The sequence below is a fragment of the Fodinibius salinus genome (assembly GCF_008124865.1).
GTDB lineage: Bacteria > Bacteroidota > Rhodothermia > Balneolales > Balneolaceae > Fodinibius > Fodinibius salinus.
In genome coordinates, this window is the sequence record NZ_VNHY01000001.1 from 749,729 (window position 1) to 807,399 (window position 57,671).

The 57,671-nt window shown below is 41.2% G+C and carries 54 protein-coding genes and 1 tRNA gene (2 of these 55 running past the window's edge); 38 read left to right on the plus strand and 17 right to left on the minus strand.

Going from position 1 to position 57,671, the window contains the following annotated elements; all coding sequences use genetic code 11:
- Window positions 1-485, minus strand: the start of a protein-coding gene (locus tag LX73_RS03415) for a DNA recombination protein RmuC (RefSeq protein WP_148898063.1). It extends 898 nt beyond the left edge of the window; 485 of the gene's 1,383 nt are visible here — the first part of the coding sequence; its start codon is at window positions 483-485; its stop codon lies beyond the left edge, outside the window.
- A gap of 525 nt (window positions 486-1,010) precedes the next feature.
- On the opposite strand from LX73_RS03415, the gene LX73_RS03420 reads away from it, so the two are divergent.
- A complete protein-coding gene (locus LX73_RS03420) occupies window positions 1,011-1,220 on the plus strand; it encodes a zinc ribbon domain-containing protein (RefSeq protein ID WP_148898064.1) in 210 nt (69 codons plus the stop codon).
- A gap of 16 nt (window positions 1,221-1,236) precedes the next feature.
- On the opposite strand, the gene LX73_RS03425 is transcribed toward LX73_RS03420, so the two are convergent.
- The gene (locus LX73_RS03425) at window positions 1,237-2,271 is read right to left on the minus strand and encodes a sodium:calcium antiporter (RefSeq protein WP_148898065.1); all 1,035 of its coding nucleotides are present in this window, start codon (window positions 2,269-2,271) and stop codon (window positions 1,237-1,239) included.
- 375 nt (window positions 2,272-2,646) lie between these two features.
- On the opposite strand from LX73_RS03425, the gene LX73_RS03430 reads away from it, so the two are divergent.
- The 7 genes from LX73_RS03430 to LX73_RS03460 all read left to right on the plus strand — a co-directional run bounded on the left by LX73_RS03430 (window position 2,647) and on the right by LX73_RS03460 (window position 11,555).
- Window positions 2,647-3,354 carry a DsbA family oxidoreductase gene (locus tag LX73_RS03430; protein WP_148898066.1) on the plus strand — a complete coding sequence of 236 codons (708 nt, stop codon included), beginning with the start codon at window positions 2,647-2,649 and terminating at the stop codon, window positions 3,352-3,354.
- A 128-nt stretch (window positions 3,355-3,482) separates the two neighbouring features.
- Complete coding sequence (locus tag LX73_RS03435) at window positions 3,483-4,322, plus strand: lytic murein transglycosylase (RefSeq protein WP_148898067.1); 840 nt, start codon at window positions 3,483-3,485, stop codon at window positions 4,320-4,322.
- 68 nt (window positions 4,323-4,390) lie between these two features.
- Window positions 4,391-5,317, plus strand: a complete 927-nt coding sequence (locus LX73_RS03440) for a matrixin family metalloprotease (RefSeq protein ID WP_148898068.1) — start codon at window positions 4,391-4,393, stop codon at window positions 5,315-5,317.
- Window positions 5,318-5,393: 76 nt separating this feature from the next.
- On the plus strand, window positions 5,394-5,744 hold the full coding sequence (locus LX73_RS03445; RefSeq protein ID WP_148898069.1) for a cupin domain-containing protein: 351 nt from the start codon (window positions 5,394-5,396) through the stop codon (window positions 5,742-5,744).
- A 121-nt stretch (window positions 5,745-5,865) separates the two neighbouring features.
- Window positions 5,866-6,888, plus strand: coding sequence for a metal-dependent hydrolase (locus LX73_RS03450; RefSeq protein WP_148898070.1), 1,023 nt, complete (start codon window positions 5,866-5,868; stop codon window positions 6,886-6,888).
- A gap of 80 nt (window positions 6,889-6,968) precedes the next feature.
- The gene (locus LX73_RS03455) at window positions 6,969-7,811 is read left to right on the plus strand and encodes a CvfB family protein (protein WP_148898071.1); all 843 of its coding nucleotides are present in this window, start codon (window positions 6,969-6,971) and stop codon (window positions 7,809-7,811) included.
- 1,026 nt (window positions 7,812-8,837) lie between these two features.
- Window positions 8,838-11,555 (plus strand): UPF0182 family membrane protein, encoded by a 2,718-nt coding sequence (locus LX73_RS03460; RefSeq protein WP_148898072.1) that lies wholly within the window; start codon window positions 8,838-8,840, stop codon window positions 11,553-11,555.
- On the opposite strand, the gene LX73_RS03465 is transcribed toward LX73_RS03460, so the two are convergent.
- On the minus strand, window positions 11,539-14,034 hold the full coding sequence (locus tag LX73_RS03465; protein ID WP_148898073.1) for a PAS domain S-box protein: 2,496 nt from the start codon (window positions 14,032-14,034) through the stop codon (window positions 11,539-11,541). The genes LX73_RS03460 and LX73_RS03465 overlap by 17 nt on opposite strands.
- 200 nt (window positions 14,035-14,234) lie before the next feature.
- Between LX73_RS03465 and thrS the strand changes: the two genes are divergently transcribed.
- From thrS to LX73_RS03520, 11 genes are all read left to right on the plus strand, one after another.
- Window positions 14,235-16,175, plus strand: a complete 1,941-nt coding sequence (gene thrS, locus LX73_RS03470; protein WP_148898074.1) for a threonine--tRNA ligase — start codon at window positions 14,235-14,237, stop codon at window positions 16,173-16,175.
- A 31-nt stretch (window positions 16,176-16,206) separates the two neighbouring features.
- Window positions 16,207-16,770 carry a translation initiation factor IF-3 gene (gene infC / locus LX73_RS03475; protein WP_148898075.1) on the plus strand — a complete coding sequence of 188 codons (564 nt, stop codon included), beginning with the start codon at window positions 16,207-16,209 and terminating at the stop codon, window positions 16,768-16,770.
- A gap of 134 nt (window positions 16,771-16,904) precedes the next feature.
- On the plus strand, window positions 16,905-17,102 hold the full coding sequence (rpmI, locus tag LX73_RS03480; protein ID WP_148898076.1) for a 50S ribosomal protein L35: 198 nt from the start codon (window positions 16,905-16,907) through the stop codon (window positions 17,100-17,102).
- A 36-nt stretch (window positions 17,103-17,138) separates the two neighbouring features.
- On the plus strand, window positions 17,139-17,486 hold the full coding sequence (rplT, locus tag LX73_RS03485) for a 50S ribosomal protein L20 (RefSeq protein ID WP_148898077.1): 348 nt from the start codon (window positions 17,139-17,141) through the stop codon (window positions 17,484-17,486).
- Between the two features lie 128 nt (window positions 17,487-17,614).
- A complete protein-coding gene (gene pheS, locus LX73_RS03490; RefSeq protein WP_148898078.1) occupies window positions 17,615-18,625 on the plus strand; it encodes a phenylalanine--tRNA ligase subunit alpha in 1,011 nt (336 codons plus the stop codon).
- Between the two features lie 110 nt (window positions 18,626-18,735).
- The gene (gene pheT, locus LX73_RS03495) at window positions 18,736-21,144 is read left to right on the plus strand and encodes a phenylalanine--tRNA ligase subunit beta (protein ID WP_148898079.1); all 2,409 of its coding nucleotides are present in this window, start codon (window positions 18,736-18,738) and stop codon (window positions 21,142-21,144) included.
- A 9-nt stretch (window positions 21,145-21,153) separates the two neighbouring features.
- Window positions 21,154-21,420: a restriction endonuclease subunit S domain-containing protein gene (locus LX73_RS03500; RefSeq protein WP_148898080.1), complete on the plus strand. Its 267-nt coding sequence runs from the start codon at window positions 21,154-21,156 to the stop codon at window positions 21,418-21,420.
- A complete protein-coding gene (locus tag LX73_RS03505) occupies window positions 21,417-21,710 on the plus strand; it encodes a cell division protein ZapA (protein ID WP_148898081.1) in 294 nt (97 codons plus the stop codon). The genes LX73_RS03500 and LX73_RS03505 overlap by 4 nt, the downstream gene beginning before the upstream one ends.
- 90 nt (window positions 21,711-21,800) lie before the next feature.
- Window positions 21,801-22,625 (plus strand): TIGR00282 family metallophosphoesterase, encoded by an 825-nt coding sequence (locus LX73_RS03510; RefSeq protein WP_148898082.1) that lies wholly within the window; start codon window positions 21,801-21,803, stop codon window positions 22,623-22,625.
- Between the two features lie 6 nt (window positions 22,626-22,631).
- Window positions 22,632-23,315 carry an ABC transporter ATP-binding protein gene (locus tag LX73_RS03515; RefSeq protein ID WP_148898083.1) on the plus strand — a complete coding sequence of 228 codons (684 nt, stop codon included), beginning with the start codon at window positions 22,632-22,634 and terminating at the stop codon, window positions 23,313-23,315.
- Between the two features lie 69 nt (window positions 23,316-23,384).
- A complete protein-coding gene (locus LX73_RS03520) occupies window positions 23,385-24,071 on the plus strand; it encodes a tetratricopeptide repeat protein (RefSeq protein WP_148898084.1) in 687 nt (228 codons plus the stop codon).
- Window positions 24,072-24,240: 169 nt separating this feature from the next.
- Here the strand turns inward: LX73_RS03520 and LX73_RS03525 are convergent, their stop codons facing one another.
- From LX73_RS03525 to LX73_RS03535, 3 genes are all read right to left on the minus strand, one after another.
- Window positions 24,241-27,732 carry a methylmalonyl-CoA mutase family protein gene (locus LX73_RS03525; RefSeq protein ID WP_148898085.1) on the minus strand — a complete coding sequence of 1,164 codons (3,492 nt, stop codon included), beginning with the start codon at window positions 27,730-27,732 and terminating at the stop codon, window positions 24,241-24,243.
- A 112-nt stretch (window positions 27,733-27,844) separates the two neighbouring features.
- Window positions 27,845-30,412, minus strand: coding sequence for a bifunctional lysylphosphatidylglycerol flippase/synthetase MprF (gene mprF / locus LX73_RS03530; protein WP_148898086.1), 2,568 nt, complete (start codon window positions 30,410-30,412; stop codon window positions 27,845-27,847).
- A gap of 21 nt (window positions 30,413-30,433) precedes the next feature.
- On the minus strand, window positions 30,434-32,050 hold the full coding sequence (locus LX73_RS03535; protein WP_170245570.1) for an Ig-like domain-containing domain: 1,617 nt from the start codon (window positions 32,048-32,050) through the stop codon (window positions 30,434-30,436).
- 200 nt (window positions 32,051-32,250) lie between these two features.
- Here LX73_RS03535 and LX73_RS03540 point away from each other — a divergent pair, with 200 nt between their 5' ends.
- From LX73_RS03540 to LX73_RS03625, 18 genes are all read left to right on the plus strand, one after another.
- On the plus strand, window positions 32,251-33,678 hold the full coding sequence (locus tag LX73_RS03540) for a nicotinate phosphoribosyltransferase (protein WP_148898088.1): 1,428 nt from the start codon (window positions 32,251-32,253) through the stop codon (window positions 33,676-33,678).
- Between the two features lie 15 nt (window positions 33,679-33,693).
- Window positions 33,694-34,308 (plus strand): bifunctional nicotinamidase/pyrazinamidase, encoded by a 615-nt coding sequence (gene pncA / locus LX73_RS03545; protein ID WP_148898089.1) that lies wholly within the window; start codon window positions 33,694-33,696, stop codon window positions 34,306-34,308.
- Between the two features lie 3 nt (window positions 34,309-34,311).
- Window positions 34,312-35,415 carry an NAD(P)/FAD-dependent oxidoreductase gene (locus LX73_RS03550; RefSeq protein ID WP_148898090.1) on the plus strand — a complete coding sequence of 368 codons (1,104 nt, stop codon included), beginning with the start codon at window positions 34,312-34,314 and terminating at the stop codon, window positions 35,413-35,415.
- Window positions 35,416-35,516: 101 nt separating this feature from the next.
- Entirely contained in the window at window positions 35,517-36,311 is a 795-nt protein-coding gene (locus LX73_RS03555; RefSeq protein WP_148898091.1) for an ion channel, read from the plus strand.
- Window positions 36,312-36,770: 459 nt separating this feature from the next.
- Window positions 36,771-37,013, plus strand: a complete 243-nt coding sequence (locus tag LX73_RS03560) for a hypothetical protein (protein WP_148898092.1) — start codon at window positions 36,771-36,773, stop codon at window positions 37,011-37,013.
- Window positions 37,014-37,071: 58 nt separating this feature from the next.
- Window positions 37,072-37,452, plus strand: a complete 381-nt coding sequence (locus LX73_RS03565; RefSeq protein WP_148898093.1) for a hypothetical protein — start codon at window positions 37,072-37,074, stop codon at window positions 37,450-37,452.
- A 452-nt stretch (window positions 37,453-37,904) separates the two neighbouring features.
- Window positions 37,905-38,621 carry a hypothetical protein gene (locus tag LX73_RS03570; RefSeq protein WP_148898094.1) on the plus strand — a complete coding sequence of 239 codons (717 nt, stop codon included), beginning with the start codon at window positions 37,905-37,907 and terminating at the stop codon, window positions 38,619-38,621.
- A 181-nt stretch (window positions 38,622-38,802) separates the two neighbouring features.
- Window positions 38,803-39,327: a hypothetical protein gene (locus tag LX73_RS03575; protein ID WP_148898095.1), complete on the plus strand. Its 525-nt coding sequence runs from the start codon at window positions 38,803-38,805 to the stop codon at window positions 39,325-39,327.
- 429 nt (window positions 39,328-39,756) lie between these two features.
- Complete coding sequence (locus LX73_RS03580; RefSeq protein WP_148898096.1) at window positions 39,757-40,467, plus strand: hypothetical protein; 711 nt, start codon at window positions 39,757-39,759, stop codon at window positions 40,465-40,467.
- Window positions 40,468-40,637: 170 nt separating this feature from the next.
- A complete protein-coding gene (locus tag LX73_RS03585; RefSeq protein WP_148898097.1) occupies window positions 40,638-41,363 on the plus strand; it encodes a hypothetical protein in 726 nt (241 codons plus the stop codon).
- 491 nt (window positions 41,364-41,854) lie between these two features.
- A complete protein-coding gene (locus LX73_RS03590; RefSeq protein ID WP_148898098.1) occupies window positions 41,855-42,262 on the plus strand; it encodes a hypothetical protein in 408 nt (135 codons plus the stop codon).
- A 52-nt stretch (window positions 42,263-42,314) separates the two neighbouring features.
- Window positions 42,315-42,596: a helix-turn-helix domain-containing protein gene (locus LX73_RS03595; protein ID WP_148898099.1), complete on the plus strand. Its 282-nt coding sequence runs from the start codon at window positions 42,315-42,317 to the stop codon at window positions 42,594-42,596.
- Between the two features lie 223 nt (window positions 42,597-42,819).
- A complete protein-coding gene (locus LX73_RS03600) occupies window positions 42,820-43,383 on the plus strand; it encodes a hypothetical protein (RefSeq protein WP_148898100.1) in 564 nt (187 codons plus the stop codon).
- Between the two features lie 172 nt (window positions 43,384-43,555).
- Window positions 43,556-44,278, plus strand: coding sequence for a DUF805 domain-containing protein (locus tag LX73_RS13040; RefSeq protein ID WP_148898101.1), 723 nt, complete (start codon window positions 43,556-43,558; stop codon window positions 44,276-44,278).
- A gap of 152 nt (window positions 44,279-44,430) precedes the next feature.
- A complete protein-coding gene (locus LX73_RS03610; protein ID WP_148898102.1) occupies window positions 44,431-45,075 on the plus strand; it encodes a TM7S3/TM198-like domain-containing protein in 645 nt (214 codons plus the stop codon).
- Between the two features lie 63 nt (window positions 45,076-45,138).
- The gene (locus LX73_RS03615) at window positions 45,139-45,894 is read left to right on the plus strand and encodes an NERD domain-containing protein (RefSeq protein ID WP_148898103.1); all 756 of its coding nucleotides are present in this window, start codon (window positions 45,139-45,141) and stop codon (window positions 45,892-45,894) included.
- Window positions 45,895-46,103: 209 nt separating this feature from the next.
- A complete protein-coding gene (locus LX73_RS03620; protein WP_148898104.1) occupies window positions 46,104-46,361 on the plus strand; it encodes a GIY-YIG nuclease family protein in 258 nt (85 codons plus the stop codon).
- A gap of 210 nt (window positions 46,362-46,571) precedes the next feature.
- Window positions 46,572-47,123, plus strand: coding sequence for a heavy metal-binding domain-containing protein (locus tag LX73_RS03625; protein WP_148898105.1), 552 nt, complete (start codon window positions 46,572-46,574; stop codon window positions 47,121-47,123).
- A 221-nt stretch (window positions 47,124-47,344) separates the two neighbouring features.
- Here LX73_RS03625 and LX73_RS03630 read toward each other — a convergent pair.
- The 7 genes from LX73_RS03630 to LX73_RS03660 all read right to left on the minus strand — a co-directional run bounded on the left by LX73_RS03630 (window position 47,345) and on the right by LX73_RS03660 (window position 53,223).
- Window positions 47,345-47,432, minus strand: a tRNA-Ser gene (locus LX73_RS03630).
- A gap of 44 nt (window positions 47,433-47,476) precedes the next feature.
- Window positions 47,477-48,160, minus strand: a complete 684-nt coding sequence (locus LX73_RS03635) for an energy transducer TonB (protein WP_148898106.1) — start codon at window positions 48,158-48,160, stop codon at window positions 47,477-47,479.
- Between the two features lie 16 nt (window positions 48,161-48,176).
- Window positions 48,177-48,911 carry a lysophospholipid acyltransferase family protein gene (locus LX73_RS03640; protein WP_148898107.1) on the minus strand — a complete coding sequence of 245 codons (735 nt, stop codon included), beginning with the start codon at window positions 48,909-48,911 and terminating at the stop codon, window positions 48,177-48,179.
- 9 nt (window positions 48,912-48,920) lie between these two features.
- The gene (murQ, locus tag LX73_RS03645; RefSeq protein WP_148898108.1) at window positions 48,921-49,850 is read right to left on the minus strand and encodes an N-acetylmuramic acid 6-phosphate etherase; all 930 of its coding nucleotides are present in this window, start codon (window positions 49,848-49,850) and stop codon (window positions 48,921-48,923) included.
- An 87-nt stretch (window positions 49,851-49,937) separates the two neighbouring features.
- Window positions 49,938-51,446, minus strand: coding sequence for an acetyl-CoA carboxylase biotin carboxylase subunit (accC, locus tag LX73_RS03650; protein WP_148898109.1), 1,509 nt, complete (start codon window positions 51,444-51,446; stop codon window positions 49,938-49,940).
- A 6-nt stretch (window positions 51,447-51,452) separates the two neighbouring features.
- Window positions 51,453-52,163 (minus strand): esterase family protein, encoded by a 711-nt coding sequence (locus LX73_RS03655; protein ID WP_148898110.1) that lies wholly within the window; start codon window positions 52,161-52,163, stop codon window positions 51,453-51,455.
- A gap of 82 nt (window positions 52,164-52,245) precedes the next feature.
- On the minus strand, window positions 52,246-53,223 hold the full coding sequence (locus tag LX73_RS03660; protein ID WP_148898111.1) for a phytoene/squalene synthase family protein: 978 nt from the start codon (window positions 53,221-53,223) through the stop codon (window positions 52,246-52,248).
- A 194-nt stretch (window positions 53,224-53,417) separates the two neighbouring features.
- On the opposite strand from LX73_RS03660, the gene LX73_RS03665 reads away from it, so the two are divergent.
- Window positions 53,418-54,383, plus strand: coding sequence for a phosphoribosylaminoimidazolesuccinocarboxamide synthase (locus tag LX73_RS03665; RefSeq protein WP_148898112.1), 966 nt, complete (start codon window positions 53,418-53,420; stop codon window positions 54,381-54,383).
- A gap of 79 nt (window positions 54,384-54,462) precedes the next feature.
- On the opposite strand, the gene LX73_RS03670 is transcribed toward LX73_RS03665, so the two are convergent.
- The 4 genes from LX73_RS03670 to LX73_RS03685 all read right to left on the minus strand — a co-directional run.
- A complete protein-coding gene (locus LX73_RS03670) occupies window positions 54,463-54,675 on the minus strand; it encodes an anti-sigma factor (RefSeq protein WP_148898113.1) in 213 nt (70 codons plus the stop codon).
- Between the two features lie 63 nt (window positions 54,676-54,738).
- Window positions 54,739-55,353: a sigma-70 family RNA polymerase sigma factor gene (locus LX73_RS03675; protein WP_211359351.1), complete on the minus strand. Its 615-nt coding sequence runs from the start codon at window positions 55,351-55,353 to the stop codon at window positions 54,739-54,741.
- Window positions 55,354-55,415: 62 nt separating this feature from the next.
- The gene (gene holA, locus LX73_RS03680; protein WP_148898114.1) at window positions 55,416-56,474 is read right to left on the minus strand and encodes a DNA polymerase III subunit delta; all 1,059 of its coding nucleotides are present in this window, start codon (window positions 56,472-56,474) and stop codon (window positions 55,416-55,418) included.
- A gap of 68 nt (window positions 56,475-56,542) precedes the next feature.
- Window positions 56,543-57,671, minus strand: partial view of an asparagine--tRNA ligase gene (locus tag LX73_RS03685; RefSeq protein WP_148898115.1) — the 3' portion only. It continues 368 nt past the right edge of the window; only the last 1,129 of its 1,497 coding nucleotides appear in the window; its start codon lies beyond the right edge, outside the window; it ends in the stop codon at window positions 56,543-56,545.

Consider the following 57,671-nt stretch of genomic DNA (forward strand, 5'->3'; position numbering starts at 1 on the left):
TTATGCGTTTTTTCTACCTTCTTCTTAAACTCCTCCATCTTTTCGCCCAATGGTTTCAGCAGCTGATCCAACTTCTCCTTGTTCTGTTCGGTAAACTTCTTGGACTTCTTTTCCAGTATCTTGTTGGCCAGATTCTCAAACTCGTCTTTAAACTTTTCCTGCAGATTTTGCATCTCTTCTTTCTGCTCACTGAGCCGTTCTTTCAGATTGCGGTAATTGGCGTTGAGCTCGGCCAGCTGTTTTTCGGCCTCATTAGCGCGCTGTTCGGCCTTTTTTTCTTCCTGCTGGGTTTCTTCTAACTGCGCAGACAAATTCTGGTTGCGCTCTTCGAGTCGTGAAACCTGTTGCAAAGTCTGCTCTCGCTCGGCCTCCAGCGCATCGGCCTCTTCTTTGGTCAAAGCCTGGCTGCTTTTGTTTTTGAAATGAGCAATAGCATAGCCGGCGGCAATGCCTATCAGAATAAATAAAATTGAAATCAGTTCCATTTTTTGTTGTTAGATTCTAGATACTTACTGATCACTGGATACTAGTTAACCATGGCTAATATCATAGTTCTGCTATCCAGTTTCCAGTTTAGAAAAAAGATAGGAATGCAAAGTGACAACATGGTGGCAGGTTGAACAATTTCGCTGCTATATTTATCACTCTTCAACCTATCGGATGTTTATTATTCGTAATAAGGCTATACAATTAACAGTTACAATCATTGACTACTTATAAATGTACAATCTTGATCCAGTAATTAAGATATAGCAAACCATGAGTGAAATATCAGTGGCAGATTAGAATAGTTTTTAGTTTTTCTCCCTACCAACTGGGGATACCTCTATTATTTTCAAACAGCAGCAGAACTACGGTGCTAGATCCCAACATATATAGATACTGGTACTAAAAAAGGCTTTAGGGACAAATGTATAAAAAAATACAAGCCTCCTTTTCATTTGCACATCCGATTATCAAATATCAACTTGGGGAGACATTGAATCTTCATCCCAATAAAAATACTACTCATGGAATACCTTAACTGGCAATGTCCCAAATGTGAGAACAGTCATTACGAAACTGATCAGCTTACCGCTACCGGCGGCGGATTCACCAAGTTCTTTAATGTACAAAGTAAAAAATTTACGACCGTCACCTGCAGCAAATGCCGATACACTGAGCTGTACAAAGAAGAAACAAGTACGCTGGGCAACGTGCTCGATTTCTTCGGCAACTAGCAGCCCATTAGTTCATCTAAGCAGGCAACGACGGAATAGAGTCAATAATGGCAAAATTCTCGAGGGCCATCCAGAGCAAAAACAATACATATGCTATGATCAGCGTTACCGATTCTTTTCGATTGAGAAGCATATCGGTGCGCATGAAGCTGAATAACAGTAACGTCGCCAGTGTCAATGCTCCCATTAGCGGAGCTGCTATACTGAAATTAATAACAGTAGCCCCAGCTATAAGTACCCCCATCGGGATACAAACCAACAGGTCAAAAATATTACTGCCTAGCACATTGGCCAGTGCAGTTACCGCATCTCTTTTGCGAGCTTTGCGGACACTCACAAAAGCATCCGGGATGCTAGTTCCTGCAGCAACAACCGAAATGCCCCACAAGAATGATGGAGTCCCAAGGATATTTCCAAAATTAATGGCCGCCCGAACCAGCAGTTCTACCCCAATTACAATAATTACCAAGCTGGCTGCTAACATACCCCACTGTTTTAAGGGATTGATCTCAGTCGGATCCATATCAGATTCGTAATCCATCGTATCCTGATACTGAATAAATATATAAAACCCATAAAGCAGAAGCGGTAACAAAGCCAACGTGCGGTTCATTTCACCAAGTATGATCCTCTCCCCTCCGTCGGCAACAGGATTAAAAATTGCTGCAAACGAAAAGGTGATAATTAGCACAGCTACCGAAATGATATAAAACTGTGCCTCTTTATATACCAAATCCCGATTAGATTCAAGTGGATTCTTGGTTACTATTCCCGCTGCAGCGGGAATAATCAGGATATTGAAAATTGCCGATCCTACGATCGCAGCCAGCCCCAGATCAAATTCTCCGTGCAGTAGGGTCGAAAGTACGACCGTAGAGAATTCTGGAAAGCTGGAGCCGATAGCCACAACCAGCGCACCCTGTACAATATCAGGCAATTCGTAATACGTAGAAAGTCCTTCGCTGGCATGCTCAAGCCAGTCGCTGCCCTTCCAAAGAATAGCCGTAGCGATGATCGCAACAACCGTCCAAACAAGCAAGGAAATGATCATGAGTAAGAATATTGTTTAGCAGAAATCAGTATGATTAAATGAAGAATATCCTGATCAAGAAAGCAACAATATATATTGGTTAAATTTTGGTGCTAGGACCATTTTCGAACTGTAATAACTTTAAAACAAAGATAATACCGTTATATGCCCAATGGGAGCGGGTTTATTGCATGAGGTTTCTAGATAAATATTTGGAATCTGATTGGGGAGACCGTTTCAGTCGGCTTGCAATAACTACCAGTCATCATCAATTACGGAAAATAATAGCAGCAGGGATTAGGGATGAGGAGTATAGCATAACGCAAATCAATGAATTATTTGTTGTATCTTTTGTTTATTCAAATGACACACAAAATCTAACCAATTTGATATCCAATGAAAGTAGAAATATGGTCCGACGTGGTCTGCCCTTTTTGCTATATCGGCAAACGGCGGTTTGAAGAAGCACTCGCTGAATTTGAATATACTGATGAGCTGGAAATTCAGTGGCGCAGTTTTCAGCTTAATCCCGATTTAAAAACCAATCCCGAAGCCAATATTAATGAGCACTTGGCCGATGCTAAAGGCTGGTCACCCGAGCAGACCAAACAAATGATGCGCCACGTGACAGACATGGCCAGTGAGGTGGGACTTGAATACGAAATGGATCGCACGATCGTAGCCAACTCATTTGATGCACAACGACTTATTCAATTTGCCAAATCGCATAATAAGGGACAGCAGGCAGAAGAAGTGCTATTTGAAGCATATTTCACCAACGGCCAAAATATTGATAACATTGATACACTTGTTAATCTGGCCACGCAGCTTGATCTGGACGCTCAAGATACAAAATCAGTTTTACAAAGTGATCAGTTTACAAATACCGTTAAACATGACATTCAAACGGCCAACGGAATGGGTATTAGCGGGGTACCATTCTTTTTATTTAATCGAAAATATGCTGTATCCGGGGCACGGGGATCAGAAATATTTCTAAAAGCGCTCAAACAATCCTGGAATGAGTGGATGGAGAATCAACCTATGGAAATAGAAGAGCCAAGCAATAATAGTACTACTTGCACATCTGATGACAATTGTTAGCGTTTTATTTCGTTCTACTTTACTAGGCTAACATATTTTTACGCTATTAAACGGCTATATACGTTGACACCAATCCAATTTTTTTATAAATGTAATAATAACAATGTGCCATTAAACGGTTGTTTCGAATGATATATGCACGTAGCGTCATATTATTGTTAATAGTTCTCTTTAGCTGGGAAAGCTTCGGAGTCTCATCTGCAACAGCCAAAAGTGTAATTCTTGATCCTCTCCAAGAATTACCTTCGCAGAAAAAAAATCATTCTGATCCATCACCGGAATTTGATAAAGAGCTAAATTCGCTGATTCATATCCTTAAAAAAGAGGGCTTCGATATCAAAAAACTGCTCGAAGATCCACGCTTTGAGCTATATAATAACATCGCCGATCGATTCCGAAAATCAGCCGAACGGAAATCACACAGTCTATCATCCTATAAACAAGTACTCGGTTTTAAGGATAAAGGAGAGCAAATTGTTTACTTCCTCGAGGATTACCAAAAACAACTCGACAAGGCTGAATCACAATACAATATTTCAAGATATGTAATTGCCGCTATTATTGGCATAGAATCAGACTTTGGCAATAACGTAGGAACCTATAATCCCTTTAACGCCTACGTTTCGATGTATGTAGAAAAGTATCGCCAGCAGTTTGCCAAGGCTCAAATCAAAGAACTTTTAGAGTTTGTTAACCGAAAAAATATTGATGTTTATGAGCTTAAATCTAGCTATGCTGGCGCTATGGCTTTTGCACAGTTCATCCCCTACTCATTAAACAAATGGTTTGTCGGCGACGATATTTTCGATATGAATAATAATATTATGTCGGTGGCCAATTATTTGCGCTATTTCAAACAAAAAACCAACAACATAGAAACAGCCGTACTCCGCTATAACCCCAGCAGTATGTATAAACAGGCGGTGATGGACTTGGCTCAGCTGGCAGAAAAGCAACATAGAAATTAATTTTTGTAATTTTATTATACAGAATTATTTTTGGGGAAATCAATTCATCTTGATCTTAATTCCGTACTGTGAGCAAACAACTTATCTCTTTCATAGTCTTTATTGGCCTTGCTATAACTTTTGTAATCTTTTTTAGCACCATCTCATCTGGTACAAATCCGATACCTTGTCAAGAACCATTAACCTACCGCATCGCTTCAATTGATCCTCGGTTTGATACTGATCGTAAAACGATCCAAACAGTCATGGAAGATGTAGAAGCACTCTGGAAAACCGCACTTGATAAAGAAGTCCTAGAATATCGTCCCGAAGAAGGATTAGTAGATATACATATCGTTTTTGGGAAGGAGCAACAACGTACTAAGAAGGAAAAACAACTTTCGCAGCGAGTTCAACGGTTAAAAAAACAAATTTTGACTCGTAAGGAGAACCTGGAACGGTTGAGAAAAACCTATGAAAAACGTAAGCGAGATTTTGATAAAAACAGAAATGCTTATTTAGTAGCAATCAAGAGTTTTAATACCCAGATAGAACAATGGAACAAACAAAGAGGCGGTATTCCTCCGGGCAAAAAAAAAGAAGTCAAACAAATGGAACGTGATATAAAACGGCTTGAAAGGAAAGTAAAACGTAAAAGGCAGAATACAGAAATGATGAGGAAACGAGTGAATAACAAACTTGAACAAGTAAATAGACTCGTTAAAAAACAGAAAAATACTATTGACGAATATAAAAAACGATTTTCTGAAGCCCGTAAATTTAACCAGGGACAGTTTATCGCAAAAAAGGATGAACTACGAATCAATATTTACCAGTACCGTAACCGGGCAGAACTTAAAACGGTATTGGCACATGAAGCAGGCCATGCTATGGGAATTCGGCATGTTGACAATCCCAAAGCACTTATGAATGACATGTTGGATGAACAAGATATTTTCAATCTCAAGTTAACACAAGACGATGTATCCGCACTTGCAAAACAATGCGACCAATAATCCGCTTTGTCTTTATCGGTGGGAATGTTAATTTGAAAAGTAACATCTTTAATAAAAAGGATGAAAGTATTCAATTATGGCTCAGAAAAAAATAGATCCCGGTGAAGTTGTTAACCTTTACTCTCTGGACGAGGATATGCCTGAGGATACTACTCTGGCCCTCATGAAAACATCGGATATGGAAGTAATCCGAATGGTTCTGCCCAAAGACAAAGAAATTACTGAACACAGTGTAGACGGTGAAATATCAGTTCAGTGCCTGGAAGGAACCACAGCTTTTGATGTGGGGGAACAAACACACATTCTTTCAGAAGGTGACTGGTTGTATTTGGGCCGTAAGCAGCGCCACTCTCTGCGCGTGTTAGAAGATTCTGTTTTGTTGGTCACCATTCTGTTTATCAGGAACTCTGCTAAAGAAGAAGAGTAATTCACCAACTGTCCGAATAATCTATATCATAAATATTACGATATAGGACATACAATCTTTCGCAGAGATCCACAGAATCACTATCTTTACGGACATTCGATTTTGAACCGAACTTTCTGCGATGGATCCCGTTACTCACGGACTCATTGGCGCCACAGCCACACAGTCAACCCTCTCCACTAATACCGACATCCATCGTTCTGCTGCTATTGTTGGGCTTTTAGCTGCAATGACGGCCGACCTCGATGTTCTGATCAGTAATGCCAATGACCCACTGCTTAACCTGGAGATACACCGTCAATTTTCGCATTCCCTCATTTTTATCCCCGTTGGTGCACTCATCGTTGCATCACTGCTCTGGTTTTTTATGCGTAACAGGCTATCCTTTAAACAACTATATACCTTTAGTTTCATTGGGTATGGCACAGCTGGCCTGGCGGATATGTTTACCAGCTATGGTACAAAACTACTCTGGCCTTTTCTGGATGAACGGTTTTCCTGGAATATAATTTCGGTATTCGATCCCCTCTTTTCGCTGGGTATTATTCTTGCTGCAGGCTTTGCGTTCTATTATCGAAACCCTAAAACGGCGTGGCTGAGTTGTGGATGGATTCTGCTCTACCTCCTCTTTGGATTCATCCAACACGAACGTGCAGAAACAGTGGCACAGAAACTTGCTTATAACCAAAATCATCAAGTTAATCGGATGGTGATTAAACCGACTATTGCCAATACGCTGCTATGGAGTATTCGCTACGAAACCGGGGACACACTTTATGCTCATGGCGTGCAACTTACTCCCTTCGCAGATCCAGTTATTTATGAAGGAGAATCCGCTGGTATCCTAGACTGGCAAAAACAATATGCGCCTTACAAGGGCAGCGTAGTTTATGAAGATATTAAACGTTTCGACCAGCTTTCTGAGGGGTATTTAATCCGGCATCCCAAACATGAGGATGTCATTGGCGATGGAAGATACGCCATGATACCCACTAAAATGAGTCCTTTATGGGGCATCCAAGTGGATACCTCACATGCGGATCAACATGTATCGTTTCAAACCTTCCGAAATTCAACAGCTGACCTAAGAACCAAATTTTTAAACATGGTTTTTGGCCAATTCTTAGAAATAGAAGCAAAATAGAACAGCAAACAATTGGGGAATCAACATAAAGGACGTTATTTTAACGATTCACTTTTTCCCATCTTTTACACTACTCACCAATGTTGAATCTCGGAACTTTTCAAACGCTCAACGTAGCACGACAAACCGATCATGGCTACTATCTGCAAAACACCTCCCACAAAGGTGACGATGAAGTACTACTTCCCACTTCTCTTGCAGACCGAGAGCTACAAAAAGGAGAAAATGTACGCGTTTTTCTGTATAAAGATGGCGAAGAGCGGCTTACTGCCACCATGCAACAACCCAAAATTACCCGGGACAGTATAGCCTTTCTGCGGGTTAAAGAAGTGAATAAAATTGGGGCATTTTTAGACTGGGGGCTTGATAAAGATCTTTTCGTACCCCACAGCGAGCAACTGGACTCCATGAACGAAAATCAATCATACCTCGTCTGGATGTATCTCGATGAAAAGACAGATCGGCTGGTTGCCTCAGAAAAACTTGATCACTTTCTGGATAACAGCGAAATCACCGTTGAAGAACATGAAGAAGTTAATCTATGGATACGAAAGAAAACTGATCTGGGATATAAAGTAGTGATCAATGAAAAATACGATGGACTTATCTATCACAATGAGTTCTACCGAGATGTACATTACGGCGACAAAACCACAGGCTATATCAAGCAGATTCGTTCTGATAACAAAATTGATGTTACACTACGTCCCATTGGATATGACAAGGTAGAACCCAACGCCCAACATATTCTTGATCGACTACAACAAGTAGGCGGCTATCTGGATTTGCATGACAAAAGTGATCCCGACGAGATTCAAAATCGTCTGGAGATGAGTAAAAAAACATTCAAAAAAGCAATCGGACGACTCTATAAAAAAGAGATTATCCGTATTGAAGATGATGGAATATACCTTCAAGATTAAGCTAAAATTATCAATTTTTAGCTGAGTATTTTTCCGGTTTCCAGCTCTCCTCTTTTAGGAATCGGACCTGGAATGTAATCTAAAACCCTTCCTCATCTTTGGTCTCTATACTATCCCTCAAAATAACAACTAGCCTTTTCTATAAAGGCTACAACATAGGGTTCTAAAACAGTCTTTTTCTCATAAAAAACTTCATTTTCTCCTTCCCTTGAAGTTGCTAGTACTAAAATAAAAGGGGGATAAAATAAATATTTTTAAAAAAGTGCTGATGTCTCGGAACTTTTAATATTGACTGGACTATAAAGGGTACACTCAAAATATATTTTCGGAGGTACTCAAAATGATTGAACAGTACATACATATCGTAATGAGCTACTTGGAAATGGGCATCGAAATTGCGGGCTCTTACCTGATAACATTCGAAGGAATGATAGGATTATTTTTCGGTCTTTTTTTAGTTGGGATAATCTCAGAAATCCGCTCATAACAAGTTTTTATTAGACCCAATAAGCATATAGTAAATCTTCTTGGCTTTCACCCTTTATGACCATCTACTTCTCTTGTCAAACAAACTAAAGTTGAAGACAGTATAACTGATATCCATCCCGATTGGTCTAATATATCTGCTATTGCCTCAATACCTATAATAGTTATTATCTAATACAATCTAAGTTATTGTATCACAGTAACTTATAATATTCTATGTGATAAGTATTCTATATTACAACTGGTATGAATACTTAATTTTAAGTCAAATAAAAACAATAACTTATGGGAATTTATGTTTTTAACCTTAATCTTTCCCTTTATTGCGGTTATTGAAACTTTTTACGGATGGATTAAAATTTAAGAAAGCAGTGATTTTACTCTATTTCTGATCTTTACAATCCACCAAATATTATCTGTTCCCTACCCTTTTATTGACTAAATAAATTTCCTTATTCTGTTTTCTCTTATTTGGTTGGTATCTTAGCAATCTTGTAAAAAGTTACCGATACGTTTATCCTCACTAAATTACTGTCGATTATGGGCAATGGTATTACTAAAAAAATTTACTGGATTCTTATTCCTTTCCTCATCCTATTAGGTTTGGTGGGCATATCTTCTGACTGGATCGTAGAATTACTCTGGCTCGAGAATCTTGGCTTCAGTCAGGTTTTCTGGACAATAAAAATTACGCAGGTATTACTGCTTGGTGCTGCTCTTGTTGTATCGCTTCTTTATGTACTACCGAACATGAGGACGCTGGGTAACAATTTCAGCACCATGCATTTTGGGCAGTCTCCGCTGGCACAGCTCAAACTTGATGAAGTTAATCCTCAAAAAATAAAAAACACATTCTACAGTGTTGGTGCAGTTATCAGCGGTTTCTTTTCACTGGCCTTTTTTATGCGCTGGGATACATACTTCCGCTTCCACTGGAATGAAACAGTAGGACAGCTTGACCCGATTTTTGGCCATGACATTGGCTTTTACTTGTTTCGCCTTCCCTTTATTGAGCTTATCCAGACCAGCCTTACCTCCCTGGTATTTTTTGTGACAATTGCCACTATTATTCTATACGTATATGCAGGTGCGCTATCGATAAGTTCTGGCAAAACCATAACAGCACCTGCAAACATTAAAAAGCATATTAGCATCAATTTGGGTGTTTGGCTGCTGTTGCTCAGCTGGGGATACTACCTGGAGCGGTACAACCTGCTCTACAACAGCAATGGAGCCGTCTATGGAGCCGGATACATCGATATTAATGTACGGATGCCGGTGTTGTGGATTCTATCTGCTCTATGCTTCATTTTAGCAGTTTTTGCTTTTTACCAACTCTACAAAAACCGTATCAAATGGCTACTTGTTGGTGGTATTACCACCATAATCATTGGTGTAGTCGGAAGTGGTTTACTTCCCGGGATGATACAGCAATTTGTAGTAGAACCCAGTGAGCTTCAGCTTGAGAAGCCATATATCAAACACAGTATCTCTCAAACCCGCAAGGCTTATAAGCTGGACGAAATGAAAACACAATCATATAGCGGGCAACCGGCCAAGAAGATGAGCTGGCCAACCATCCAAAAAAATGAACAAATTATTGAGAATATCCGGCTCTGGGATCCACGGCTGCTTATACAAACCTATCGACAACTGCAGGAAATTCGACTTTATTACCAGTTCTTTAATGTTGATGTAGATCGTTATCAAACCGATGAGGGGTATATGCAAATGATGGTAGCAGCTCGTGAGCTCTCGGAAGAGCTACCGGAACAAGCCAATACATGGGTTAACCGGCGACTGCAATATACTCACGGCTACGGACTGGTTATGAGTCCCGTAGCACAGGAAGGCTCACAAGGTGGTGACCCTCGGCTTACCATCAAAGATATTCCCCCGGTAAGCGATATGGGACTCAATGTTGATAAACCTGCTATCTATTTTGGTGAACACAATGCTGATTATAAAATTGTAAACACCAATGTGCGTGAGCTTGACTATCCACAGGGAGATAAAAATGTGTATGCCAATTACCAAGGAAGCAGCGGCGTAAATATCGGCAGCTTTTTCTCCAAACTGCTTTTTGCCTGGCATTTTGGAGACATGAATATCCTATTTACTGATTATATCAATGATAACAGTAAGGTAATCTTCTGGAAACGTATTCAGGATCGTGTAAAACGTATTGCGCCCTTCCTGCGGCTCGAGGATAACCCCTACATTGTGCTCGATAACGGCAAATTATACTGGATGCAGGATGCTTATACCACTTCTGCGGATTATCCATATTCCGAACCTTACAACAACGATTATAACTATATCCGCAACTCTGTAAAAGTTGTGGTAGATGCCTATAACGGCTCGGTTGACTTTTATGTATCCAATGAGGAAGATCCTGTACTAAATGTCTATCGCGATATTTTCCCGGAGATGTTTAAACCGATGTCCGAAATGCCCGGCACACTCAAGCAGCATGTACGCTATCCTATTCATTATTTTAAAGCACAAATCGAAAAGTATAATGAATATCATATGACCGAACCGCAGGTATTTTACAATAACGAAGATCTGTGGACGCGTCCCAATGAAAAGTACGGCGGCAGCTCCATCAAGATGGAACCCTACTATGTACTTACCAAATTGCCTGGCCAACAGGAGCTTCAGTACCTTCTTATCAGTCCCCTTACTCCAAATAACCGGGACAATATGATTGGCTGGATGGCAGCAAATTCTGATGATCCGAATTATGGAGAAGTATCGGTATATCAACTACCTAAAGAACGTCTTATACTGGGTCCGGCCCAAATTGAAGCACGGATCGACCAAGATACCGAAATCTCTCGTCAGCTAGCACTTTGGGATCAGCGTGGATCGCGTGTAATACGCGGCAACCTGATGGTCATTCCTATCGAAAATTCATTCATCTATGTAGAGCCGGTCTTTCTTATTGCCGAAGGTGTAGATATACCCCAACTACAGCGGGTCATCGCCACCTCCGGAGATAAGATTGCCATGCAACCTACGCTTTGGGAATCGATTGAGGCCTTGTACGGCAAAAAGCGACAACGTATTGCTGCTGCACCTGTTGACACAGCTGCCAGCCGGCCTGCACAATCTGTATCCTCTGCATCGGCCGAAACAATTTCGAAACTTCAGCAATTGTGGGATGAAGCGCGACAGGCACTACAAAATGGTGACTGGGAAAAGTATGGCAGTACAATGAAAGAGATGGAAGACCTTCTTAGCGAGCAGAACTGAAATCAACATCTTTCTCAAGCTCAAATTCAAGCATAAACCGCGAGCCGGTTTCTCTCTTTTCATCAAACCAAACCTCGGCATCAATTTGGGTAGATAAAGTATTAATTAGCTGAAATCCAAGAGACTGTCCTTTATCTAGTCCCACATTCTCGGGCATGCCACTACCATCATCTTCTACGGAAAGAACTATATTCTCTCCGTCAAGATGGATAGAAACCTTAATATTACCCTCCTCTTGATCTATAAAAGCATGTTTGTAAGCATTCGTAATAGTCTCATTTAAAATAAGACCACAAGGTATAGCTTGACCGATTGTCATATTAATGGGATCAGCATCAATCGTAACAGAAACATCTACTGGTTCATCATCAACAGAAGCCAAAATTTCGTCAACAAGTTCTTCTAAATATTCCCCAAAAGATATTTCAGATAAGTTTTCGTTTTGATAAAGTTTTTCATGGATCAGGCCAATGGAATTGACCCTCATCTGGCTAGCTTTTAGCACGTGCGATGCATCAGCTGATTCTGTATTATAGGCTTGCAACTCCAGCAAACCGGTGATCACAGCTAAATTATTTTTTACACGATGGTGAATTTCAGATAACAAGACTTCCTTTTCTTTGAGGGATTTTTTGACCTTTTCTTCAGCCTCCTTACGATCTGTGATATCTACGTAAATACCATAAATAGCAATAGTATTATCATCTACATTTACTGGTACTCCATAAATCAATACATCCAGCAGGCTACCATCTTTGTGCACTCGCTTGCCCGTATGGAAGGCCGCTTCTCCCTGAAATATTTCCTCTGAAATACCTTCCGCAGTCTTCCGCTCTTGTTCCGGAACGATAACTGTATCAATGTTTTTCCCTTTTATCTCTTCGGTACTAAATCCAAACGTTTCTTGAAAGGAGGTATTAACTTTTCTAACCTCCTGGTTTTTGTCCATCAAGGCAATGGAGATAGGCGCATTTTGGAATAACTGCCGGAACATTTCTTCATTCTTTCGCAGCTCTTCTTCGGCATTATACCTATAACTGATATCACGGGCGATAGTAATAACAACATCTTCACCAAAATAGGTACCGGGATTAGCAACAACCTCTTTCGGAAATATTTCACCGTCTTTTCGCTTACCCCACCACTTAAAACTTTGGGGAGTTCCATTTAACGCCTTCTGAATATGATTTTGCGTTTTTACCAGATCCACCTTACCGGGCGCGGCCAACACTTCAGGCGTTTTACCGATATAGAATGATTCCTCATAGCCATACATATCCACTGCACCCTGATTTACTTCCAAGAAGCGACCCTCCTCATCCTGTATATAAATCGCATCGCTTATGGAGTCAAACAAATCTTGGAAAGTCTCAAGGCTCGCGCGATAATTGCGCATCACCTCTTTATTCTTGGTAATATCAATAAGGGTTCCTACGATAGCATCATCCCCCCGGTACTTAATTTTGGAACCGTAAAGATTCATATCAATTTCACGGCCTTCTTTGGTAATACCCTTAATTTCATACTCATTATCCAGGGGATTGCCATTTGTCTCTTCTACAATATTACGCTTTAGTGAACTTCGATCATTAGGATGGATAAGATCAAAAGGCGTTACATCATCAATAATTTCCTGTTGCTCATATCCAAAGATATCAGCAAACCGAGGATTCACATGCAAAAAATGATTGTCCTGTATTAAAAAGACTCCCACCAACGTCTTTTCGGATAATGTACGGAACAGCTCCTGCGACTCTTTATGCCTGCTTACATCCGTAATAAGTGACTGCACGGAGGATAAATTACCATCTCCATCATAAATGAGAGAATTGTACCATTTACTATTAAGTACTTCTCCGTTCTTGGTTACGACTTTACCTTCAGAAGTATATGAACTTTTGTGTTCTTTTGCCGCAGTCTCAATTTTATTACGTGCTATCTCTAACTCTTCGGGATAAACCAGTTTTTTAAAAAAGTCTCCCTTTCCAATCACTTCGCCTTTTGACCATCCCAATAGCTCTTCGGCTTTCTCTGACCAGTTGCGAACAGTCAAATCTGAATCCCACGTAATCTTTGCCAGCGGTGAGGAGCCCTGATATGCAAATATTTTCGGGTACTTTGTTCGTCGCTCTTCTTTTTTCTCAATTTGAGAGGCAACATCATGTGCCACAGCTAGTGTTACGGGACTTCCCTGATAACTAAAAACGTGAGAGGTAAATTGTATAAATAATTTATCGCCTTCTTTGCTCTCATGCACCCATATATCATCACGGCTCGATGAGCCATTTTCTTGGTTACCTAATAACTCATAGCGTTGTGTTTTTCCGCCCAGGTCACTTAAATTCATTTCGCAAAGCTCATCCCGGGAATAGCCATAAAGCTCAACTGCAGAATTGTTGGCATCGAGGATGTCATGAGAATTATAGTCTAAGATAAATATGGGCTGATCGTCAAAAAAAGAAATGTCCTTCTTGTTCATATATTATTTGATATATGTAAAACTAATCCCAAGCCATTGAATTAAGAGTCGCTGTAAATCTATAATTCTTAAATTAATAATTAAAATATTTTTAAAATTTAAGTTTTTTCACCTACTAAATTTTACCTGTTGGTATCCACTTATTTTTTTATATTTACAAGCTTTTCTCACAATTCCTCATTACTATTATTTAACTGTTAATGCCTGAACAAATTACAATAACTTTTCCCGACGGTAGCGAAAAAGAATATCCCAAAGGAACAACGGGGCGAGCGGTGGCTGAGTCTATCTCTAAAGGACTAGCCCGCGAAGCACTGAGCATTACGCTTGATGATGAAATTATGGATTTAAGCCGCCCTATTGAACAGGACGGTACTATCACCATTAATACATGGGATACCGAAGATGGCAAATATACGTTCTGGCATTCCTCCGCACATGTGCTGGCAGAGGCTGTACAAGCACTTTATCCCGATGCAAAGTTTGGCATTGGCCCGCCCATCGAAGACGGTTTTTATTATGACATTGATTTTGGTGACCAGACGGTAGGCGAAGATGATCTCGAAGAGATTGAAGACAAGATGATTGAAATGGCGCGCAAGAAGTCAACATTCGAACGCCGCCCAGTATCAAAAGAAGAAGCCCTAAAATTTTATAAAGACACGGGCAATGAATATAAAATTGATCTGATAAGCGAACTTGAAGACGGCAACATTACTTTTTACGAACAGGGTGATTTTACCGACCTTTGTCGCGGACCGCATATTCCTGATACCGGACGTATTAAAGCGGTAAAACTTACCAGCCTTGCCGGCGCTTACTGGCGGGGAGATGAAGAAAATGAACAGCTTACTCGTATTTACGGCATCTCTTTTCCCAAGCAGAAACTACTAAAACAATATATTAAGCGCGTTGAAGAAGCTAAAAAACGCGACCACAAAAAGCTGGGCAAAGAGCTCGATATTTATATGATCGATTCTATGGTCGGCAAAGGACTACCCGTTTGGTTGCCCAATGGTACTACTCTGCGCCGAACACTGGAAGCTTTTTTGCGAGAGGAACAGAAAAAACGAGGATATAAGGAAGTAATTACCCCTCATATTGGTAACTTGGATCTCTATCGTACATCGGGGCACTATCCTTATTACCGAGAGTCGCAGTATAATCCCATTGACGTTGATGATGAGGGCTACCTGCTAAAACCAATGAATTGCCCGCATCATCATAGGATTTACTCGAACAAACTGCACAGCTATCGCGATCTGCCATTGCGACTGGCAGAGTTTGGTAGTGTATATCGCTACGAACAATCAGGCGAATTGAACGGGCTGTCACGAGTGCGCGGATTTACACAAGACGATGCACATATTTATTGTACGCACGATCAACTCAAAAGCGAAATCGAAAATTGTATCGACCTCACGGAATTTGTGTTTGGTACTTTTGAGATGCCAGTTGATATTCGTCTTTCTTTCCGTGACGACAACGAGGAAAAATATGGTGGCGATACCGAATATTGGGATCGAGCAGAAAAAGAGATTAAAGAAGTAGCTGACGAGATGGATCTTGACTACACCATTGCCCGCGGCGAAGCTAGCTTTTATGGGCCCAAGATCGACTTTATTATTCGTGATGCTATAGGACGAAAATGGCAGCTGGGAACCGTTCAAGTAGATTATGTAATGCCTGAGCGTTTTGATTTAACCTATATAGGATCTGATAACAGTGAACATCGACCGGTCATCATTCACCGTGCACCTTTCGGATCGATGGAGCGATTTACCAGCATATTAATCGAACATTTTGCCGGTGATTTTCCGGTCTGGCTGGCACCTAAACAGGTACAGATTATTCCTATTTCTGATGATTTTAATGAATACGCCTACGAGTGTGCCTCTGCATTGAAAAAGCACGATGTGCGTGTAGAGGTTGATACACGAAGCGAACAAGTGGGCGGAAAAATCCGAGATGCTGAAACGAGTAAAATTCCTTATATGTTAATAGTAGGTGAAGATGAACAAACGACCGATACTGTTTCGGTTCGCCGCCATAAAGAAGGCGATATTGGCACCTTTGATTTTTCTGAATTTATTTCTAATCTCACTGATGAGATTGATAACAAAGATTTACCGAACCACTAGCATTAATTTGAATAAAAGATAGAGGTCACTTATCGCAAGAAACAGAAGAAGACGACGACCACGGGGCAACGATGATCGGCCCAATTCTAATGAAGAAATACGAGCATCAAAAGTACGGGTTATTTACCCTGAGGATGCCGATAAAGAACACGAAGTTGTACCTATAGAACGTGCCTTAGAAATTGCCGAATCATACGGGCTCGACCTTGTTGAGGTAGCACCCAATGCAAACCCTCCTGTTTGCAAAGTGCTGGATTTCGGCAAGTATATGTACAAAAAGAAAAAGAAAGAAAAAGAAGCCAAGAAGAAGCAGCACACCGTTGAGGTAAAAGAGCTTCGATTTCGTCCTAATACGGATGATCATGACCTTGAGTTTAAAACACGTCATGCCCGTGAATTTTTAGAGGGCGGTGACAAAGTAAAAGCTACGGTTCAATTTAGAGGACGAGATATGCTTTATACCGAACGCGGTGAAGAGCTTCTGCAAGATCTGGCCGAAGAGCTGGATGATGTCAGCGAAATTGAGACAAAACCCAATATGGAAGGCCGCCGTATGATTATGATGCTGGCTCCTATGGGTAAAGGTTCATCATAAGATCTATATTATGTGATGTCATCATTTTGAAGTGATGACATCACATTTACCTGCATTTTAGAGTTTAATATTCAAGCTCAAATGCTTATCTTTGCATCCATTAAATTCGAAGAAATTTTATTAGGTATTGTATTATGCCAAAAATGAAAACACACAGTGGGGCTAAAAAGCGCTTCAAAAAAACCGCTTCCGGTAAAATTAAGCGCAAGAAGGCTGGTAAAAGCCATATTCTCACTAAAAAACGAAGTAAAAGAAAGCGTAAACTCGGCAAACCTACGAAAGTAGACAAAACGAAGAAGAAAGATGTCGAGCAAATGCTTCCTAATAGCTAATTACACCGTAATTTTAACTTTTAAACATTAGACAAAATGCCACGATCACGAAATAAGGTGGCTTCCCGTCGCCGTCGCCGAAAAATTTTGAAACAGGCGAAAGGTTACTGGGGCAAGCGGAAAAATGTTTATCGTTTTGCGAAAAACACGGTCGAAAAAGGTATGCTTTATCAATACCGCGACCGTAAAGTTCGAAAACGAGAATTCAGAAAACTCTGGATCACACGCATTAATGCTGCTGCCCGTCAGAATGATTCTACTTATTCTCGACTGATGGGAGCCTTAAACAAGAAAGATATTGAGATCAACCGCAAGGTACTTGCTGACCTTGCCGTCAATGATCCGGATACGTTTACCGCTATTGTCGAAGAAGCACAACAATAATTTACGGTACGTAGATATTTAGCCGGTCCCCTGTTCATTCAGGTGGATCGGCTTTTTATTTTCATTGAAGGATTAACACGAATTAAATAGATTCCACCTTCACAAAAGTTTGGACTGATTCACACTTCATGATCGACGATATAGAATCCCTAGAAGAAAAAATTAAACAATATTCCATCGATAATGAGGATGAACTAGAGTCTTTTAGGCTGGAGTTTTTATCCCGGAATGGAAAAATCCAGGAAATGTTTTCACGGATTAGCGAAGTTCCCAACGAGCAAAAGGCTCAGGTTGGCAAAGCCATGAACAGTGTGAAAAACCTGGCGCAGGAAACTTTCGATACTGCTGAAAAAAAACTAAAACAGCAAGAAGCATCTGCTATTAATGCTACCGATGATGTAACGCTGCCTGCCCCGCCCTATCCTTCCGGCTCATTCCATCCCCTTACACAGACAATGGAAGAGATGAAGAATATTTTTTATCGACTGGGATTTTCAATAGCGGATGGTCCGGAAATTGAAGACGACTTCCACAACTTCACAGCATTAAACTTCCCTCCCAATCATCCGGCAAGAGATGAACAAGACACTTTCTTTGTCGAAAAAAATGAGGACGATCAGGACTTGGTACTCCGCACACACACCTCTCCTGTTCAAATTCGGCTAATGCAGCAACAGGAACCGCCGATACGAGCTATTATGCCGGGAAGGGTGTATCGCAATGAGGCCGTATCTCCAAAATCATATTTCCTCTTTCATCAAGTTGAAGCTCTATATATTGATACTGATGTGAGCGTTGCAGAACTTAAGGAAACGCTCATCAGCTTTGTCAAACTCATGTTTGGCAAAGAGGTTAAATATCGTCTGCGGCCGGGCTACTTCCCTTTTACAGAGCCCAGCCTTGAAATGGATATCTGGTGGGATAATCCCAATAATGACAAGGATGGAAAATGGCTCGAAATTCTAGGATCCGGAATGGTCGATCCCAATGTCTTAAAAGCAGTAGATATCGATCCCGAAGAATATACCGGCTTTGCCTGGGGCATGGGCGTTGAACGCATTGCGCTGCTTCGGCATCAGATTGATGATATTCGCATCTTTTACCAAAATGATGTGCGCTTTTTAGAGCAATTTCACTAATATTTTAAATAAAACGCAGATAATACGGACTGGGCTGATAATCACCTGAAATACCTGTGGAAATCTGCCGCATCAGCCTACCCGTGTTCCACTTAAATTATTTGTAGCTAATGAAGATTTCATATAACTGGCTTAACGAATTTATCGATCTTGATTTATCGCCTGAAGAGACCGCCGAAAAGCTTACGCTTATTGGGCTTGAAGTAGAAGAGATAACATCCCACGGCAGTCAGCTTGAAGGCGTAGTTGTGGGCGAAATCAATGAAGTAAAGGAGCATTCCAATGCCGACCGGCTGCAAGTCTGTACAGTCGATACAGGCTCTGAGACCGTACAAATTGTCTGTGGAGCTGATAATGTAGCTGCAGGACAAAAAGTACCGGTAGCCACGGTTGGCACTACCTTGCCAATTGAAACCGAAAATGGTGAACCCTTTACCATTCGAGAAGCCAAACTTCGGGGAGAGGAATCCAAAGGGATGATCTGTGCCGAAGATGAGATTGGCATAAGTGATGACCATGAAGGCATTATGGTGCTTGATCAAAATACAGAAGTTGGTATTCCCCTCAATGAAGCTATCGATCTTTATGAGGATTCGGTAATTGAAATTGAAATCACCCCTAACCGTCCGGATGCAACCTGTCACCTGGGCGTGGCACGCGATCTTGCTGCCGCACTGGACTTGGAATTAAACAAACCATTTGATACTGATTTTGATAATCAAGAACCACTCGAAGAAATAAAAATTGATATTAAAGCGCCCAAAAAGTGCCATCGCTATGTGGGCAAAATGGTAAAAGGTATAACCGTCCAGGAATCACCCTCTTGGCTCAAAAACAAATTGCGTGCAATTGGTGTACGTCCCGTTAACAACATCGTTGATATTACTAATTATGTAATGTTTGAACTGGGGCAACCCTTACACGCCTTTGATGCCGATACTATTAAAGGTGACAAAATTATAGTCAAAGATTATGCAGAAGCAATAGAGTTTGAAACACTTGATCATATTGAGCGAACATGCTCACCGGGCACTTTATTTATCTGTGATGCTGAAGAGCCTGTTGCCATCGCAGGCGTGATGGGCGGCGTAGATTCAGAGGTGAGCGATGAAACCGCTAATGTACTTATCGAAAGTGCTTATTTTGATCCCGCAACAACACGAAAGACTGCCAAAGAACAGGTATTGCAAAGCGATGCTTCCTACCGGTTCGAACGGGGCGTTGATCCACAACTGCAGCGTATTGCTGCCGAACGTGCCGCTGAACTTATTGCAGAACTTGGCAACGGTAGTATTGTAGAAAGATGCACAGACCAACATCCGGTAAAGGCAGAGTCCCATGAACTTCGATTGCGTAAATCATACGTTAACCGATTGCTGGGCACTGAATTTTCTATAAACGAAATTGAGGATATATTGGATGGCTTGGAACTCACCACTGTAGAAAAAGACGAGGCCGAAATTGTGTACTCCATCCCTACTTTTCGTCCCGATCTTCAGCGCGAAGTTGATCTTATTGAAGAGGTAGGTCGTCTGTTTGATTATAACAACATTCCAAGTCCTAAACACGGCAAGTTTACTTCTCCCGAACCCCTCACAGAGTGGGAGCAGTTACTCTCTAAGGCGAAAGAAACTGCCAAAAGCCTACAGTTTCGCGAAATCTACTCCAACTCTCTTATGCCCGAAGCAGACGCAGAACTGCTGGGAGACCTGGACTATATGATCCATACTCTAAATCCGATCTCTACGGATATGACAACCTTACGTCCCTCACTGCAATATGGCTTCCTTACTTCTGTTGCCTACAACTTCAATCGGAATATAGATCAACTCCGCTTCTTCGAGGTTGGTAATGTATTCAACAAAGCAGATGAAGGGACTTATCACTCCAATATTAAAGAGGAAACAAACATCCTCTTTGGTTTGGCGGGATTCAAAACAACAGAACACTGGAAAACTGACGCTAAACATTTTGAAGTTTTTGATCTTAAAGCACCTGTTAAAACTTTTCTGGAACAACTGGAAGTTTATGATTCCCTGGAAACAACTGCTACTGATGCAAACGAGCTAAAATACCTGTATGAAGAGCTTGAAGTAGGTAGGATATATAAAATTAGTGATGAGCTGCGCAACCATTACGAAATTGAATATCCTGCATTTGTAGCTGAATTCTCACTTTCACAAATTTATAACATTCGGCAAGAGATTTCACCGCAAAAATATGAACCTGTTTCGAAATTCCCCTCTTTTGAGTTCGATTTTGCTGTTATCGTGGATAGCACTATTACAGCCGGCACACTCTTAAACGATATCGAAGAGACAGCCGGAACATCGCTAAAACACTTAGAAGTATTTGACGTTTTTGAGGATGAATCACTTGGTGAGAATAAAAAAAGTATTGCGTTCCGATTGTCTTTTCTCAATAAAAATAAAACATTGACTATCAACGATGTAGAACCTATAATTAATAAAATTATAAGGGTTCTTGAGAAAAACCATTCAGCTGAACTTCGATCATAATTAGGTGCCGTGCTTTCAAATCAAAGTCCATATCAGGAACAATTTCACAGCTTATTAGATCAGCTGCGGGATGAAATTGATGCGCTGAAAGATGAAATAGAAGAACTGAACGCAGAAAATAAGCAGTTGCGATCTAAGCTCGAAGAAATCAAAGATGGCCAGACGGATATCTATTCAGCCATTTCTGAATCCGAGCGGCTTTCGATGCGACATCAGGTATTGGGACTGATTGCAAAAATTGACAATCATCTTGAGCAAGAAACCGAAGAATCATGAAATCAATTAAAGTAACCATACTGGGCAAACAGTATCCCCTGAAAGTTGATGAGTCTGAAGAAGAGGCTATGCGACGTATAGCGCAGTATGTTGACGAAAAGTTTCGCCAATATAAAAAAGAGCTGAAGAAACAGCCCGATACTACTGTCATGACACTGGCGGCGCTCAGTATTTCAGAAGAACTTTTTGAAGAACGAAAACGAAATCGCGAGCTTAGCCAACAAGAAGATAAGGTATTGAAAGATGTAAATGCCTCACTTGAAGAGTTCATCGACGAGATCAAGAGTTAGCCAATTTCAGTTCTGAGAACATCGTTATTTTCCTTACCTTTATCGCTTCTAAATAATAACAGAGCTTTTATACGCTAATTCTTATAAAGCATGTCAAAAGATCTCATAAATATTCTTTTTATCGGCGATATTGTCGGTGAACCCGGTCTGAGCCTCCTTGACACGATCCTGCCCAGCCTTATTGAAAAACACGAAGCTGATTTCGTAATTGCCAACGGTGAAAATTCGCATAAAGGCAAAGGCATTAACCGGTCAATTATAAAACGGCTTTACGACCTTGGAGTGCATGTTATTACCGGCGGGAACCATTCATTTGCCAAATATAAAGTCTTCGACTACATGAAAGAAGATGGCAACATTCTTCGCCCTATGAATTACCCCAAGGGAAATCCCGGTTATGGCTTCGGGGTTTATGACATCCCTAGTACTGATAAAAAAATTGGCGTATTGAACCTGCAAGGGCGTACTTTTATGCAGCCTATCGATGACCCTTTTACGACGGCAGAATGGGTTTTAGATCGGATGAAGGATGATGGGGCTGATATCTTCTTTATTGATTTCCATGCTGAAGCTACAGCCGAAAAACTAGCAATGGCCTGGGACCTGGACGGCGAAATATCGGTCTTTGTAGGCACTCATACCCATATTCCCACACACGATGCACGAATTTTCCCGCAAGGAATGGGATATATTAGTGATGTAGGCATGACCGGTTCCTTTGACTCTGTACTGGGCATGGATAAAAATACTTCGATGAATCGTTTTAAGCTGGCTACCCCTCACCGCTACCGATTGGCCGAAGGTAACAATCATCTCTGTGGAATTCTTGCAAAGGTGGATACAGAAACGGCAAATTGTGAACATATTGAACCTATCATTTACCCTGCCTTTAATTCCAGCAATCTCGAAAGCTAATCTCTGATGTCTATTATTTTAGAAGGCAACGATATTACTAAAAGGTTCGACAGTAAGTCTGGCAATGAGAAGCTTACTATCCTTAATAGTACCAATATTCAAATTGAAAAAGGCTCTGTTGTTACAGTTGTAGGTGCCAGCGGATGCGGAAAAAGTACGCTTCTGCATATTTTAGGCGGACTGGATCAACCTGATGAAGGAAGCGTATCATGGAACGGACAATCAATTTATGAAATGGATAAAAAGGCACTGGCCGAATTCCGAAACACTAAGCTGGGATTTGTCTTTCAGTTTCATCATCTACTACCAGAGTTTACGGCTCTGGAAAATATTATGATGCCGAGCCTTATTCGTGGAAATACAGCAGATGAAACTGAAAAACGGGCACGGGGTTTGTTAGAAGACTTTGGCATACCCGGTCGTGCTGAACACCGCCCTACTCAACTTTCCGGCGGCGAACAGCAGCGGGTAGCCATGGCACGGGCACTGATCAATAATCCCGATTTAATTTTGGCGGACGAACCTACCGGCAATCTTGATGAAGAAAATACTGAAATACTATTGAAACTACTTTTTGACCTTCGTGAGGAAGAAGACGTCAGTCTGCTTTTAATTACTCATGAGAAGGATATTGCCCGACGTTCTGACATTATTTATGAACTTTCAAAAGGTCAGCTGCACGAACTTTAAATTTTGCTATCAAGCAAAACCAATGATATTTTCATCTACTTCGAAAAACAAGATTAACAAAGTGTTACTATGAGTAAAAAACAGGTAAAAGAGGAATTAGAGCACGATATTCTGCTTGATACATTTTCTAAAGCACAAAGTTTTTATGATCAAAATCGCTCAGCAATAATTGGTGCTGCTGTTGCAATTCTCTTAATAATCGGAGGTTCAATAGGATATTATTATTATACCTCTGCCCAAGAAGCTGAAGCACAGCAGCTAATGACTAACCCAACAAAAGCCTATTTAAACCAAGATTACCAAACGGCATTAACGGGGTCAGAACAGGATTTTACTGTTGGTTTTAAGCAAATTATTGACAACTACAGTATCACTGATGCAGCAAATCTGGCACGATATTATGCTGCCGTTTGTGAATTCAATCTTGGAAATCCCCAAAATGCTTTAACCTATCTTGAAAATTACGAAGTGCCACAAGGGATTATGGGCGTTGGACCTATTTCGTTTCGAGGCGTTGTACTGACGGACATTGGGAATCACAGCCAAGCCGCTGATACCTATGTGAAAGCTGCCGAGTGGAATGTGAATGATGCCACGACCCCTTACAATTATCTTGAAGCAGCTAAGGCTTTTCAAAAAGCCGGTAATAATGCCAAAGCAAAAGAATATGCTCAAAAAGTTATATCTGAGTACAGTAACAGCTCACAAGTTGCTGATGCCCAGAAAGTGCTGGGAATGCTGGCAACTGCTAAGTAAGGATTATTGTATAGCCTAAAAATTTCTCAGGAGATCAAAAATCGTTTGAAGATCTATCATCATAACGATCAGACTGAGACAAACCCTACTCCACCGAAATAGCTTAGGCTATATAGGCTGAACAAACACCCGATCCACGATGACAGGATAGGTTGGCAAACTTATCCTGTTACATATTTCTGCGATACTGCCCACCGACTTCATAAAGCGCATCAGAGATTTCTCCCAGTGAAGCAACTTTCACCGTTTCCATAAGCTCTTTAAAGGTATTTCCATTTTCGCGCGCCACTTTTTTGAGCCGTGCTATTGCTTCTTCAGACTCATCCTTATTTCGCTCCCAGAACGCCTCCAGGCTTTCAATCTGCTGCTCTTTTTCTTCTTTGGTAGAGCGAATCAGGTCAACGTCTTTCTCTTCTTCCTGTTCTTCGGCATCCTCATTGATGAAGGTATTAACGCCGATAATTGGTTTTTCTCCACTGTGCTTTTTGGATTCGTAATGCAGGCTTTCATCCTGAATTTTGCCCCGCTGGTACATATTTTCCATTGCTCCAAGCACACCGCCGCGCTCAGTCAGGCGGTCAAATTCAGTGAGAATGGCTTCTTCAACCAAATCCGTTAGCTCTTCAATAAAATAGGAACCCTGGTTAATATTTTCATTTTTAGCAGGCCCCATCTCCTTGTTGATAATCAGCTGTATGGCCAATGCACGCCGTACAGACTCTTCGGTAGGCGTGGTGATAGCCTCATCATATGCATTGGTATGCAACGAGTTACAATTGTCATAAATCGCCATCAGCGCCTGTAGGGTCGTTCGAATATCATTAAATTGAATGTCTTGAGCGTGTAGCGAGCGACCGCTTGTTTGAATATGATATTTTAGTTTTTGAGAACGTCTATTGGCACCGTACTTCTCGCGCATAGCCACTGCCCAGATGCGTCGCGCCACTCTTCCGATTACTGCATACTCGGGATCAAGTCCATTGCTGAAAAAGAATGACAAGTTGTGTGCAAAAGTGTCAATATCCATTCCACGGGACAGATAATACTCCACATAAGTAAAGCCATTGGCCAAGGTAAAAGCAGCCTGTGTAATGGGATTTGCACCTGCCTCAGCAATATGGTAACCCGATATTGATACCGAATAGTAATTACGCACCTTGTGATCCGTAAAGTACTGCTGGATATCACCCATCATCTTCAAGGCAAATTCAGTAGAAAAAATACAGGTATTTTGCGCCTGGTCTTCTTTCAAGATATCGGCCTGTACTGTGCCCCGTACTACCGACATCGCCTCCTCTTTAATACGGTTATAGGTCTCTTCGTCAACGAGCTGGTCGCCGGTAATACCAAGCAAACCCAATCCGAACTCATCGTTATTTTCAGGCAGTTCAGCATTATATTCCGGAGCTTCTACCCCCTTTTCATCGAAATATTCTTTTATCTTCTTCTTAGCTTCTTCCCACTCTCCGTTTTCTTTTAGATAACGTTCAACTTCCTGATCAATAGCCGTATTCATAAACATCGCCAAGATCATGGGAGCCGGACCGTTAATGGTCATAGAAACAGATGTCTTTCGAGAGGTAAGCTCAAAACCCGAATACAATTTCTTCATGTCATCAAGTGTACAAATGCTGACACCTGAATTCCCAACTTTCCCATAAATATCGGGGCGATGATCAGGATCTTCACCGTACAGCGTCACTGAATCAAAAGCTGTAGAAAGTCGAGCTGCCGGCATACCTTCACTCAAATAGTGGAACCGTTTGTTGGTCCGCTCGGGTGTACCTTCACCGGCAAACATCCGTGTTGGATCTTCGCCTTCGCGCTTAAATTCAAAGACCCCGGCCGTAAAAGGATAGTAGCCGGGTAAGTTTTCTTTGAGTGCAAACTTCAGCTGCTCTCCTTTATGGTCAGTTTTGGGAAGAGCAACTCGGGGAATATCCAATCCACTAAGCGATTCACGAAACATTTTGTTCTTAAATGTCTTGTCCCGCACCTGTACTTCCACATACTCTTGCCGGTACTCTTCGTACAGATCGTCCCATTCTTCCAAGATTTTCTTGCAGCGGGCATCCAGCTTGTCTGCCCAGTGTTCTTCCATGCTTTCGAGTGTACCTTCCATGTCCTCCTGATTATCCGGTGACCACTGTTCCAGCTGGTCAAGTGTCCCCGATACCTGATCAAGCTTAGCGGCTATTTCTGACTGTCTTTCAGCCCATTCATGATAATCACGTATGGACTCGGATATTTCTGACAGATATCGCTTACGCTTTCCGGGAATGATGGCTTGAGCCTGTATATCCTCAGCAGGTTCGGGACTGGTATAAAGCTGTGTCTCCCAACTCAAGCTGTAGTGCGAATTGACTGTATCTACCAAGGATTTAAATAGCCTGTTTACCCCCTCATCATTAAATTGAGCGGCAATAGTAGGATATACCGGCATCTGGTCAGGATCTGCGTTCCACGCCCCTCGATTACGCTTCATCTGTTTACGCACATCACGGAGCGCATCCAATGACCCTTTCTTTTCAAACTTATTGAGCACAACGATTTCAGCCAGATCCAGCATATTAATTTTTTCCAGCTGGGTAGCCGCACCGTACTCGCTGGTCATAACATACAGGGGGATATCCGTGATGTTGACAATTTCAGTATCGCTTTGACCAATACCGCTGGTCTCCACAATAACCAAGTCAAAACCGGCGGTCTTACAAACTTCAATAGCTCCTTTTATAGACTTACTTGTTGTTCTATTACTTGCACGTGTAGCAAGACTGCGCATAAATACTCGCTCGGGATCCAGACTATTCATACGAATCCGATCTCCCAGCAATGCACCACCAGTACGGACCTTGGAGGGATCAATAGAAATGATCGCAATATTCATGTCCTCAAACTCAGTCAGAAATCGGCGGACAAGCTCATCGGTCAGCGAACTTTTGCCCGCCCCACCGGTACCGGTAATCCCAATAAGAGGAATAGGATGGCCATTTTTTCGGGATTCAATCAAATTGCCATCACCATCAAAAAGCTGATCGTCATCAAAAGAAATGATCTCATCGTGGTCGTTTTCAAGAGCAGAGATACAGCGTGCAAGCGTCTTGGGATTACGATCAGTAATTTCACGTGCATTTACTGATTCAACATCTGCTGTGTCGAAATCACATTTCTCAAGCATATAGTTGATCATCCCCTGCAGCCCCATTTCGCTACCGTCTTCGACGGAGAAAATGCGCGACACTCCTGCCTCGTGCAGTTCTTTAATCTCGTCTTCCACAATCACTCCGCCACCGCCGCCAAACACGTTGATGTGAGAGGCACCTCGCTCATCCAGCAGCTCAATCATATATTTAAAATACTCCATGTGTCCGCCCTGATATGAGCTTACTGCGATACCCTGTACATCTTCCTGAATAGCACAATCAACAATCTCTTGCACCGAACGGTTATGCCCCAGGTGAATAACCTCAGCTCCGCTACTCTGCAAAATGCGCCGCATGATATTAATGCTGGCATCATGACCATCAAAAAGACTTGCTGCAGTCACAAAGCGAATATTATGCTCCGACTCATAGACCTCTGGAGTGGCAGAACTTCCTGTGCTGGTATCGTTATCCGTAGCAGCTTTTGTTGTTTGAGAAGTAGTTGAATCGTCAGACATGGTAAAATCTTTTGAGGGTGATAATTCTCACTCTTTAATGTACAAAATTTGAGCCATTTTTTTCAGCCATCTGTAAGTGGTTTGCCGATGCTGTTTTATATAACCGACTTACTCAAAACTTTCGCTCATCACTGTTAATCACCAGCTTCGAAAATCCGCCGGAAACTACATTAGTAAGGTTAGATATAATACGAGGAAGGGCTAAACCACCGGGACAAACTAAATATTTGGACTGCCAATTGGGATTAAACTGATTTTTGTACGCGCGTACTTTCTTAAACCCATAAAAGTTTTCGCCGTATCTATATACCAAGCTGGCCAAGTTACTCCATCCCGGGGAAAAATCATGCATCTCCATCCCCGATAGTGGTGCCATACCCAAATTAAAGTGCTGATATCCTTCGGCCTTGCCCCATTGCATTATATTAACAAGCAGATAGTCGACAATACCATGGCCAATATTGGGATCATACCGAAACAAATCAGTTGCCAACTCGTGGCGGTCTGCACTGCCTATGAGATTTGAAAACGCCAATATCTCGCCATCTTTTTGTACTGTAGCAATCGGAAAATGCTGCAAAAACTGCTCGTCAAATCGTCCCACAGAAAAGCCGACGTCCTCCCTGTTTTGGGCATCCAAACATGCATCAGAGATCATTTTAAGTTCAGACATTTTTTCCCGTAATGAAGCCCCGGATAGTATTTGATACTCAAAACCTGAATCTTTAAAATCCGAATAATTTCTTACAACTGTATCTGCAGTATCGTTTTGATAATCAAAAGTATGCAATGGAATTTGAGCCTGTTCCCCCAACTTAAATAAGGTCAGTCCCAGGTCAATATAATAGTCCAGCAAACGATCGTCCGTCAGATAAAAAACGGGATGCCACCCTTTTTGTATACAAGTGTCATAAAACGCCCAAATCATATCTTCATCTTTTTCTTCCGGTCCCACAGGGTCACCAAGCGTAATGCGGCACTGCCCCTCCGACTTATACATGATAAAAGCATCATTGGAACCGTTAATAAACAATTCTTTATCCCCCAATAATACCAGCTGGGAAAGAGAAGAGTGACTTTTTTGGGCGATATCTGATGCTATCTGTAGCTGTTCCTCATCCGGCTTTGGCTTTTGCTTCGGACTTGGTTTCAGCAGCTTTGCTAATCCCATAAGAACAGCAAACCCCATGGCAGCAACGGTAGCCCGCAAATAGCGGGGAGCGTCTCCCATCAGGCTAAACTTCCACCACAGTTCTTGCTGGTACTCCACGTTTCGGTATGAGAAAACCCCCAGCCACACCGCAGCAACTAGTACCATAAGGATGAGCGTAAGCCACCGTGCCGAAAATTTTTGATCAACGATAGATGCTTTTCGGTGAAACTCATCCCGACATGGGATAAGCCCAACCAACATTACAGCCAGTATGGATGCTTCCTCATAATCAGCTCCCTTAAGAAGAGTAAAGATAATCCCGAAAACCAGTAACCCTATGGTAATGTGATAGGCCCCATCGATACGGCGCTGCAGTGCACTGGCCAATACCAACATAGCAGCCCCTACCAAGCTGGCTAAAAAGTGGGACATTTCAATAACCGGAAGAGGTACAAAGTGTTGTAACCACTGTATGCGGGGTACCTCGGACGGTACGGCTCCAGAAAACAATAGGATAGCACCACCAATAAATATCGAAAAACTCATTACCTGTGGTATCACTCGAGGCACCCAGCTGGTCGCCTTATCTTTAAACCGCTGTACGCGATGTCGATTCACCAAATATTCTTGGTATGCCAACACCACCAAGGCGCCCAATAATGGAAGGATATAATAAATAATACGATATACAACCAGGATACTCAGTACCTGTGAGCCCGGCATAAAATTAGAAAGATACAACAACATGACAGACTCAAATACGCCCAGTCCGCCGGGCACCTGGCTAAATAATCCTATAATCTGAGCCAGCATAAACACACCCAAAAACCCGAAAAAGTTAATCCCCACATCCGGCAGCAGCACAAACAAGACAGAAGCCATCAACAGCCAGTCTACCGAGGCAATAGCAACTTGTTTAAGCGCCAGTGTTAAATCAGGAAAAGTAAACGACCAATTTCTAAACGTCAGCTCTTTGGTAAATTTAGCACTGGCCCATACGTATCCAACGACCATCACCAGCAGTATGCCGCCCAATACCCGCAGTGAAACAAAGGGGACAACTACATCCGCGGGTAAGTCGGGTGTAGCCAGAAGCAACGCCAACCCCGCTACAGTACAGAATCCTATCCATAAGGTAAAAGCGCTGAATGCCACAATTTGAGTTACCTGCATGCCCGAAAACCCCCAGGCCGAGTAAATACGATAACGAATAGATCCGCCGGTAATTAATGCCAGTCCAATATTATGGCTAAAGGCATAGCCAACATAACCGGCCCGCACGATCTTACTGGTCTCCAGTGATTCACCAATATAATCAACACCAAGCGCATCATATCCCGTAAGCAACAAATAACTAAAAAAACAAAGTACTAATGAAAGTAATATATACAGATTGGGAATTTGGTGGAGCTGCGCCATAATTTCGGCAAGCTCATATTCCTGTAGCTTTTGGTCTAAGAACCAGAGAGCTACACAAAAAAAGATGATGCTAATAAAAGGAGTTAGCTTTTTAAGTACCTTCTTCATCGACAGTAAAAATTCTAAAAACTATTGGAAGATGATCGTCAAATCGCCGGTCATTTTTTTTCGAACCGGTACCTTTTGCTGTATAAAATATGGTTCGGGTGCTTCAAATGGATCTACCTGCCCAAAATCCCATTTATTATTTCCATTCAAATCACGATATGCAACTACTTTATAATTTAGAGGAGGCAAACGGTCTATCTCTACTTGCCCGTCAAAAAGGCTGTCGCGCCTGATATTTGACTCCTCATTGACAATTTGTACCTCTACATCCTTGAGCGTAGAATCCTGGGTCACAATATTTAATGTTCCCATCTGCGTATCGTGCCAAAATTTGGGACTTAACTTTCGGTAATCCTTTATAATAGGATCCCAGACACGAACCTCATAATTAACACCTTCTTTCCATCCCTCCTTGGCACTGAGCTGTAATTTATTTCGCCGCACCTTAACCCCCGACCAATTCTTCGCCTCTTTGTTACCCTCTATAACAACCAGCGAATCAGTTATCACAGCGTTTTTAATAGGTTTTGCATATGTAACTTTAATCGTGTCATCAGGGAAATAGCCCGACACATTATTTCGTTCGATTATTCGCTGCTGCGTAGTATCTTTCTGTGCGGAACCGGTAAAAGAATTTGAAACTTCAGTCAGCTGATTATCAAAACCATCGACAATACCACGGACATCAAGATCATAAGTTGTGGAGGGGGATAAAGCATTTTTACTATGAGCAAATAATACAAACTGTTCATCGGGTTTAATATATAAAGGGTATCCGCCCCCTACTTTTGTACCCGTGGAATCCGTTACAGCAATACGAGTACTATCGGTGAGCCTGATATTTTCACTGAATCGCAACCGTAATCGCTGAGATGAAAACAAGCCTACCCCCTGTAACGAAGGATTCGTTGTATCAACAGGGGTTTTAAAAATAGCAGCAATGGTATCGGTTTCTGCTTTATCCAATGAGAAAAACTCTTTACCAAATGGCTGGGCCCGCTCCTGCTCCCGATCCCAAATTTTATTGCGATTGCGATCATTAACCCAAAAGGCTTTATATCGTCCCTGCCGCAGATACGAAAACTGAAACTGTCCCGAAGTATCAGTAGAAGCAATATAGTTTGCCTGCTCACTTAAATCTACCGGCTCTCGATACAACAGGATTCGCTCACCATCCCTTCCCTTTCCGGTCTGGGCGTTGAGCACCCGACCAATTAAACTTCCCTCATCAATTTCGGGCCCCGTGGATACCGCCACTTTATAAGGCTCAGCCATGCTGTTGCCCTTTACGTCTTTGAACTCTGTATTAACTGTCAAAATTAAGGTAGTAGAATCCGGTAAAGCCTCATCAAATTCTACAGCCACAGATTTTCGTCCCCAGTCCAGCTCATAATTAATGCCTATTCCCGGCTCTATTACGATGGCCTGCTGAAGTGAGGAACGTTCAACAAACTCCGAAAAGTGCAGGATAATCCGTTGCTTATCAAAATTTGTGGTTCCTGTTTCTGGTTCAGTCCTTACAATTTTTGGTCCCTCTTCATCGGGCGGCCCACCTGTAGGTGACGAGGGCGTTGCACAACTAAAAACAACCAATAAAACTGACGCAGTGGCAAGGCCAAGTAATCTGCAATGTCTCACAAACGTAAAGATATCCTTCGGTTAAATTTTGGAACATAAAATACAAATTTTTTATCCCTCATTTTATTTTTATTGGATTGCAACAAATCCTTCTTTTCTATGAGACATCCTGCAGCTCACCGTAAATCCAAAAGAACGTTTCAATCTTCACCTATGTATTATGTATCTTACCAAATAATATTTTGAGACAATATATCCCAATGAATCGGCAACATACCTACAACCACACACTTTTTGAACGCCCTGCCCTGTACACTGATTTCTATGAACTTACCATGGCCCAGGGATACTTTCTATCCGGACGCAAAGATGATCAAGCTTGTTTCGATTATTTTTTCAGAGACCTGCCCTTCGATGGCGGATATGTAGTGTTTGCAGGCCTTTCTGACCTGTTGCAAATACTGGATGGATTCCAATTCTACGAAGATGAACTTTCATATTTATCCGAACAGGGATTTAAGCCAGAATTCCTGAACTTTCTCAGAGATTTTCGGCTCAATGTTACTATTCATGCCGCCAAAGAAGGCGAAATTATATTTCCCCAAGAACCCGCACTACGGGTTGAAGGATCAATAATCCATACCCAGATTCTTGAAACCCTGCTGCTAAATATCCTGAATTTTGAATCGCTTATTGCCACCAAGGCTTTTCGGATGAAGTATGCAGCCGGTGATAAAAAAGTGCTTGATTTCGGATTGCGCCGCGCACAAGGATTCGGAGGCATACAGGCCAGCAAAGCTGCTGCTATCGGCGGCATTGAGGCAACCTCCAACGTCTATTCAGCTTTCACGCAAGGACTTACCCCCAGTGGTACAATGGCACACTCCTGGATTCAGTCCTTCGAAGATGAACATACTGCTTTCCGAAAATATGCCCGGTATTATCCCGACAACTGCATCTTACTGGTTGATACCTATGATACCCTCAACAGCGGCATACCCAACGCCATAAAAGTGGCAAAAGAGCTTGAGGAACAAGGACATAAGATGAAAGGCATCCGACTGGACAGCGGAGACCTAGCCTACTACTCCCGCAAAGCGCGGGCACAGCTCGACGAAGCAGGATTAGACTACGTAAAAATTGCTGTATCCAATCAGCTTGATGAGCGGCTTATCCAAAGCCTACTCAACCAGCGTGCCCCTATTGACCTGTTTGGCGTAGGCACACGCTTGGTTACCGGTCACGATACCCCTGCCCTGGATGGGGTGTACAAACTGGCGGCCGTCAACAAGCAGCCCAAGCTAAAGATTTCTGAAAATATTGAAAAAACCACCCTGCCCGGGCGTAAAAAAGTACTTCGGTACAGCAATGCAAGCGATACCTTTTTGGGCGATGGTATTGTACTTGCTCATGAAGAGGATCCTGCCATCATTTATCATCCCCATTATCCGGCCAAGCATACCGATGTAACTGAAATTCAGTCTGAACCTCTGCTCCAACCTTTTATCCGAAATGGAGAGCTGCTCAATACTCCTCCTTCGGTGGCCGAAAGCGCAAGCTACGCCCGACAGCGGTTTGAGCGACTTAATGCCGAACATAAACGGTTCGAAAATCCTCATATCTACAAGATAGGTATTAGCAAAAAGCTGATGGACTTACGCGATAATCTTTCACAAAAAGTTAAATAAATAGATCTTATCCTTATGGATGCATTGCTCATTGTTGATGTGCAAAATGATTTTTGCCCCGGCGGAGCGCTGGAAGTACCGCAGGGAGATCAGATAGTGCCAACCATTAACGACTTATCCGCCACTTTTGATGTGGTCCTGCAAACGCAAGATTGGCATCCCGCCGGCCACTCCTCTTTTGCCTCCTCGCACGATGGCAAAGAACCCTTTGAAACCACAGAAATGCCGTACGGCACACAAGTGCTCTGGCCGGACCACTGCATACAAGACAGCAGCGGCGCCGACTTTCATCCTGATCTGAATACCGATCCCTCACAACTGATCGTTCGAAAAGGATTTCGCAGGAATATCGACTCCTACTCGGCATTTTATGAAAATGATGATGAAACCGCGACCGGCCTTACCGGGTATCTTAAGCAGCGCAATATTGACACCCTTTATACCGTAGGATTAGCAACGGACTTTTGTGTAAAATGGTCGGTGCTTGACGGACTCAAAGAAGGATTTGAGGTGCATGTGGTAGAAGATGCCGTAAAGGGTATAGACATTGAAGATTCGGTATCAGAAGCATGGACCGAAATGCTTGATGCCGGTGCACAAAAAGTTTCTTCCAAACAACTGCTCTCCTGATTGATGAACCATCAAACTGATTTTTGTATTCTCGGTGCCGGGCTGGCCGGCCTTTCACTGGCAAATGTACTTCTTGAACACGATGTATCCGTTACGGTTATCGATAAAGATTCCGTAGCGGCCGGAGCCTCAGGTACTCCCGGCGGACTGGTAAACCCCGCTACCGGACGACGTGCAAAAAAGTCGTGGAAAGCTGAACAATGCTACGAAGCGATTGCAGAAAACCTGGAGAAGATACAGCGCACCTCTGAAACCACCTTTTACCAAAATAATGGGCTACTGCGCCCCGCCCTGCTGGAGAAAATGGCACGTAAGATGAAAGCCCAGCGCGAAAAAACCAGCTGGCCTGACGGCTGGTGCCAGTGGAAGACCGAAGATGAAATCAAAGATATTCACCCCGGTATCAGCTGCGTGGACGGCGGGCTGTGGTTACCCATTGGGCTCACCGTCAATGTCGGGCAATATTTACAAGCGTACGCTGCCTACCTTAAGGATCAGGGTCTAAACCTTATCACCGGTGCTGCCCCCCGGAAAATATATCACGACGATTCCTGGAAGATCGACCTCCCCCATTCCACTGTCTCTGCCCGACATATTTTTTTTGCAATGGGGCAGCATACCCACCAGACCAAATTTTGGGACTGGCTGCCGGTCAACCTCATCAAAGGACAGGTAGCGACATTCCGGTCTCCACAGAAACTGTCTTTTGACCATTCAATATCCAGCCTGGGATATATGGCCCGCCCGGACGATGAATATACCTTTGTGCAGGGCAGTACGTACGAACATGACTTTGACCACCTGAATCCCGATGAAGAGGGCGAACAATACCTGCGCAAACGCATGCGCAGGACGCTCCCACAGCTGGAAGAAACCGTCAAAACCATTGATCAATGGGCGGGTGTGCGAACCTCAACACCGAACTATAAACCTATTCTGGGTCCCCACCCCAAGCACCAAAACATGCATGTGTTTACGGGACTGGGATCCAAAGGATTGCTGTACGGCAAATTTTTAGCTAATCATTACGGGGACTATCTTTTTAACAACACTTCACTTTTCCCCGACATTGATGTAGAACGGTGCTTATCAAATGCTAACCAATAACCTGTCCGTTGTTGCAATTCCAAAAGCACCAATATCTTCTTTACCTTCTAACTAAAATCAAGAGATTATTCGTCGTTTAATAAAATTAGGGCACACATTTTATGTTTAGCAGTCATTCTGATCAGCCTTCGTCAATGACGCATCTTAAAAAACAGGTGCTGTTTCTTGTTTCACTGCTTTCGGCAAGTTTTATCCTCACTACTACGCTTTTTTGGATATACGAACAACACCAAGCTCAAATTACCAGCTTTATAGATGTTGCCTGGTGGTGGTTTGTTACTTCCGCAACCGTCGGCTACGGCGATCTCGTGCCCTATTCCACAGCCGGACGCATAGCGGGCGTCATTGCAATTGTTATCGGCTTATTCGGATATACCCATATTATCGGCCTCATTCTGCAGTTTATTCAGCATAAATTTGAAGAAGAAGAACGCGGGCGCGGCTCGGTGGACTTCCAGGATCACATCGTAATATGCGAATATACTGCCTTTGCCGATGAGCTGATCCAGGAGATTAAAGAAGATCGGCTCTTTCAAGACCGGGAAATCGTTATTGTCGGCTCCCTTGTTAACCGTACCCCTTATGCTGAACATTCTTTTATCTATGGGGAACCCATTAGTCCTGCTGTGCTACAGCGATCAAACATTAGCCAGGCGGGTGCTATTTTTGTCTTCTCAAATAATCGCTTTAGCGACCCTGATACCAAAACGCTACATGTGGTAAGCAGAATTAAAAAACTGAATCAGCATGCCCCACTCTATGTTGAACTGCACAATCCCGACCATCCGCTCCTGGATAAACTTGACGGAGAAATCACCGTCATGAAAAGTTCAGACATGCTGCACAATGCTATCAAGCATCAATTTATTGACGTTAACCAGTATTTAGAGGACTAATTACCCTTTCTGTATATCAAGCAGAAATTAGGAGTTAGCGGGAAAACCAATATCATCAAATAAGCTTCCCGGCAAACACTTGCGACCATTCAGAAGATATACCGGGAATGAAGTGCTATAAGTAAGTTTAGGAATTGAGGTTCACAACGCTATTAATCCTCCCAACCTCTGGCTCTGGAAAAATAGAACCGTTTATTACTGGTGCTTTCAAGAGTAAGAGTGACGAGACTTACAAAAGAATATTATGTCAACATATTATAACACAACATTATGAGCACTAACTGCAACATAACACTGGAGCATAATAAACATCTTGCACTTTGTGTCGTTGTTTAAGACACTATACTATTGAAACATCAATATTTATACTATCCCCTAGGTGAGATAATTAATAGGTTAGGCTGCCTTGAATATTTTTTTCGCTTGATAACTTTTAATTAAATAGACTATTCATTAATTATGCCGACAGATGAAAAAGGAAATCAATTTGTAGAAGTCTCAAATGTTAGAGTAACTTACGTTTCTAAAAAATCTCGAAAAGGAATTAAAGATTGGTCAAAGGGAGATGTTCTTAGAATCCAAGCATATAGAGGAAATGGCAATGCTTTGCATCAAGGTCCAGAATTAGATCTTAAAGAGCCTGATACAATTCTCGAATTAATAGAAGCTCTTTCTAGATTGATTCGTGGAAAAGAAAATTAACACAAATTCTTTTATCCTGTTCATTAATTTACTCAAACCCCAATCATATCAAAATATTATGAAATTTAAATTTCTACTATTCTCAATAATATTACTTCCCTTTAGCTCTGTTTTCGGACAAGAATGGGAAACTGTTGAAAACTTTTCAGGAAGTGGCATAAAGAATACTGCTGCTTTTACAATTAATAAAAGTGAATGGAGAATAAAATATAAGTCAGAAGGTAATTCATTTGTAGATGAGACTGGAGCAGGTCATGTATTACAATTATTTTTGCTAAAGCCTGGTGAAAATTTAAGTGAAGGAGAAATTCTTGTAAATCAAGTTAATAAACCCAAAATTTCTGGTGATACATATTTATATAAAACAGGCAGATTTTATATCAAGTCAAATTCTGCCAATGGAGATTGGGAAATACTAGTGCAAGTTCGAAAAGAATAATCTAAAAACTATTAACTCATTATGTCTAAACCATCAAAAACAAAATATTATAGCTACCTGACTGTACTAATTATATTTATCATAATTTGTATATTTTATTTTACTCATATGCTAACGCAAATTGAACATGGGACTAGAGAAGAAATGAGTACTAGTATTGGCCTTTTTGTAATTTTAATAGTTGTTACTTATTCAATAAATGGGCGTGTTAAACAAATTAAGGAAGACTTAAAATAGCCACCTAACTAGCGTATTTAGCGTACATACCTCGCCAATTCTTTGCCATTCTTGGTTTTGAGTCTTGTCTTTCGTTAGTTGCTATTTCATCATCAATTCATGTACAGCTTATGCGTAAGGTCGTTAGGTAAAATTACTGCTTTACTGAAGAAGTAAACATCTTAAACAATAATTATAGAAAGAGATCAAATTTTAATAATCATCGAGGAGAATTTATGTGTAAAATAATTTCAAAATCTACTCTACCCCTGTTTTTTCTTTTAGCTTTTTGTCTTAGCAACAATTTATTATTTGCCCAAGCTTCTTTAGATGAACAGCAAATTGAATTACACAATATCAGTAAAATTGCTTGTTCAAATTACAATGAGGCTAAAAATGACATTAAGAAAAGTGAAGTTTTTAATCAGGTCAATGAAGAAAAAAGAAAATTTGCTCAAAGTTTAAATTGGGAGGTTACAAATTGGCGCGGTAATATAATGTCCATCTCAACTAACGAAGGTGGTGATTATGCAGATGTAGAAATTACTACCGTATATGATGATATTGAAATTAGCTTTGAAGATGAACGCCCATTTGGTGTAGGAAGTGGTGGTGTATCTAATAGTGAGTCAGTATTCAATGACCTAAGTAATTTAAAAGAAGGAAATGCCGTAATTTTCAGTGGAAAGCTTTACAAGGGCAAAAAAGGAATTGAAGAAATGAGCATAACTGAACATGGTAGTATTTGTGCTCCAGAGTTCAATTTTGATCTTACTAGTGTCAAACTTAATCCAAACGGCAAATTTAAAACTAGTGATGCAAAAGAAATTGCAGAAGGAGTATCTTCTATAATTGGAGTTTTGGAGTGGATTGGAGAAAACTGGGTGATGGTAATAATTATTATGGGAATTTTAGGCATACTAAGCGGCTTGGGCAAAAGTCAACAAAATTAAATCCAGCGTATTACAATTTTACCTAACCCCGCATTAAGTGGACGTTCCTTCCCCCTAAGCGCAAGGCTTTGGGGCGCAGGCCTCTACCCGTTTTGTTTTCCGGGTGCCAACTAGTAAACTGTAATCGCATTCACAGTAACCTGTGCGTCGCTTAAACACAACATCGTTATAGCTACTTATTATGAACTACTCAAAAGAAAAACACAGTCATAATTTTGCAATTTGGGCTGCTGCAAGAGCAACCCAAAGAGCTTTTACTTCTACAGAAAATTTAAAAAAAGCTCTTGAAGATTGTGGGATTTTAGATTTCATAAAAAATCCTGATAAAGCTTCTGAGTTCGACAATTTACATAAAAAATGGTGTAACAGTATTTGCAAAGACCTTAAAAAAGAAGGTATCAATAAAGTTACATATGGGAGAGCTGCCAAATTGGTTAATTGCTACTTGAAGAGCAGATTAGTTCTTAAAAATTTAGAAAGTGAAGAAGCATATTATATCCATCCACCAATTGATAGGATTCTATTACAAAACCTATCTAAATCAGAAACTATTAGTAAAGAAAAGAAAAAATGGCTAAAAGGTATCAATTGGACTCAATTGAATATGGAAGAATATTTTAGATTAATTAATTTCTTGAGAAAATTTAATGGAGATAAACCTTTCTGGATGATTGAGCGTCATTGGAAACCAGCTGGTAATACGTAGTAATAATTAGCGCACATTTAAGAGAGCGTACCTCGACTATTGGTTATCCACTTTTGGCTTTTTCGCTCTCCGTTCGTTATTTAGCAAATCAACAGTAGTCCGTGCGCCGGTTAAGCGCAAGGTCGTTATACCTCATTTCAATCAATAGCTTAAATAATTAATGGAAACTTGGAAATGGATTAAAAAAAACTCAGCCACATCTTTTCTTTCATTGGGGTTGTTCTTACAGCTTATGCAATTTTTCATGTTCCAGACTATGTAAAGGAATATCGTCAACAAAAAACAAGATCAGTTAATCAAGAACTAATTGAGCAAACCCAACAGTTAGTTTATAATGACCAAAAAATCGATTCTGAAGATCTTCTGACCTTAATAAGAGGAAAAGAACTTCGATATAATATAGACTATCCTTATGGAGCCAATGAATTATTGATCCAAGTTCAGGAAAGTTTTCTTAGCAACAAGTTTATACCACTCGAAAAAAGAAAAAACATTGTAGAAGAAGTAGATTCAATTCGATCATCAATATATCCAACCCTTTCATCAGGTATTGATGACTCATTATCCTCCATCGTAGCTTCTTATGGTAAAAAAACAGAGTCTGAAAATGATTTAATCGCAACTATAATTGACATTCTTTCAATTATAACTGCTCTAACTGCTTTAATTGTTGGTCTCTACAGCATCTTTTCAAAAGCAAAAGCAGAACAAGAAGCGGAAGTAGAAGAAAAAGTTGAGTCAAAAAAGGATGAAATTGAAGAAGGCTTCAGAAGAGCTTTTGACTTTGAAAACCTTGTTGGAAACATTCTAAAAAATGTTACTGATTTCGAAATAACTAGAACCAACCCAAGAGAATATTTAACTGATTTTGAAATTAATTCTCCAAAAGGAAAAATTGGAGTTGAAGTAAAATATTCTGTACAAGACAGACTGATGGGAAATGTTGTACACCAGATAAAACATTATTCATCTCAATATGACTTAGGTATAATTGTTGTTTCTAATGTTCCCTTCTCCAATTATTCAAGGAAGCTATTCGAAAGTGAGGGAATTTTATTAGTCACAAGTGAGAATGAAGATGAGATAAAAGAAAAGATAAAAGAATCAATTAATAGAATAATGAATAAAAATGAGGTATAACCAACGCTTCAACTTGGATCCCGACAGTGGTCGGGCCAGGCAGCACCTCGCCTGTTCCCTGCTCGTTTTGTTTTCTGGGTGCCAACTAGTAAACTGCAATCGCATTCACACTAGCCTGTGCGCCGGTTATGCGCCAGGTCGTTAGGTAACTATTTAAAAATTCATTCATCATGGAAATAAAAGAAATAATAGAGTTTTTAAACCAGAACAATGGTTTCTTTCTTGTTTTGTTAACCGCAGTATATGTTATTGCAACAATTATTACCGTCAGGAAGATGTCGAGGGCAAATGATTTAACTCAAAAAAATATTGAAGTTTTTACTGAACTTGAGAAGGATAAAAATAGACCTAGTTTAATTTTTACTATTGCCCCAGCTAAGTCCATTATTTTTGAAGCCAAAATCAAAAATATTGGTGCTTCAACAGCTCACAATATTTCTATAAATACCTCAACTGAGGTGAAAATTTTTAGCAGCGATAAAAATATAAAGTTTATTCAAGAAGGTATTCCATCATTGCCGCCTGGTGCTGAACTATCAACGATTGTAGGTTCTTTCGATGAGCTAAAGGATAATTTTGAAGATAGTAGTGTTTCAGGCTCTGTTAAATATGAAAGGTTAGATGGCAAAGTTTACAAAGAAGAATTTAATATTGATTTATCAGTATATGAGGGGCTTCAATCTATCCGAGAAAAAAGTATTCATGATGTAGCCAAAGAATTGAAAAAAATTAGAAAACAGCTGCGACATGTAATTACTGGATTTAAGAAACCTCTAATTAGGACAATTAATGAAGAAACTTATAGAGAAGAGCAAAAGAAGCAGCATCAAAAAGCCGAAGAAAAACTAAAGCAGATGGTTCAAAATCAAGAAAGTGATCAAGACCAAGAAGAGTAAATACACCTAACCCTTTAAAAAGGAAAATGTCAAGCAGACCCCGTCAAACGGGGCAGGCAGTCCTCCTCCCGATGCTTCGGGACCCCTTCTGGCTTTTCCCCTCTCCGTTCGTTATTTATAAACTCAATATTTATGCGCACTGTCGTTAGGTTGCCCAAAAGCTCATCATGAAAATCAGAATTCTATATCCAGTTCTTTTTTTATTTATTACCATGGGTGCGGTTCTTAGCTGCTCCTTTATAATCGACTTTGAAGTGACCGGAAAGATTAAAAACTATAACTCCGAAAAACATTCAGACCTGAAAGTCCAATTCAATTTTTATCAATCTTCAAAACCTACTGATACCTCGTACCAGCATAAGATAAGATCTGACGGTACTTTCAAAATTTTTGGATCTTTTCTCAACTCTTACCCGGATGGTCTAAGTTTCATTTCTGGTGATACCACTCTTGCCAGGTTTCATTTTCAAAAAGAGAAGAAAAGATTAGTTATGAGAAATCTCTTATCCAAAGATAAATATTTTGCTGAAAAGCAGGATACTATTCGTTTTGACAATATTAGTGTAGAGCTTATTGATGAAACCGATAAACTTTTAGCAATTAATTTTGATGACCTGTTTAAGGGATTTCACATTGAGGTAAAAAAAGAAGAGATGACAATTCTCTTCAGCCAAAATCCACCCAAAAATACATCCATAAATATTCATGCTACCAAGGGATTTAAAGTAATTGAACAAAATATCCCTGTTACATCCGATACCCAGCATGTTAATATTGATAGGTTCGTAAAATCCTCTGGCAAAATTCAGATGGATTGGATTGAATTAGTCACTCCTTATAATTGGACTAGGTTCTATAGTGTTTATGACTATAAATACGGATCAATTTTTCGGAATTAAAGAAACAGTGGCCTCATAACCAGCGCTTCAATAAATAATACATCCAATCACTATGGATTTTACAAATTGGTTTTCCAGTGGAAGGTTAGATGAGAATGACGAATTTGTTAAACAGTTCAAAGATGCAGTTGGTAAAACTCCCACCGACTATATTAATCATCATAGAATTGAAGCATCAAAACAAATTCTATCTGATCCTGAATGTAAGGAAATACCAATTGCTGAAATAGCAAACGAGATTGGTTACAAAGATCCCGAAGAATTCTCCACCTTATTTTATATCAAAGTCGGAATAACTCCAGAAGAATATCGGAAGCAACAGCTTTCCAAGTAAGTTGATAAGTATAACCCCTTTAAAAAGGGAAATGTCAAGCAGACCCCGTCAAACGGGGCAGACAGTCCTCCCTCCTATGCTAAAGCTTCGGAGGACAAGCACCCACTATTCTGGCTTTTTCGCTTTCCGTTCGTTATTTAATAAATCATCATTCATCCATACCACCTTATGCCAAGATCCTTAAGCAGACGAAAATTTGTAATCCATACACAAGTTTATCCCAATGAGTAACGACAAAGAAATACCCGATCGAGAAGATGTTCACAACAAAGTCATCGATTTGATGTATTCAACCCATATTTTAAATAATTCACACCGTGGTGATGTTGCGGAGGCACTTGTTATGATGGCATTAGGAGATGAGTGGAATTTTGTTGGCTTGGGATGGCATCCCTGGGATTTGCAATATGGATCAGGACCAGACAGAATTAGAATTCAAGTCAAAAACATTGCACTTCAACAAATTTGGGGCGAAACTAAGTCTCCAACTCTGGTCTTCGGATGGAAATCTAATCCACCAAGCTACTTCGAGAGAGATAATCCCGGAGTAGAAATCGAAGACGAAGGTTATTTTTGCGACCTCTTTGTCTTTTGTCTTCACCTCGTGTCAGATGAAGATAATGCTGACCAAGTTGACCCGCAGCAATGGAGTTTTTTAGTCATTCCGACAGAAGATCTAAGATCAAAGCGAAAATCTATGGTTTTATCAAAGGCTTTGGATAAGTGGACTCCAATAAAATGGCCTGAATTAGCAGAAAAAGTTGAAGTGGTTGCAAACCGACTATAAATAATATTTAACAACGGAATCGTCAGCCAAAGCAACGCTTCAACAGGGACGCAGCCTGCCCGTTTTGATTTCTTTCTGCCAAATTATAAACTGTAATCGCATTCACACTAATCCGCACGCCGGTTAAGCGCCGGGTCGTTAGGGGTACTTTTTAATTTAACGTCTACAAAAAATGAAATGCGAAAATTGCGGCGAAAATATTCCACTTTGGCAAACAGAATATAATCTGGATGGTATAACGGTTTGTTTCGATTGCTATAGCAATAATTACGAAGACATAAAGTATCGTGCTAAGCAAAAAGGAAAAACCAAAAAAAAGAAAGTTGTAACGACTAATTCTGAGAATGAAACCAATAGTTATTCAGATGACGATTTCTTTTCGACTAATGGTAGAATAAGAAGAAGCACCTACTTCTTTCGGACTCTCTTCTTAGCAATTCCTTTCACTATAATTTCATTAATTCCTCAAAGTTCGCAAGAACCAGGTCCAGCTATACTTTTCATTTTAGTAGCGATTGGATTTGGGATTTTGCAAATAATCCAAGCGATTAAAAGATTGCACGATATCGATTTAGGTGGAGAGTATATTTTACTCAGTTTCATTCCAATCGTCAATCTTATATTTGGACTTTATATTCTTTTTAAAGAAGGTACATCAGGTCCAAATCAGTATGGCGAAGATCCTAAAAAAAATGAAAGAACTTCAGAGAATAAACTGAATTCATCAGCCTCTAATCTTAAAGAAACCATTTCAAACAAAATGCAATCTTCAACAAATGAAAATACTCAAAACCATGGATTAGACGATCTTGAAAAATTAGCTGATTTAAAAGATAAAGGTATTATTACAGAAGAAGAGTTTGTTGCAAAGAAGAAACAAATATTAGGTTTGTAACCCTAGCGTAAGAATAAAAGTATCCCTAACAGCCATAAAGCGGCCAGTTCTTGCCAACCTCTCTTTTTATAGTTACTCTTTAATTTTAAACAATATTCAACACGTTGGCGCCTGCACCTTACGTATAATGCCGTTATAGGGCTTTAAATAAAATGGACCTAAATCAAGATATAGTTAACTTAATCATTGGGCTGAGTATTCTGGTCGGTGCACTACAGTGTTTCTTCGGCTATCGAATATTTAAATTCATTCTCGGGCTTACCGGGTTTTTGATTGGTGGTGTATTGGCGGGTGCGATGGGTTATTCATTTGCACAGGAAAAAGCCTTTGCCCTCTTAGCAGGCTTGGCCGGAGGATTTATCGGTGCAACGCTAATGGTTATGCTATACTACGTAGGCATATTCTTGATCGGCGCTCTCCTTGGTGGTTTTCTTGGAACTGTTCTTTACGCAGTTGCCGAAAGTAACCCAGAACCAGCGGTCTTGCTCATACTTGCTGTAATCACTGGAGTCATAGCTTTGATCTCCCAAAAATTAATGATAATTGTTTCGACGGGATTTGGTGGTGCATGGTTAGTGGTTATCGGAATTGCCTCTTTAACTACCGAAATTGTTGATTTAAGCAATTTTGACCAGATTTTCAGTTCGGGCGGCAGTTACTTGTATGCTATCATATTGTGTTGGCTTACGCTTGGGATCGTTGGTGTCATTGTGCAATACCGTTCAGAGCCCAAAAAGAAACCCCAACCATCTTTTGCACCCAACAGTGAAGAAGCGGCCGGACCTTACCTGCATTAATGAGTCGTGAAATTAGTAAAGAGTAGCCTAAACCGTTAAAATAATTTCTAATCCTAACAGACGATGGACGATTTAGTCGCAGTTTTGTTGGTGTTATTAGTAAGTGGTTTTGTTTGGCTAATTTCACTAATGCGTAAAAAAATATTGAGTCTATTCAGAGGTTGGTTTGGCGAAAAAAAGACTACTTTCTATCTGTGGCTATCGCTCAATTCGAAAGTATACCGAAAATTTCATGATATCATCATAAAAACAGAAAACGGTACAACTCAAATTGACCACCTTCTTGTATCACCATATGGACTGTTCATAATTGAAACAAAGAATATAAAAGGGTGGATATTTGGAGCTGAGGATCAAAAAAGATGGACGCAGTCCCTTTATGGAAGTAATTATTCATTCCAGAATCCGATAAGGCAAACCTTTAGGCAAAAAAAGGTTATTTCTGAATTTTTCGGGGTCAATGAATCAATCGTACATACTGTTATTTATTTCATCGGTGATTGTAAATTTAAAACAGAGTTGCCAGATAACGTTATAAACTCCCGGCTGGGCAAGCACATTAAACAGTTTAAGGATCGGGTTCTTTCATCTGAAGAAATTGATCGCGTAGTCGGGGAAATTGAATACTACGTTTCTGAGTCTTCACTCACCACAAAAGACCATGTACAATCATTGCGTGAAAGGCATAATTCAACAACAGTTTGCCCGAAATGCGGTTCGCAGTTAGTTGAGAGAACAGCGAAAAAAGGTCCTAATGCTGGTACAAAATTTTTAGGATGCGAAAACTACCCAAAATGTCGCTTTACAAAAGATATATAATAGAATCTAAACTACATTAAAACGTATTTTGCTAGAGATAAAAAATAAACTGACATAAGGCTCCCTATAACCCGCATTTAGCAGATAGTCCTCCCTCCTTCTCCTGAATGCTATCGGGATTCGGGGTGCAGGCTTCCGCTCGTTTTGTTTTCTGGGTGCCAACTAGTAAACTCCAATCGCATTCACTAATCCCTAATTAACTCTGCCTGATGGACACTTGGTTTGTGTATATGATCCGCTGTACCGACGATAGCCTGTATACCGGAAGCACAAACGATGTGATCCGCCGCTGGCATCAGCACCGAAAAGGCTATGGCGCCAAATACCTGCAAGCCCATACCCCGAAAGCCGTAGTGTTTGTTGAGCAGCACCCTGGGCGCTCCGAGGCTTGCAAGCGTGAACATGAGATCAAGCAATATTCTAGAGAGGAAAAGGAGTCATTAATTACAGAGGCTTATCAGTTTTAAGACGACGATAAAGCTAGTACATCTGCAGCAGCTCCAGCGCTTCAACGCGGATCCCGACAGTGGTCGGGACAGGCAGCACCTCGCCCTCCGAATGCTCGGGGCCCTTTCTGGCTTTTTAGCTTCTCGTTCATTATTTAACGGGTCAACCTTCATTCGCGTGCAGCTTATGCGCTAGATCTTAAGGCTTACTAAAATAAACTTTAGCTATTTATGAAATGTGATAACTGTGATAGAGAAACATCAATATGGGGTGGGAAAAGTCACTCCGTTGGTGATATGGAAGTATGTCCCGATTGTTTTAACAATAGTTATGAAGAAGTCAAAGCCAAAGCTATGGATCCAAACTTTGAATCAGGATCTTCGAAAAAATCAAATTCTGGCTCAGATATTCATCCTGAAGATCTAGAAAATATCACCTTAACTACGGAAACCAACACAAAAGATTTAGAAATAGAAGAACGCTTAGCGGTCATAAGTTCTGAGTCAGCTCTAGGTATGAATATGTTTCGGGACATCTTCACGAATATCAGAGATTTAGTTGGTGGTCAAAGTGTCTCAACACAAAAGATTCTCAAAAATTTAAAGTCAACTGTTTTTCAGGATATAAAAGAGCAAGCATACAAACTTGGAGCTGATGCAGTAGTCGCAATCGATTTAGATTATAGTGAATTTTCAGGTTCAGGAAAATCGATGTTATTCTTAGTTGCAACCGGTACGGCAGTCAAATTGAAAGAAGAAGATATAAATCAGGATCAAACGTAAGTCTAACCCGCGCAGACAGCCATCGGGACAGGCTTGGCAACCAATTTTCGCTGATCACGGTCGGACTACTATACCTGCGCTAAAACTTCAATAAACAGGCCCTATTTTTGCTCTTCAACAGATATGCATAATACATACTCTCTCTTTTTACCTTGAAATGAAAAAGGCTTCACTAAACAAACACTTAAGTGCTTGCTCAACGAAACCTTGGCGTAGTTATGCGGAGAGAGGGGGATTCGAACCCCCGGTACGCGCGAAGCGCACACACGCTTTCCAAGCGTGCGCCTTCGACCGCTCGGCCACCTCTCCAAAGAAGAACGCAAATATAGCTTAATATCTCTGGGATATCAATGCTAAAATCCAAAGGTAAAGATCTGCTTACTGTATGCACGCACCGGCTTTCCATTTTTTTGTGCGGGACGAAATTTCCACTGCTGGGCAGCACTGATTGTAGCTTCCATAATGCCATAACCAATGCTATCTACCAGTTTGGGACGGTTGCTGTCTTCCTCGTAAACTTTAATTGTAGCTATACTAACATCTTCTACTCTGCCATCGGTACCTACCAAAAAACTGACGGTTAATTCGGCCTTGATATCTGCTTTTTGAGCCGCATCCGGTGTATTAGCTTCGACAATACGTATTACGCTGGGCGGCTGCTGGGGACTGCTGGCAATATCGTCTGACCGGCCCATTGCTCCCCTCTTTGAAGTTGATAACGTATCAGAAAAATCCGATGGGTCGATGTTATCAAAAGTGATGACTTTATCCCTAATAATCTCATCGTTTGGTACAGGAACAGGAATTTGTGGTTTGGGCGGAGCAGGCGGGCTGCTGGCTTGTTCGGTAATCACCGCTTCCTCCATCATAACGACATCCTCGTTATAGGATACCGGCTCTTTTTTATTCTTGGTCTCATCGGTGGGCCATAAATTAAATACAGCAATAAAAATTAATTCAGCAACGACGATAGCCCCCAAAATACGCTGGCGATAAGCTATATTGGGCGATGCGTTATGATTTTGGGAGTGAGTCAAGTAGCAAAATATTAGTTTATGTCATGGTTTTGCTGCGCATTGCAGACAGCTCTCTATTAAACAACACGCTAACTCTTTCTTTTATTTCACCGGCCGAATTAAACTCTGAGACCTTAATAGGATCAAGCACTGATATTTCAAAATCTTGTTTGGGATTTATTTGCCAGCTGCCGGACGGCATAGCTTGATAACTGCCGTCAATTACAACAGGCAGTATATTGAAATCATACCGCTTTGCAAGCTTAAAAGCCCCATTTTTAAGCGACTGTATCTCTCCATTCTCAGTTCGGGTACCCTCGGGAAAAATCATGCCCGGTATGCCCTGCTCGATAGGTTCAACAAGAGTATCCATTTTCTTAAACGACCGCATACTTCTACGATCGATGGCAATATGGCCGGTTAGATAAATAAGCCATCCTAAAATTGGAATTTTAAATAGACTGCTTTTGGCTACCCATTTCATATTCCAGGGCAGTAAATACATCAACGGCATATCCAAAAAACTTTGATGATTGGCCACCACAATTGTTGGCTGCGATACTTTTTGGGGCTCGTCTCCATTTATATCAAAAGACCAGCCAGGATTTACTTTCATCATCAGCCATCCCAATCCACTGAGTACCTGATTGGGCATTTTGTTGTAGGAATCAAAAGGAGCGGTAATGATATACAGCAATAAAACAATTATAAAAAAGACAATAATACACACCGCCCAATACATCCAAATAGCAATGCTGAAAATGGTTTTCATGATGCGACCTCAAGATTCAAGTTCTTGCAATGCTCTTCGGATAAATCCATTACTCTCTTTCAGCTTTTGTTCGGCCTCTACCTTATCCAAATCGCCCAGCGCCATCAATAGCGCCGTCTTAACGTGTCCACCGGAGGTCTCAAGATACTGCTCGGCTTTTTTATAATTAACATCAGCAAACATCATAATAATTCGCTTTGAGCGTTCCTCCAGCTTTTGATTTGAGAGCTGTAAGTCCACCATAACATTTTCATATACCTTTCCCCGGCGAATGTTGGCACCCGTCGTCAGCATGTTCAGTACCATCTTCTGTGCTGTTGCACTTTTCATGCGTGTACTCCCCATAATAACCTCCGGTCCCACGGGAATATCAATAAGTACATCCACATCAATAGTAATTTGCGATCCCGGAACGGTAGTCACAAAAATGGTATGACACCCCTGTTCTCTTGCCAATTTTAGTGCTCCGTGCACGTAGGGCGTACGTCCACTGGCTGCCAGTCCACATACAATATCAGCGGCTGTTAAATCAACTTCCTTTAGTGCCTCCCTCCCATTTTCCTCGTAATCCTCAGCTCCCTCCTGGGCTTCAAACACCGCCTCTTTTCCGCCGGCAATAAGTCCCATTACTTGACCGGGATCCGATCCAAAAGTGGGTGGACATTCGGCGGCATCCAAAATACCTAAACGGCCGCTGGTTCCGGCACCAACGTAAATAAGCCTCCCTCCTGCATCAAAGGCTTCCTTTACAAGGTCAATGGCTTCGGCAATTTCGTCGAGCTTTTTTTCGACTTCACCGGCAACTTTTTGATCCTCGGCATTGATAAGACCGGCAATTTCACGAGAATCTGCCAAATCTATTTTTCTTGTGGATGGGTTACGCTGCTCGGTATCTAACTTTTTAAGCTGCGAAAACAGTGAATCGTCTTTTTTTTCCACTTCTATACCTGTTGATTAACACTCCCAGTAACGGTAAGGTAAAGAATTGCAATTTTACTTTTAATTGCATCCGACAAATAAAAGATACTATCGATTCCGCCGGTTCCACCATTCAGAACTTACACCACCATTGGTGGTAGCCTGTCTTGTGTGTTCGGTATCTTCAGAACCGTCTTCTTCCTGTTTTAACAACGTGGCAGCTAATGCTTTGACGTTATCATTATCAGTAATAGAATTATCTAATTTCTCTCTGCCAAAGTGATCCGGAACGAAATGAGTATCATAGTTACCTGATGTAAATGACTCGTGATTAAGCACATATTTACAAAATGGAATAGTCGTGCGACATCCCGCAATTTCATATTCATCGAGTGCGCGCAACATCCGTTTGATAGCATGGTCACGGTCGTTACCATAGGTGCACAGTTTCGAAATCATCGGATCATAATTGATCGTCACCTCTTGCCCTTCCTCAACACCGGAATCCACGCGAACCCCATTACCTGACGGTATGCGGTGCTTATGAAGCGTTCCGGTACTCGGCAGAAAGTTATCCCGCGGATCTTCAGCATAAATTCGACATTCCACGGCGTGACCATCCATGGTGACATCCTCCTGCTCAATAGGAAGTTCTTTTCCTTCGGCTACTAAAATTTGAAGCGCTACCAAATCCAATCCTGTAATCAGCTCTGTAACCGGATGTTCAACCTGCAGACGTGTATTCATCTCCAGGAAATAAAAATTACGGTCGGCATCCACCAGAAATTCAATTGTGCCTGCACCAACATAATCCACCGCTTCAGCTGCGTCAATAGCGGCTTCAGCCATTTCTGCACGCAGGTCATCCGTTAAAATAGAGCATGGAGCTTCTTCAATAACTTTCTGGTGCCTCCGCTGTATAGAACATTCGCGATCAAAAATGTGGAGCGTATTCCCATGTTCATCCGCCAAGATCTGGAATTCAACATGTCGCGGTTCAACCAAATATTTTTCAATATAAACACGGTCATCCCCAAAGGCATTGCGAGCCTCTGATTTAGCTGCTTTAATACCCGACTCAAACTCTTCTTTGTTATCTACAATACGCATCCCTTTACCGCCACCGCCGGCCGCGGCTTTTACGAGGACAGGGTATCCAATGTCATCGGCAATTTTTTCTGCTTCATTAATGTCTTTAAGCTCTTTTTTGGTCCCGGGCGGAAAAGGGACATTAGCTTTACTCATAATTTCCCGGGCTGCCGTTTTATCTCCCATAGACTTTATGGCGTGGGCATCCGGACCAATAAAAATGATGCCCTCTTCTTTACATCGCTCAGAGAAATCGCCGTTTTCACTTAAAAAACCGTAGCCCGGATGAATAGCATCGGCCCCCGTATCCTTAGCTGCCTGAATAATCTTGTCAACTACCAGGTAACTTTCGGCTGAAGAAGCCGGACCAATATGCACTGATTCATCAGCTTGCAGTACATGCGGGGCATCGGCATCAGGCGTAGAATAAACAGCCACCGTTTCTTTACCCAATTCTTTACAGCTTCTAATGACCCGCAGTGCAATTTCACCGCGGTTGGCAATCAAAATTTTGTTAATCTCTGGCATAACTAACTATATAATATGTGTTTTTAGCATGTTTGACCATAATTCCCATTCATCCCCCTCGAGATCCCAGATATCCAGATCATGTTCAATATATTTCATCCGTAACACATCACTCATTCGGTCCGCATAGTGCTTACGATCGTCATTCTCATAGCTAACCAATCGAAAGTCAACGTCACGAATATTATCGAGTGTTGATTGTTGATTTAGATTTGGGATAAAATCGGTGGGATTGTTGTAATATACGTTATCATCATAAAAATCATCCATCCACGGCGTTATATCATAAATGCCGCTCATTCCAATTGCTTTACCAAACAATTTTGGGTGCTTTAATGCGATTGAGACGGCATGATATCCTCCAAAATCGGTACCGGCTATAATGATATAATTAATGTTACTTTGTTCTTTTACATAAGGAACGACCTCTTCAACCAAGTACGATTCGTACTGTTGATGGCGAACCAGTCGTTGTTTAGGAGAGGTATTAGAATTACAAAAGCTTTCTCCATCAACCGAAGAGAGGCAAAAAAGCTGGTTAAACCCATTTTCGAGCTGATATGAAATAGCATCTACCATCCCATATTCTTCCCACTGGCTAGAATCGGCTTCTCTTGTCGGCAGTGCTATAAGCGGTGTCCCTGAAGTACCATACGTAGTTAACTTCATGTCCTTGCCAAGACTAGGACTCCGCCATTCCGTTGTCTCTTTATTCATTTTTTTACTATTCAGATACAAATAAATTGGATAGAATATAACAGTTCGACACCTTTTCTGTAAACGTCAAACCAAAATTTATCTACCCACTCTCGGATCTCATTTTAAAGTATGCACTGGGAAGGATGGAAAGCTTCTCTGTGGTATTCAAATAGGCTCTCCTCTCAAAGACATTATATTCGTTTTCCTCAATTTTGTCGAGGATCCGGCTGTAATTTTGGCGGGCTAAATATACAGGCAATCGACTATCACGGGCAAGCAGCGCAATTCCTATGTCCGATCGATTATAATAGCGGCGGGTACGATCAATCTGGAATGCCAGTAAGTCTTTTACTGACTCGTCAAGCGAGTAATTAAACAGATCTTGCTCGCTCACGTCAAATCTAGCTAAATCTTCTTGGGGAATATATATCCGGTTTCGGCGTAGATCCTCTCCCACGTCACGTAAAATATTCGTGAGCTGCATAGCAATCCCCAAATCTACAGCATACCCTAAGGCTTCTTTGGATTCATAGCCAAATACACGGCTGGTCATTAATCCCACTATAGAGGCAACTTTAAAAGAGTAATCATATAGCTCTTCAAATGTCTGATAGCGATTTTTAAAAAGATCTACACATACTCCTTCCATCAGCTCGAATGGTAATTCAATGGGGATATGATGCCGCTTCAGAATATCTGAAAAGGCAATAAGTATGGCATTATCATGAGCACGCCCTTCATAAGTATCCTGCAGTTTTTTCTTCCAGTTGTCCAGCCGTCTTCGTATATCTGCTTCCGCAAGCTCTTCTTTTTCCAGTAAGTCTTCCGCTTCATCAACCAAATCATCGATATAGCGACAAAGACTATAAATTGCAAAGATGCCCCGTTGCTTGTAATTAGGTAAAAATCGCGTAGCCATGTAAAAAGTCTTTGCATGGTGACGCGTAATTTCTCTACACTCGCTATAAGCCTCTTTAAGATGCTCTTCGTCAAGCTCATCAATAACGGATCGGTGCATCGAAGTCCGCTGGTAAATCGGCTTTATGAGTGCATACGGTATGCGAAGAAGGTCAGTCATCCAGGGCAAACACCACTTAACTCTTTATTTAATTATAGGTCTTCCTACTTACCTAAGTCATGATTCTTCCAAATAGTTCCCGATAATAAGTTAACTATATAAATTTCCGAATAACTTTAAGTTTTAAATTTCAATTCTTCCAAACTTTTTCAGATTTTTCTATTCACCTTTTATTCGAAATAATAATTAATTCTGTGAGTTCAACAGCCATCGATTCTGCCGCGCTTAAAAACTGCATTACTGAAACCAATGTACCCGGTTATGAAAATCCATACCGTGGTAAAGTACGAGATGTTTATAATATAGAGGATGATAAACTTGGTATAGTAGCCAGCGATCGCATCTCGGCTTTCGACCACATTATGAAGCAAGCGATTCCCTATAAGGGACAAATTTTAAATTCGCTTGCTGCCTTTTCATTCAACCATGTGGATGATGTAGTAGACACTCATGTTGTTGACGTTCCCCACCCCAATGTCACTATTGCTAAAAAGTGTGAGCCTATTCCCATTGAAGTAGTCATTCGGGCATGTTTAACAGGACATGCAGCACGGGTGTATAATTCCGGCAAGCGTACACTCTGCGGCGTTGAACTGCCGGATGGAATGCTTATCAACCAAAAGTTTGAACAGCCTATCTTAACCCCGGCTACTAAAGCCGAAGAGGGGCATGATGAAGATATTTCTGAACAAGAAATCCTTGAACAAAATATTGTAGATCCTAAAATCTGGGAAGAAGTTCGGAATAAGGCATTTAAAGTTTTTGAACGGGGGCAAAAAATTGCTAATGAGCAGGGGCTCATCCTGGTTGATACGAAATACGAATTCGGACTTTACAATGGCAAAGTCACGCTCATTGACGAAGTGCATACTGCCGACTCTTCACGTTATTTTTACGCGGATGGATATGAGGAACGTTTAAAAAATGAAGAGCCACAAAAACAATTATCCAAAGAATTTTTACGTGAATGGCTGATGGACCACGACTTTCAGGGTAAAGAAGGGCAAACACTGCCAAACCTGCCGGATGACTTTCGCATCAAGGTATATAAACGCTACACCGAATTGTTTGAAAAGCTTACCGGCAATTCATTCGAGCCTACAGCACTATCTATGGATACATTCAATCAAGAACTGAAAGATATATTCGACCAATATTAACTAAGGTCTAATCGGAGGCTTGAAATAATTTTAAAAGACAGACGATTATCAGAGCGACTGACTACGATTAGATTTTTTATTACGCTGTCACAGAAGGCACTTCAATTTTATCCGAAAATTGGGCTAATACCTTCTTGCCCTGTCTAGCCTTTTTAGCAAAAACTTTTTCCTTTTCGTTTTGAGCAAGGTATTCTTCAAATGAAGATTGCTCAGCGCTATCCAAATTTCCATCCAAATAATCAGTCAAAAAATCGGTGAGTACGGTATCACGGTCAAATGCAGTAGTATCCATAAATAAGAGGGTAATAGATTATATAACAAGTTCAAAACAACTATCTATTACCCTCTTACTGAATTATGCGGATTTTGTTTCCGGATAAACATAATTTTCTAATTGTTCTTGTAATTTAGCACGTCCACGGTTAATACGAGACTTTACGGTACCCATCGGCAAGTCAGCTATTTCGGAAATTTCTTCATACGAAAGCTGCTGTAAATCCCGAAGCACCACTACTTCCCTAAAATCATCACTCAACTCCATTAGAGCATCTTCAAGCTCATCAACACACATTTTTTCGTGGAGGGAATCATCGGGCAGAATACCGTTATCTTCCAATTTCATCGGACGATCTTCGGAATCATCAGGATCTTTATGAATCGTCACCTTTGTCATGCGTTTTTTCTTCTTGTATAAGCTTTTCGCCAAATTTACCGCGATGGTATACATCCATGTAGAAAATTTGGCTATGGGCTTATAAGAATGGCGACTTCGAAATACCCGGAAGAAGGTCTCTTGTACCAAATCTTCAGAATCTTGGTGATCATGCGTATAACCGTATAAAAAATTGTGTAATCGATCCTGATATCGTTCAACCAATAAATTAAACGCTTCTTCATACCCGGACTGAAATTTGGCCATCAAATCCTCATCCGACATATTCTTAAACTCAACTTTGGATACAGCTTGCATATAGACCCCTGTTTCTTATTTGCGATTCGTGGAGTCATCAGCCTTCTGTATCGCATCACATACTAGCTGATGATCCGCTTAATCAACAGGAGAAATATTGTCGGGGGATCCATCTTGGTAAAGCCTTTTGATGCTCGATCGGCATCCAAGAGCGCTTCAAAGATTCTGGGCATTTCGGCCAGCTTAAAAGCTGAAGCATCTTCCCAAAGCTTATTGAAGTACCAGTTGTTACTGATACCCAAGGTGTTTTGAACTTGTTGCTTGGAACTACCCTGTCCAGCTAACCGGCGAATTTGCCAGATGTTTGAAAACACATTATAAAAGAACCCCACGGAACGAATAATTTCTCCCGTGTTCGCTTTAGAATGTTGCAACATCTGTTCCGCTATGAACAAGGCTTCTTCCAAGTTACGCTCAATTACGGCGTCTTTAAGCTCAAACACCGAATATTCGCGATAAAGACCAATTACTTTTTTTATATGACTCTCTTTGATGGTTTCTGAAGTGTCCATAAAAGTACACACTTTATCTATTTCTGTGGACAGTAGCTTCAGATTATTACCCACATATTGCGACAGCATTTGTGCCGCAGGCGGAGCTATCTTTTTGCCATGCTGATCTCGTGCCCATGCAATGATCCAGTCAGGAAGGCGGTAGTCAGGCACTTCTTCAAATTCATGAAAGCCGGCATGTTTTTTAAAGGCTTTGCCAATCTTTGATCGGCCGGAGGGTTTTTGGGTATCAATGCAAACAAATAATGTGGTAGGATTGGGCTGCTCCAGGTATGGGATCAGATCATTAACTTCACCCTCATACCCTTCATCCGTGGCGGCATAGCTCTTCAACTCGCTAAAATTACGCAAAATAACAATACGTTGATCTGCCATCATGGGATAGCTGCGAATAATAGAAAGCACCTTTTCAGGGGAAACATCACGCCCATAAAGCAGATCAAAATTAAAATCTTTCTGATCTTCGGGGATTAATTCTTCAACCGCCTCCTGCAGCTTGTCCAGAAAGAACTCCTCATCTCCATAGAAAAAATACACCGGTTTCCGCTCTTCCGAATGAAGCTCATCCAGAATTTCTGAGTAAAGCTCTATACTGGTTTTTTTGGCCACTTTGTTATTGGTTATTTGTTAATGGTTATTAGGTAAAAACCCAATAACCAATAACGATTAACAATAAACTACGGACTAAGTCGTCCCATCATACGGGGAAATGGAATAGTCTCTCTAACATGATCCAGACCACAAAGCCAGGCCACCGTTCGTTCCAGCCCCAATCCAAAACCCGAATGGGGCACAGATCCATACTGGCGCAAGTCTAAATACCACTGGAAAATATCTTCCGGCAAATTATGCTCTTCTACCCGTTTTTGGATCGTTTCCAAGTCATCTTCGCGCTCACTACCGCCGATAATTTCACCGTAGCCTTCAGGAGCCAGCATATCACATGCCATTGCTAGCTTTTCATCCTCAGGATCACGCTTCATATAAAAAGCCTTAATGTCAGCCGGAAAACGATGTACTAAAATGGGCGTATCGTATTTCATTGTCAGCAGCGTTTCGTCACTCCCACCAAAATCTTCGCCCCACTCAAAGTTGAGGGCCGATTCGCGCCAGTCGGGGATATTGCGCAAATCTTCTTCAATCTGATCGAGCCTATTACCGATTTCTTTCACTCGCTGATCGATCTGTGCTTTGCGCCACTTCTTGGCCTGCCCTTTTTCTTTTTTAATCTCTTCGCGCTCTTCTTTAAGCTCTTCGATTTCCTGTTTGCGATCTTCCACCATCTGGTCCAACATAGCGGCCATATCATCGCTCTTAAGCTGTTCTACAGCTTCGGTATATGATATGCGGGGAAACTCTCCTTCTACCGTTTTACGTAGCTTTTCAGTATCACGTTCAAGAGCATTAAGCTCTTTGGGACATCGATCAAGCACGCGCTTAACAATAAATGTGACAAAATCTTCGGCCAGATCCATATTGTCAACCAAATCATAAAAAGCCATTTCCGGCTCAATCATCCAAAACTCGGTAAGGTGGCGTCGTGTTTTGCTCTTTTCAGCCCGAAAAGTTGGTCCGAATGTATAAATCAATCCATGTGCCATGGCCATCGCTTCACCATACAGCTGACCGGACTGCGTAAGATAAGCCTGGTCATCAAAGTATTCGGTCTCAAAAAGATTAGTTGTACCCTCAGCGGCATTGCCGGTAAAGATGGGGGCATCCATTTGTATAAAACCACGTTCTTGGAAAAAAGTATGGATAGCATAGATTATCTCGTTACGCACACGCATCGCCGCCCACTGACGC

Bases quoted from the DNA above. Each gene is read 5' to 3' on its own strand.
- LX73_RS03420 (WP_148898064.1), top strand. From the start codon at position 1,011: ATGGAATACCTTAACTGGCAATGTCCCAAATGTGAGAACAGTCATTAC.
- LX73_RS03425 (WP_148898065.1), bottom strand. From the start codon at position 2,271: ATGATCATTTCCTTGCTTGTTTGGACGGTTGTTGCGATCATCGCTACG.
- LX73_RS03430 (WP_148898066.1), top strand. From the start codon at position 2,647: ATGAAAGTAGAAATATGGTCCGACGTGGTCTGCCCTTTTTGCTATATC.
- LX73_RS03435 (WP_148898067.1), top strand. From the start codon at position 3,483: ATGATATATGCACGTAGCGTCATATTATTGTTAATAGTTCTCTTTAGC.
- LX73_RS03445 (WP_148898069.1), top strand. From the start codon at position 5,394: ATGGCTCAGAAAAAAATAGATCCCGGTGAAGTTGTTAACCTTTACTCT.
- LX73_RS03450 (WP_148898070.1), top strand. From the start codon at position 5,866: ATGGATCCCGTTACTCACGGACTCATTGGCGCCACAGCCACACAGTCA.
- LX73_RS03455 (WP_148898071.1), top strand. From the start codon at position 6,969: ATGTTGAATCTCGGAACTTTTCAAACGCTCAACGTAGCACGACAAACC.
- LX73_RS03460 (WP_148898072.1), top strand. From the start codon at position 8,838: ATGGGCAATGGTATTACTAAAAAAATTTACTGGATTCTTATTCCTTTC.
- LX73_RS03465 (WP_148898073.1), bottom strand. From the start codon at position 14,034: ATGAACAAGAAGGACATTTCTTTTTTTGACGATCAGCCCATATTTATC.
- thrS (WP_148898074.1), top strand. From the start codon at position 14,235: ATGCCTGAACAAATTACAATAACTTTTCCCGACGGTAGCGAAAAAGAA.
- rpmI (WP_148898076.1), top strand. From the start codon at position 16,905: ATGCCAAAAATGAAAACACACAGTGGGGCTAAAAAGCGCTTCAAAAAA.
- rplT (WP_148898077.1), top strand. From the start codon at position 17,139: ATGCCACGATCACGAAATAAGGTGGCTTCCCGTCGCCGTCGCCGAAAA.
- pheS (WP_148898078.1), top strand. From the start codon at position 17,615: ATGATCGACGATATAGAATCCCTAGAAGAAAAAATTAAACAATATTCC.
- pheT (WP_148898079.1), top strand. From the start codon at position 18,736: ATGAAGATTTCATATAACTGGCTTAACGAATTTATCGATCTTGATTTA.
- LX73_RS03505 (WP_148898081.1), top strand. From the start codon at position 21,417: ATGAAATCAATTAAAGTAACCATACTGGGCAAACAGTATCCCCTGAAA.
- LX73_RS03510 (WP_148898082.1), top strand. From the start codon at position 21,801: ATGTCAAAAGATCTCATAAATATTCTTTTTATCGGCGATATTGTCGGT.
- LX73_RS03515 (WP_148898083.1), top strand. From the start codon at position 22,632: ATGTCTATTATTTTAGAAGGCAACGATATTACTAAAAGGTTCGACAGT.
- LX73_RS03520 (WP_148898084.1), top strand. From the start codon at position 23,385: ATGAGTAAAAAACAGGTAAAAGAGGAATTAGAGCACGATATTCTGCTT.
- LX73_RS03525 (WP_148898085.1), bottom strand. From the start codon at position 27,732: ATGTCTGACGATTCAACTACTTCTCAAACAACAAAAGCTGCTACGGAT.
- mprF (WP_148898086.1), bottom strand. From the start codon at position 30,412: ATGAAGAAGGTACTTAAAAAGCTAACTCCTTTTATTAGCATCATCTTT.
- LX73_RS03540 (WP_148898088.1), top strand. From the start codon at position 32,251: ATGAATCGGCAACATACCTACAACCACACACTTTTTGAACGCCCTGCC.
- pncA (WP_148898089.1), top strand. From the start codon at position 33,694: ATGGATGCATTGCTCATTGTTGATGTGCAAAATGATTTTTGCCCCGGC.
- LX73_RS03550 (WP_148898090.1), top strand. From the start codon at position 34,312: ATGAACCATCAAACTGATTTTTGTATTCTCGGTGCCGGGCTGGCCGGC.
- LX73_RS03555 (WP_148898091.1), top strand. From the start codon at position 35,517: ATGTTTAGCAGTCATTCTGATCAGCCTTCGTCAATGACGCATCTTAAA.
- LX73_RS03560 (WP_148898092.1), top strand. From the start codon at position 36,771: ATGCCGACAGATGAAAAAGGAAATCAATTTGTAGAAGTCTCAAATGTT.
- LX73_RS03565 (WP_148898093.1), top strand. From the start codon at position 37,072: ATGAAATTTAAATTTCTACTATTCTCAATAATATTACTTCCCTTTAGC.
- LX73_RS03570 (WP_148898094.1), top strand. From the start codon at position 37,905: ATGTGTAAAATAATTTCAAAATCTACTCTACCCCTGTTTTTTCTTTTA.
- LX73_RS03575 (WP_148898095.1), top strand. From the start codon at position 38,803: ATGAACTACTCAAAAGAAAAACACAGTCATAATTTTGCAATTTGGGCT.
- LX73_RS03585 (WP_148898097.1), top strand. From the start codon at position 40,638: ATGGAAATAAAAGAAATAATAGAGTTTTTAAACCAGAACAATGGTTTC.
- LX73_RS03590 (WP_148898098.1), top strand. From the start codon at position 41,855: ATGAGAAATCTCTTATCCAAAGATAAATATTTTGCTGAAAAGCAGGAT.
- LX73_RS03595 (WP_148898099.1), top strand. From the start codon at position 42,315: ATGGATTTTACAAATTGGTTTTCCAGTGGAAGGTTAGATGAGAATGAC.
- LX73_RS03600 (WP_148898100.1), top strand. From the start codon at position 42,820: ATGAGTAACGACAAAGAAATACCCGATCGAGAAGATGTTCACAACAAA.
- LX73_RS13040 (WP_148898101.1), top strand. From the start codon at position 43,556: ATGAAATGCGAAAATTGCGGCGAAAATATTCCACTTTGGCAAACAGAA.
- LX73_RS03610 (WP_148898102.1), top strand. From the start codon at position 44,431: ATGGACCTAAATCAAGATATAGTTAACTTAATCATTGGGCTGAGTATT.
- LX73_RS03615 (WP_148898103.1), top strand. From the start codon at position 45,139: ATGGACGATTTAGTCGCAGTTTTGTTGGTGTTATTAGTAAGTGGTTTT.
- LX73_RS03620 (WP_148898104.1), top strand. From the start codon at position 46,104: ATGGACACTTGGTTTGTGTATATGATCCGCTGTACCGACGATAGCCTG.
- LX73_RS03625 (WP_148898105.1), top strand. From the start codon at position 46,572: ATGAAATGTGATAACTGTGATAGAGAAACATCAATATGGGGTGGGAAA.
- LX73_RS03640 (WP_148898107.1), bottom strand. From the start codon at position 48,911: ATGAAAACCATTTTCAGCATTGCTATTTGGATGTATTGGGCGGTGTGT.
- accC (WP_148898109.1), bottom strand. From the start codon at position 51,446: ATGCCAGAGATTAACAAAATTTTGATTGCCAACCGCGGTGAAATTGCA.
- LX73_RS03655 (WP_148898110.1), bottom strand. From the start codon at position 52,163: ATGAATAAAGAGACAACGGAATGGCGGAGTCCTAGTCTTGGCAAGGAC.
- LX73_RS03660 (WP_148898111.1), bottom strand. From the start codon at position 53,223: ATGACTGACCTTCTTCGCATACCGTATGCACTCATAAAGCCGATTTAC.
- LX73_RS03670 (WP_148898113.1), bottom strand. From the start codon at position 54,675: ATGGATACTACTGCATTTGACCGTGATACCGTACTCACCGATTTTTTG.
- LX73_RS03675 (WP_211359351.1), bottom strand. From the start codon at position 55,353: ATGCAAGCTGTATCCAAAGTTGAGTTTAAGAATATGTCGGATGAGGAT.